Source organism: Actinoallomurus bryophytorum, assembly GCF_006716425.1.
GTDB classification, from domain to species: Bacteria; Actinomycetota; Actinomycetes; order Streptosporangiales; family Streptosporangiaceae; genus Actinoallomurus; species Actinoallomurus bryophytorum.
The window spans coordinates 6953329-7010317 of sequence record NZ_VFOZ01000001.1 but is presented as its reverse complement, the minus strand read 5'-3'; the positions used below and the strand labels follow the sequence as shown (position 1 = coordinate 7010317).

General features: G+C 69.2%; 54 protein-coding genes (2 of these 54 running past the window's edge). 23 read left to right on the top strand and 31 right to left on the bottom strand.

Annotation, left to right across the window (positions count from 1 at the left end; all coding sequences use genetic code 11):
* The 3 genes from FB559_RS32575 to FB559_RS32565 form a co-directional block, all read right to left on the bottom strand.
* On the bottom strand, positions 1-724 hold the 5' portion of the coding sequence (locus tag FB559_RS32575) for a sensor histidine kinase (protein WP_141960780.1). 401 nt of this gene lie to the left of the window's left edge; 724 of the gene's 1125 nt are visible here — the first part of the coding sequence; the start codon lies at positions 722-724; the stop codon falls past the left edge of the window.
* A gap of 79 nt (positions 725-803) precedes the next feature.
* Positions 804-1844, bottom strand: coding sequence for a Glu/Leu/Phe/Val dehydrogenase dimerization domain-containing protein (locus tag FB559_RS32570; protein ID WP_141960779.1), 1041 nt, complete (start codon positions 1842-1844; stop codon positions 804-806).
* A 14-nt stretch (positions 1845-1858) separates the two neighbouring features.
* Positions 1859-3130, bottom strand: a complete 1272-nt coding sequence (locus FB559_RS32565; RefSeq protein WP_141960778.1) for a serine hydrolase domain-containing protein — start codon at positions 3128-3130, stop codon at positions 1859-1861.
* A 95-nt stretch (positions 3131-3225) separates the two neighbouring features.
* Here FB559_RS32565 and FB559_RS32560 point away from each other — a divergent pair, with 95 nt between their 5' ends.
* Positions 3226-3660 (top strand): Lrp/AsnC family transcriptional regulator, encoded by a 435-nt coding sequence (locus tag FB559_RS32560; protein WP_141960777.1) that lies wholly within the window; start codon positions 3226-3228, stop codon positions 3658-3660.
* 145 nt (positions 3661-3805) lie between these two features.
* Here the strand turns inward: FB559_RS32560 and FB559_RS32555 are convergent, their stop codons facing one another.
* Complete coding sequence (locus FB559_RS32555; protein ID WP_141960776.1) at positions 3806-4039, bottom strand: hypothetical protein; 234 nt, start codon at positions 4037-4039, stop codon at positions 3806-3808.
* Positions 4040-4153: 114 nt separating this feature from the next.
* On the opposite strand from FB559_RS32555, the gene FB559_RS32550 reads away from it, so the two are divergent.
* A complete protein-coding gene (locus tag FB559_RS32550; RefSeq protein ID WP_141960775.1) occupies positions 4154-5164 on the top strand; it encodes a bifunctional WXG100 family type VII secretion target/C40 family peptidase in 1011 nt (336 codons plus the stop codon).
* A gap of 25 nt (positions 5165-5189) precedes the next feature.
* Here the strand turns inward: FB559_RS32550 and FB559_RS32545 are convergent, their stop codons facing one another.
* Both FB559_RS32545 and FB559_RS32540 read right to left on the bottom strand, forming a co-directional pair.
* Positions 5190-6398: a cytochrome P450 gene (locus tag FB559_RS32545; RefSeq protein ID WP_141960774.1), complete on the bottom strand. Its 1209-nt coding sequence runs from the start codon at positions 6396-6398 to the stop codon at positions 5190-5192.
* A gap of 43 nt (positions 6399-6441) precedes the next feature.
* Entirely contained in the window at positions 6442-6993 is a 552-nt protein-coding gene (locus FB559_RS32540; RefSeq protein WP_141960773.1) for a hypothetical protein, read from the bottom strand.
* A 364-nt stretch (positions 6994-7357) separates the two neighbouring features.
* On the opposite strand from FB559_RS32540, the gene FB559_RS32535 reads away from it, so the two are divergent.
* The 5 genes from FB559_RS32535 (at position 7358) to FB559_RS32515 (ending at position 12605) form a co-directional block, all read left to right on the top strand.
* Positions 7358-8590, top strand: a complete 1233-nt coding sequence (locus tag FB559_RS32535; RefSeq protein WP_141960772.1) for a cytochrome P450 family protein — start codon at positions 7358-7360, stop codon at positions 8588-8590.
* A 71-nt stretch (positions 8591-8661) separates the two neighbouring features.
* Positions 8662-9597, top strand: coding sequence for an alpha/beta hydrolase (locus FB559_RS32530; RefSeq protein WP_141960771.1), 936 nt, complete (start codon positions 8662-8664; stop codon positions 9595-9597).
* A 32-nt stretch (positions 9598-9629) separates the two neighbouring features.
* Entirely contained in the window at positions 9630-10424 is a 795-nt protein-coding gene (locus FB559_RS32525; protein ID WP_141960770.1) for a class I SAM-dependent methyltransferase, read from the top strand.
* Positions 10421-11356 (top strand): malate dehydrogenase, encoded by a 936-nt coding sequence (locus FB559_RS32520; protein WP_141960769.1) that lies wholly within the window; start codon positions 10421-10423, stop codon positions 11354-11356. Before FB559_RS32525 ends, FB559_RS32520 begins: the two co-directional genes overlap by 4 nt.
* A 79-nt stretch (positions 11357-11435) precedes the next feature.
* Positions 11436-12605 (top strand): cytochrome P450, encoded by a 1170-nt coding sequence (locus FB559_RS32515; RefSeq protein WP_141960768.1) that lies wholly within the window; start codon positions 11436-11438, stop codon positions 12603-12605.
* 11 nt (positions 12606-12616) lie between these two features.
* Here the strand turns inward: FB559_RS32515 and FB559_RS32510 are convergent, their stop codons facing one another.
* The gene (locus FB559_RS32510) at positions 12617-13546 is read right to left on the bottom strand and encodes an alpha/beta hydrolase (protein ID WP_185792508.1); all 930 of its coding nucleotides are present in this window, start codon (positions 13544-13546) and stop codon (positions 12617-12619) included.
* 575 nt (positions 13547-14121) lie between these two features.
* On the opposite strand from FB559_RS32510, the gene FB559_RS32505 reads away from it, so the two are divergent.
* The 4 genes from FB559_RS32505 (at position 14122) to FB559_RS44935 (ending at position 19586) form a co-directional block, all read left to right on the top strand.
* Positions 14122-16878 carry an ATP-binding protein gene (locus FB559_RS32505; protein WP_221640287.1) on the top strand — a complete coding sequence of 919 codons (2757 nt, stop codon included), beginning with the start codon at positions 14122-14124 and terminating at the stop codon, positions 16876-16878.
* An 81-nt stretch (positions 16879-16959) separates the two neighbouring features.
* Positions 16960-17649, top strand: a complete 690-nt coding sequence (locus tag FB559_RS32500; protein ID WP_141960766.1) for an alpha/beta hydrolase — start codon at positions 16960-16962, stop codon at positions 17647-17649.
* Between the two features lie 87 nt (positions 17650-17736).
* Positions 17737-19332, top strand: a complete 1596-nt coding sequence (locus tag FB559_RS32495; protein WP_141960764.1) for an IS701 family transposase — start codon at positions 17737-17739, stop codon at positions 19330-19332.
* A 17-nt stretch (positions 19333-19349) separates the two neighbouring features.
* Entirely contained in the window at positions 19350-19586 is a 237-nt protein-coding gene (locus tag FB559_RS44935) for a hypothetical protein (RefSeq protein ID WP_221640286.1), read from the top strand.
* Here FB559_RS44935 and FB559_RS32485 read toward each other — a convergent pair.
* The 6 genes from FB559_RS32485 to FB559_RS32460 form a co-directional block, all read right to left on the bottom strand.
* Positions 19583-20602, bottom strand: a complete 1020-nt coding sequence (locus FB559_RS32485; RefSeq protein WP_141960762.1) for an Lrp/AsnC family transcriptional regulator — start codon at positions 20600-20602, stop codon at positions 19583-19585. The two genes, FB559_RS44935 and FB559_RS32485, sit on opposite strands and share 4 nt — an antisense overlap.
* Positions 20603-20626: 24 nt before the next feature.
* Positions 20627-21937, bottom strand: a complete 1311-nt coding sequence (locus FB559_RS32480) for a multidrug effflux MFS transporter (RefSeq protein ID WP_141960760.1) — start codon at positions 21935-21937, stop codon at positions 20627-20629.
* Between the two features lie 144 nt (positions 21938-22081).
* Complete coding sequence (locus FB559_RS32475; RefSeq protein WP_141960758.1) at positions 22082-22315, bottom strand: hypothetical protein; 234 nt, start codon at positions 22313-22315, stop codon at positions 22082-22084.
* A 184-nt stretch (positions 22316-22499) separates the two neighbouring features.
* Positions 22500-23030 (bottom strand): acetyl-CoA carboxylase biotin carboxyl carrier protein, encoded by a 531-nt coding sequence (gene accB / locus FB559_RS32470; protein WP_141960757.1) that lies wholly within the window; start codon positions 23028-23030, stop codon positions 22500-22502.
* Positions 23030-24721, bottom strand: coding sequence for an acetyl-CoA carboxylase carboxyltransferase subunit alpha (locus FB559_RS32465; RefSeq protein WP_221640285.1), 1692 nt, complete (start codon positions 24719-24721; stop codon positions 23030-23032). Before FB559_RS32465 ends, accB begins: the two co-directional genes overlap by 1 nt.
* 5 nt (positions 24722-24726) lie before the next feature.
* Positions 24727-25050 carry a TcmI family type II polyketide cyclase gene (locus FB559_RS32460; RefSeq protein WP_141960755.1) on the bottom strand — a complete coding sequence of 108 codons (324 nt, stop codon included), beginning with the start codon at positions 25048-25050 and terminating at the stop codon, positions 24727-24729.
* Positions 25051-25524: 474 nt separating this feature from the next.
* Between FB559_RS32460 and FB559_RS32455 the strand changes: the two genes are divergently transcribed.
* Together FB559_RS32455 and FB559_RS32450 are read left to right on the top strand one after the other, a co-directional pair.
* Entirely contained in the window at positions 25525-26022 is a 498-nt protein-coding gene (locus FB559_RS32455; protein ID WP_141960753.1) for a cupin domain-containing protein, read from the top strand.
* 110 nt (positions 26023-26132) lie between these two features.
* Positions 26133-26810: a response regulator gene (locus FB559_RS32450; RefSeq protein WP_246122266.1), complete on the top strand. Its 678-nt coding sequence runs from the start codon at positions 26133-26135 to the stop codon at positions 26808-26810.
* A 177-nt stretch (positions 26811-26987) separates the two neighbouring features.
* Here the strand turns inward: FB559_RS32450 and FB559_RS32445 are convergent.
* From FB559_RS32445 to FB559_RS32400, 10 genes are all read right to left on the bottom strand, one after another.
* Positions 26988-27876, bottom strand: a protein-coding gene (locus FB559_RS32445; RefSeq protein WP_425455044.1) for an IS5 family transposase whose coding sequence is annotated in 2 segments (ribosomal slippage) — positions 26988-27483 and positions 27482-27876 — 891 coding nt in all. Because the reading frame shifts where the segments join, the coding sequence is not laid out codon by codon here.
* A gap of 167 nt (positions 27877-28043) precedes the next feature.
* Positions 28044-29252: an acyltransferase family protein gene (locus FB559_RS32440; RefSeq protein WP_185792507.1), complete on the bottom strand. Its 1209-nt coding sequence runs from the start codon at positions 29250-29252 to the stop codon at positions 28044-28046.
* A gap of 349 nt (positions 29253-29601) precedes the next feature.
* Positions 29602-30468, bottom strand: coding sequence for an ABC transporter permease (locus tag FB559_RS32435; RefSeq protein ID WP_141960749.1), 867 nt, complete (start codon positions 30466-30468; stop codon positions 29602-29604).
* Positions 30461-33109, bottom strand: coding sequence for an alpha/beta fold hydrolase (locus tag FB559_RS32430; RefSeq protein WP_246122264.1), 2649 nt, complete (start codon positions 33107-33109; stop codon positions 30461-30463). The genes FB559_RS32435 and FB559_RS32430 overlap by 8 nt, the downstream gene beginning before the upstream one ends.
* 303 nt (positions 33110-33412) lie before the next feature.
* The gene (locus tag FB559_RS32425) at positions 33413-35104 is read right to left on the bottom strand and encodes a (2,3-dihydroxybenzoyl)adenylate synthase (RefSeq protein WP_141960745.1); all 1692 of its coding nucleotides are present in this window, start codon (positions 35102-35104) and stop codon (positions 33413-33415) included.
* A 140-nt stretch (positions 35105-35244) separates the two neighbouring features.
* Positions 35245-35868 (bottom strand): TetR/AcrR family transcriptional regulator, encoded by a 624-nt coding sequence (locus tag FB559_RS32420; RefSeq protein ID WP_141960743.1) that lies wholly within the window; start codon positions 35866-35868, stop codon positions 35245-35247.
* Positions 35869-36105: 237 nt separating this feature from the next.
* Positions 36106-36882, bottom strand: a complete 777-nt coding sequence (locus FB559_RS32415) for an SDR family NAD(P)-dependent oxidoreductase (protein ID WP_141960741.1) — start codon at positions 36880-36882, stop codon at positions 36106-36108.
* Between the two features lie 74 nt (positions 36883-36956).
* Positions 36957-37664, bottom strand: a complete 708-nt coding sequence (locus tag FB559_RS32410; protein ID WP_185792506.1) for a GNAT family N-acetyltransferase — start codon at positions 37662-37664, stop codon at positions 36957-36959.
* Between the two features lie 554 nt (positions 37665-38218).
* Complete coding sequence (locus tag FB559_RS32405; protein ID WP_141960737.1) at positions 38219-38539, bottom strand: antibiotic biosynthesis monooxygenase family protein; 321 nt, start codon at positions 38537-38539, stop codon at positions 38219-38221.
* Between the two features lie 24 nt (positions 38540-38563).
* Positions 38564-38953: a nuclear transport factor 2 family protein gene (locus FB559_RS32400; protein ID WP_141960734.1), complete on the bottom strand. Its 390-nt coding sequence runs from the start codon at positions 38951-38953 to the stop codon at positions 38564-38566.
* Positions 38954-39212: 259 nt separating this feature from the next.
* Between FB559_RS32400 and FB559_RS32395 the strand changes: the two genes are divergently transcribed.
* Entirely contained in the window at positions 39213-40238 is a 1026-nt protein-coding gene (locus FB559_RS32395) for a medium chain dehydrogenase/reductase family protein (RefSeq protein WP_141960732.1), read from the top strand.
* Between the two features lie 147 nt (positions 40239-40385).
* Here FB559_RS32395 and FB559_RS32390 read toward each other — a convergent pair whose 3' ends face one another.
* Positions 40386-41441 (bottom strand): alpha-ketoacid dehydrogenase subunit beta, encoded by a 1056-nt coding sequence (locus FB559_RS32390; RefSeq protein WP_141960730.1) that lies wholly within the window; start codon positions 41439-41441, stop codon positions 40386-40388.
* 32 nt (positions 41442-41473) lie between these two features.
* A complete protein-coding gene (locus FB559_RS32385) occupies positions 41474-42406 on the bottom strand; it encodes a thiamine pyrophosphate-dependent dehydrogenase E1 component subunit alpha (protein ID WP_246122262.1) in 933 nt (310 codons plus the stop codon).
* Between the two features lie 524 nt (positions 42407-42930).
* On the opposite strand from FB559_RS32385, the gene FB559_RS32380 reads away from it, so the two are divergent.
* Positions 42931-43410: a quercetin 2,3-dioxygenase gene (locus FB559_RS32380; protein ID WP_221640283.1), complete on the top strand. Its 480-nt coding sequence runs from the start codon at positions 42931-42933 to the stop codon at positions 43408-43410.
* Between the two features lie 85 nt (positions 43411-43495).
* Entirely contained in the window at positions 43496-44218 is a 723-nt protein-coding gene (locus tag FB559_RS32375) for a response regulator transcription factor (protein WP_141960726.1), read from the top strand.
* 116 nt (positions 44219-44334) lie between these two features.
* Here FB559_RS32375 and FB559_RS32370 read toward each other — a convergent pair whose 3' ends face one another.
* The 4 genes from FB559_RS32370 to FB559_RS32355 all read right to left on the bottom strand — a co-directional run bounded on the left by FB559_RS32370 (position 44335) and on the right by FB559_RS32355 (position 50564).
* Positions 44335-46236 (bottom strand): glycosyltransferase family 39 protein, encoded by a 1902-nt coding sequence (locus FB559_RS32370; protein ID WP_141960724.1) that lies wholly within the window; start codon positions 46234-46236, stop codon positions 44335-44337.
* Positions 46237-46523: 287 nt separating this feature from the next.
* Positions 46524-47042, bottom strand: a complete 519-nt coding sequence (locus FB559_RS32365) for a hypothetical protein (RefSeq protein ID WP_221640282.1) — start codon at positions 47040-47042, stop codon at positions 46524-46526.
* A gap of 97 nt (positions 47043-47139) precedes the next feature.
* The gene (locus tag FB559_RS32360; RefSeq protein ID WP_141960720.1) at positions 47140-48684 is read right to left on the bottom strand and encodes a DHA2 family efflux MFS transporter permease subunit; all 1545 of its coding nucleotides are present in this window, start codon (positions 48682-48684) and stop codon (positions 47140-47142) included.
* Positions 48685-49004: 320 nt separating this feature from the next.
* Positions 49005-50564, bottom strand: coding sequence for an outer membrane protein assembly factor BamB family protein (locus FB559_RS32355; protein ID WP_221640281.1), 1560 nt, complete (start codon positions 50562-50564; stop codon positions 49005-49007).
* Positions 50565-50926: 362 nt separating this feature from the next.
* Between FB559_RS32355 and FB559_RS44225 the strand changes: the two genes are divergently transcribed.
* The 7 genes from FB559_RS44225 (at position 50927) to FB559_RS32325 (ending at position 55872) form a co-directional block, all read left to right on the top strand.
* Positions 50927-51073: a hypothetical protein gene (locus tag FB559_RS44225; RefSeq protein ID WP_185792504.1), complete on the top strand. Its 147-nt coding sequence runs from the start codon at positions 50927-50929 to the stop codon at positions 51071-51073.
* Positions 51074-51124: 51 nt separating this feature from the next.
* Positions 51125-52483 carry an acetyl-CoA carboxylase biotin carboxylase subunit gene (locus FB559_RS32350; RefSeq protein WP_141960718.1) on the top strand — a complete coding sequence of 453 codons (1359 nt, stop codon included), beginning with the start codon at positions 51125-51127 and terminating at the stop codon, positions 52481-52483.
* Between the two features lie 17 nt (positions 52484-52500).
* On the top strand, positions 52501-52761 hold the full coding sequence (locus FB559_RS32345) for an acyl carrier protein (protein ID WP_141960716.1): 261 nt from the start codon (positions 52501-52503) through the stop codon (positions 52759-52761).
* Between the two features lies 1 nt (position 52762).
* Positions 52763-53242, top strand: coding sequence for an SRPBCC family protein (locus tag FB559_RS32340; RefSeq protein ID WP_141960714.1), 480 nt, complete (start codon positions 52763-52765; stop codon positions 53240-53242).
* A 97-nt stretch (positions 53243-53339) separates the two neighbouring features.
* Positions 53340-54776 (top strand): FAD-dependent oxidoreductase, encoded by a 1437-nt coding sequence (locus FB559_RS32335; RefSeq protein WP_221640280.1) that lies wholly within the window; start codon positions 53340-53342, stop codon positions 54774-54776.
* Between the two features lie 20 nt (positions 54777-54796).
* On the top strand, positions 54797-55192 hold the full coding sequence (locus FB559_RS32330) for a nuclear transport factor 2 family protein (protein WP_221640279.1): 396 nt from the start codon (positions 54797-54799) through the stop codon (positions 55190-55192).
* Between the two features lie 98 nt (positions 55193-55290).
* A complete protein-coding gene (locus FB559_RS32325) occupies positions 55291-55872 on the top strand; it encodes a GtrA family protein (protein WP_141960709.1) in 582 nt (193 codons plus the stop codon).
* A 99-nt stretch (positions 55873-55971) separates the two neighbouring features.
* Here the strand turns inward: FB559_RS32325 and FB559_RS32320 are convergent, their stop codons facing one another.
* Positions 55972-56622, bottom strand: a complete 651-nt coding sequence (locus FB559_RS32320) for an NAD(P)-dependent oxidoreductase (RefSeq protein WP_141960707.1) — start codon at positions 56620-56622, stop codon at positions 55972-55974.
* Positions 56619-56989, bottom strand: the 3' portion of a protein-coding gene (locus FB559_RS32315; RefSeq protein ID WP_141960705.1) for an NAD(P)-dependent oxidoreductase. Its footprint extends 529 nt past the window's final position; the window shows 371 of its 900 coding nt (coding positions 530-900); the start codon falls outside the window, past its right edge; its stop codon occupies positions 56619-56621. The genes FB559_RS32320 and FB559_RS32315 overlap by 4 nt, the downstream gene beginning before the upstream one ends.

Genomic DNA, 56989 nt, shown 5'->3' with positions numbered 1-56989 from the left:
CGCCCGCCGCCTCCGCCTCGAACGGCCCCGGGCCCTCCAGGGTACGGACGGTGCGCAGGAAACGGCGCAGCTCGGCGAGGGCCTGCCGGCCCACACCCTCCAGGTCCCGGATCGCCTGCCGCGCGCGGTCGGGACTGGCGTCGAACACGTCGTCCGCCGCTGCGGCCTGGACCACCATCACCGACACCGTATGGGCCAGGACGTCGTGCAGCTCGCGGGCGATGCGGGCCCGCTCCTCGAATATCGCGCGCGCCGCCTCGGCCTGGCGGCGGCCCGAACGCGCCCGGCCCAGCGCGCCCCAGGTCCATGCCAGCAGCGCCGCGACCAGCCAGAGCAGCGCGCCGCCCCAGCGATCGGTGACCAGGGCGATGACACCGGACAACGCGACGACGACCGCCAGCACCCCCATCGAGGCGCGCGCCGGGCGCAGCCATGCGAACGTGGACACCACCACCAGCGCGACACCCGGGCCGATCGCGGGATACAACAGCTGGATCCCGGCCCCCGCGCACAGCACCACCGCGGTCACGACCGCGGGGCGGGAGCCCATCCACCACGTCCCGCCCGCCTGTACGACGGCCAGCGCCGCGAGCGCCGTACGCCCGGCCCCCGGGGACAGGCCACGCGGCGTGAGGAAGAACAGCGGGCACAACACCGCCACCGCGCACACCACCAGAAGGGCCCGCCGCCGGGGCGGCAGCCACGCCTCTAACTGGTCCGGCACGGCCACCGACCGTAGCAGGCAGCGACCCGGGAGTACTCGTGAATGACGCTGCCGAGACGGCCGGTTACCTCGGTCCGGCTCAGTCTGTACGGCGCGCCGCTGCGGCGACTCGCCCCCGGGCGGCTTCGAGGGCGACCGCGTGCGGTGTGGTGACGGAGAGGTCGGCCTGGCGGAGGATCCCGGCCAGCCGCGGGCCGATCGCCCGCGCGGCCGTCCGCGCCTCCGTCCTCGTGCCACCGGCGATGTCCATGAGCACGCCGTGGATGACGCCGCCGGCGTTCACGATGAAGTCCGGTGCCCAGATGATGCCCCGGGCGGCGAGTTCGTCCGCGACGGCGTCATCGGTCAGCTGGTTGTTGGCGGGGCCGACGACGGCCGCGCACCGTAGCCGGGTGACGAGATCGTGGCTCAGTAGGCCGCCGAGCGCCGCCGGCACCAGGAGGTCGGTCTCGGTGGTGGCCGCGGTGGCCGGATCGACCCACCGCGCGCCCACCTCGGTGGCCAGGTCCTTGCGATCCAGGTCGATGTCGGTGACCGTCAGCTCGGCGCCCGCCTCAGCCAGGCACCGGGCCAGCCGTGAGCCCACCTGGCCGAGGCCGATGACGGTGACGCGGCGGCCGGCCAGGGACGGTGTTCCGGCGATGTGCTGCCAGACCGCCTCGATCGCGGCCAACGCCCCGAGGGCGGTCAGTTCCGAGGGTTCGCCACTGCCGCCGAGGCGCTCGGGCAGGCAGTGCACGTGGGCTGTCCGCTCCCGGGCGACCGCCATGTCGGCGGCGGTGGTTCCGGCATCCTCGGCGGCGCGGTAGCGGCCTCCGAAAGCCTCGACGGCGTCGCCGAAGTCCAGAAAGATCCGCCGCCGCTCCTCACCCGTGATGGTGCCGCCCGGGGGCAGGACGATGACGCTCTTGCCTCCGCCGAAGTCGAGGCCGGCCGCCGCGCACTTGAGCGTCATGGCCTCGGACAGGGCCAGCGCGTCGGCCAGACCATCGAACAGATGAGGGTAAGAGTGCATCCTGCAGCCACCGACCGCGTCACCGAGCGCGGTCGAGTGCACCGCGATGATGATCGGCAGGCCACTGCGGCGTCCGGTGCGAATCGTGGCCTGTTCGTGCCGCATCGTCTTCAGGCCCCTCAGTTCTGGGGGGCAGGTTGGCCGAGCATGGCGCAGACGGCACCGTCGACGACCTTCTGGTCAGCCGCCTGGACCTCGGAGAACTTCGTACCGAACTGGGAGATGGTGACCACGGTGACCGTCCGGCGCCCTGCCGCGTCGGTGTAGTTCTGGCTTCCGAACCCCGGTATGCCACCGGTGTGTCCCCACACAGGCCCACATGGGCTGGTGTACTGCATGAGGCCCAAGCCGTACCGCATGGTGCCCTGGCTGTCCGGGTCTTCCACCGTGGTTCGCATCTCCGCGAGCTCGCGGGCCGGCACCAGTCTTCCGGAGAGCAGGGCCTTGAGGAAGATCGCCCAGTCGTGCGGAGTGGACACCATCGCGCCGGCCGTCCATGCCCAGCTTGGGCTGATCCCGGTCACGTCGACGTGCTCATGGCCGACCGGGCCGGCGAAGGCGGTGCCGGCCGGCGCACCGAACTCTTCCAGCAGCGGCGCGAGGTGCGCGGCGTCGGGTTCGTACCCGTGTGCGAGCAGGTCGCCGTCACGGGACCTGCCGCTTGTCGCGAGGTAAGTGTGGTGCAGGCGGAGAGGGCGCGTGATCCGGTCACGCAGCAGGTCGGCGACGCTGTCGCCGGTGACGCGCTCCAGGATCAGGCCGAGCGCGACGTAGTTGGTGTTGCTGTAGGAGTACTGGGTGCCCGGAGCGAAGTTGACCGGGTATTTGGCCGCGACCGCGAGCAGCTGCCGGGGTGTCCACACATGGTGGTCCTGGCCGGTGAGTGAGCGCAGTACGTCCGGGTCGAACCTCCCCTTGTGCAGCTCGATGGAGTAGTCGGGCAGGCCGCTGGTGTGGCCGAGGAGCATCCGTACCGTGATGGCCCGGTCGTTGGCGACGAGGCCCGGCAGCCACTTGTGCACCGGGTCGTCGAGGCCGAGCCGCCGCTCGGCCACCAGCTGCAGCGCCACGGTGGCCACCATGGTCTTCGTGTTGGATCCCATCCGGAACTCGTCGTCCGCGGACAGGCTGTGGGCCGCCCGCGTCCAGACGGCCTGTCGGGCGACGGTCACCGGCCGGTTGTTCCCGTCCTGAATACGGACGATCACCCCAGGCGCACCGGCCCGCACATCGTCCTCCGCCAGGGTCGTCAGCCGGGCCTTCAGCGTGTCGGCCGCGGTGCTCGTCGAGGCGTTCACCGTGCCGGCTTCCGCGCTGACACAACCGGTCGCGGCCAGCAGACCGGCCAGAGCGAGGGCCGTCACACGGCGCGAACACAAGGGCAATCTCATGGTGGTCTCCATATCTGAGCGGATATGAAAAACGCTATAAGGGCCGGCACGCATAGAACAGCTGCACTCCTTGCGTTCGGTGATACTTTTTTAACGTGGATGCGGTCGATCGTCAGATCATTAACCATCTCGTTCGGAACGCGCGGACCAGCCTGACCGACATCGCACGTGCGGTCTCGTTGTCGGTGCCGGCGGTCAAGCGACGTGTCGATCGCCTGGAACGCGATGGCGTCATCCGTGGCTACACCGCGCTCATCGACGAACCCGGCGCGCACAAGCTGCATGCCCTGATCGAGCTGTTCTGCGCCGGGCACGCGCAACGGGAGGACATCGTCCGGCTCGTCGAGGAACGGCTGGAGGTGCTGGTCGCGTTCACGGCCTCGGGCGACTGCGATGTCGTCATGCTGGTACAGACCGACGACACGGACCATCTGGAATCGCTCCTGCTCGACCTGCGTCGCCATCCACTGATCACGCAGACCCGGTCGAGCGTCATGCTGAACACTCTGATGGGCCGCATTGCCCTGTGAGGCATCCGGCCGCGATAAGGGGCCTATCCGGAGAACAGAGGCAGCAGGTCAGGGCCGAATTGGGACACTGAAGTTCAAACGGACAGGTAATGCCTTCCTGGATCGATCTTCCTGGTAAGATCCAAAACCCGCGCTTTTCATCCGGTTAGGTGGTCGACTGGAAATGAACGATGAGCAGCTTGTAGCCCACTCTGAGGACCTGGTACTCGCCGGCCGTGAAGTGCGAGAAGCGGCCATCCACTTGGCGAGTCAGGTAAATCAACATCTGCTCGCCTGCGGCGCGGCAGGTGATCACTGTCAGGGTTTCGAGACCAGAGACGCCATCTACGAATTGACCGATGCATGGGCGGGCCACGTCCGTACGCAGCATGTCGAGCACGCCCATAGGATCGGACAGCACTATCACGTGTCGGGTGCCAACTATGCGGGCGCCGAAGACGCGTCGCAACGTGCCGTCTCGGCCGTACACCCCGTCTAGCGAGAGTTACGCCTCATGGTCACCTTCAGTCAGTTGCTGAACGCCCAGCCGGGCAAGCTCAAGGACAGCGCCGACGCATGGGACAAATGGTCAGCGGCCGTGAACGACCATGCGAATCGGCTGGTCGCCGCCCATGACAAGGTGTCGACGAAGTGGGACGGCGCCGCGTCGGAACAGGCTCGCACCCTCGTCGCCGACGCGCACCTGCAGGCATCCGCGTCATCAAAGTCGCTGAGCCAGGTGAAAACCGTGCTGAACTCGGCGTTCACGACGTTCAGCCAGGCGCACAATGACCTGATCACGGCGAGCGACCAGGCCGTCAACGTCGGCTTCTCCGTGACCGGGGAAGGCCAGATAACGGACCCGGACAATGTGATAGGCCGGGCGCCGGGCGACCAGCGGGCGCAGCTGTCGCAGACGAAGACGAACATCCAGAACAGCATCGACAAGGCCGTGCGGACCGCCACTGCGGCCGACGGCCAGGTGGCAGCCGCCCTCCGCAGTGTGATGCCGGGCGGTGGCCCCCGCTCCGCCAACGGGGGCGGGGACACCGAGCTGGCGGACTTTTCGCCGGGTGGCGGCTCGCCGGGTGGCGGCGGATCGGGCGGTGGCCTGCCGATGCCGCCGGATGCGCTGAACAACGCTCCTAATCCACGGGCCAGGGCGGTCCTCGCCTATGCCTTCGCCCAGAGGGGTGACCCCTATGTCTTCGGCGCCGCCGGGCCGAACACTTTCGATTGTTCAGGACTGACGCTGAAGGCCTACGAGGCGATCGGCGTGCACCTGCCGCACTCCGCGGCACTGCAGTGGGCGCAGGGCCCACGGATCCCCGACGGTCAGGAGCAGCCGGGCGACCTCGTCTTCTTCACCGAAGGGACAAGCACCGTGCAGCACGTGGGTATCGTCCAGGATCCCGTGAAGGGCACGATGATCGTCGCCCCGCACACCGGCTCGTACGTTCAGATCCAGAGCTACAAGAACTTCCCGGGTGGGTACCTCGGTTTCACGCGTCCGGGGATGCCTTGACCGGTTTCTCGGCAAGGACAAGCTCCTAGATTCCTATCGTCAGCCGGACCGGGCCTCTCGCGACCCAGCCACGGCCCCAGTCGACGTCGAGCACGTCCCAGTCGGGGATCTCGTCCAGTATCCGGTTGAGCCAGATCGCCATCTCCAGCCGGGCGAGGCTGATGCCCAGGCAGTGGTGCATGCCGAATCCGAAGCCGAGATGTGAGCGCGGCGCACGGCGGACATCCAGGACGTCGGGATCCTCCCATCGCGCCGGATCCCTGTTCGCCGCGCCCTGCAGTACGAGAATCGTCTCGCCGTCCGGGATCCGTACCCCCGAGATCAGCCCCTTCCCATCGCGTGCCACCCGCCAGCCCACGTGGATCACCGACATCCACCGGTGGATCTCCTCCAGCGCACGCGGAATGAGATCGCGGTTCTCCAGCAGAACGCGCCGCTGGTCCGGGAATCGCGCCAGCGCGTACAACGTCGTCGCCATGAGTTTGGCGGTGGTCTCGTTACCGGCGAACACCAGCTGCGCCGCCGAGGCCGTCATCTCCTGGGCGGTCATCTCGTTGGACAGGGGCGAGTCGACCATCTGGCCGATGAGGTCGGCGGGACAGCCCGACCGGCGTCCCGCGAACATCATGGTGGTCAGGTACTCGTTGAGGGCGGCGGTGGCCTCCATGCCCAGGCGGAGGTTCTCCGCGCCTTGCGGACTGGAGTCCGTCGCCCCTTCGGCGGCCTTGACCATGCCATCGCTCCAGTCGCTGAACTGGGGATGGTCGGCCGCCGGAATGCCGAGCATGCGGGCGATCACCAGGGTGGGGACCGGCCTGGTCATCTCCGCCACCACGTCGACCCGCTCGCCCGAACGCAGCCGCTCGGTCACCGAGGCCAGGCAGGTGTCGACCACCTCAGTGATCATGTCCCGCTGGGGTGCGATGCCGCGACGTGTGAAGGTCTCAGCCCAGATGCCGCGCGTCTGATCGTGTCGGTCCACGTCCATGCTCATGATCGTCTCGCCGCCGAACATCGACCGGAAGAATTCCGGCGGTGAGAAGAACGCATGAGAATCCGAGAACACCGTCAGGCATTCTTCGTAGCGTGCGATGACGTACTGCTGGAGATCCTCGTGATAGCTGACCGGGCCTAATTCCCGCAGCGCGCGCAGTGCCGGGTAAGGATCGTCGATGAAGCCCTGCTCCTGGAAGTCAAGCCGGGTCCCGTGCACTCCTGGCTCCCGTTCGATCATCTACGAACTCCATCTCATCCGTGACCCCGCAGGTCGAGCGGGATCAGCCTGCCTGCCACACCGGTTCGGCGTCGCCGGGGGCGAACAACGTCGCGAGGGCCTGATGCCGGGTCAACCGGCTCAGCGCGCCCGGCGGAGCCGTGGCGTCGAGGATGTGCGCCACCAGTTCCGGTTCGGGCGCGAGGCGATGGCGTTTCAGGTAGTACGCCACCGCCTCCGGCCAGACCCACCGGCCGTCCGAACGGAAGCCGACCGGCACCGCGGCCACCCGGTCGGCGTCGAGCAGGTCGTCCATTGCGCCCGGCGCGTCGAAGACGACCTCTCCCGAACGCAGATAGGCCAGCACCCGCTCCCCCACCGGGCCGTCCAGCCGGGGATGATCCGGACGGAAGAACGGTCCCCGGTCGCGGTCCGCCCCGTCGAACGTGCGCGCCAGCCGTAGAGAAGTCCGGACCGCATTCCGTACCACGGCCCCGGCCGCGAGGGCCGCGTCCTGGTACGGAGCCGGCACCGCCCCGTCGTCGAAGACCTCGACCCTCGGCGTGCCGGAATCCACCTCGGCGAGCGCGGCGATCAGATGGTCCGCCACTGTCATCGCTTGCTCCTCTGTCCTTCCACCGCTGTAGCCGGCTTCGTGCCGCCGGCCACAGCGGTCCCTCTTCCCTTTGGTAGGGGCTGTTCCGCCGGAGTCCCTGCTCCTGACGAACCCCTCCATGGGTACTTACGGCCGGCGTCCCCCGCCGGGATCAATCCAGGAACCTCGTTGGAAAGGACGGCAAGGAGCGACGCCGAGAACCATTCGGGTCCGCCGATGCGTATTGAGGACATGAGAGCTGACGACGCAGGGCCGCGTTCTCCTGACCGAGCGCCGGTGACCCGGCCTCCTTCGGCACGTCGACGCGACGCCGCTCCGCGCCCGAAGCCCTGACACCCCGCCGCCCCAGTGAGGGGAGCACCGCATGCCGTCCTCGTCCCAGCCCACATGTCCCGTTCTCGATCCCACCGCCCGTGCGACGCACGCGGAGGCCGCCGCGTTGCGTGCCCAGGGACCGGCCGTGCTCGTCGAGCTTCCGGGGCCCGTTCACGCGTGGTCGGTCACCCGGTACAACGTCATCCAGGCGCTGACCCGCGACCCGCGCGTCTCGCGCGACGCCCGCCGGCACTGGCCCGGTCTGGCCGACGTACCCGAAGGCTGGCCCCTGGCCCCCATCGTCTTCATGCAGAGCTTCTTCAACGCCTACGGTGAGGAACACCGCAGGTTCCGGCACCGCATCGCCCCATCGTTCTCGCCGCGGCGGGTCGCGCAGATGCGTCCGCAGATCCAGGCGACCGCTGACCACCTGGTCGAGGCGCTCGCCGCCCTGCCGCCTGGGACGACGGTCGACGTACGGCAGGGCCTGGCGCTGCCGCTGGCCATGACCGTCATCTGCGACCTGTTCGGTGTCCCCGACCACATGCGCGGAAAACTCGGTGCGGCGATCCACGCCGTCCTGGATCCGTCCGTCGACCCGGAGCAGGCGGTGGCCATTCAAGCCGAAGTCCACAGCCGGTTCACCGAGTTGCTGCGGTACAAGAGGGAGCATCCGGCCGCCGATCTGGCCAGCGACCTGCTCCGGTCCGCGGAGGCCGGCGAGGAGCCCATGCCGGAACCCGTGCTGCTCGACACCCTGTTCCTGGTGATCGGCGCGGGCTACGAGACCGCCGTCAACCTCATCACCAGCGCCGTCGGAATTCTGCTCGCCGACCCCGGCAGTCTCGCCCGGGTCCGCGAGGGAACGATCGGCTGGCAGGACATCGTCGAGGAATCCCTGCGGTACGAGGGCCCCGCCATGCACATGCCGATGCGCTTCGCCATCGAGGACATCGATCTCGGCGAAGGCGTCGTCATCCGCAAGGGCGATCCGATCATCATCGGCTTCGCCGCCGCCGGACGCGACCCGGAGGTTCATCCGCACTGCCCGGAAAGCTTCGACCCGACACGCGCCAGCAAGGAGCACCTCGCGTTCGGTGACGGACCCCACTTCTGCCTCGGGGCGCACCTCGGGCGGCTTGAGACCGAGATCGCCCTGGCCACGCTGTTCACCCGCCTGCCCGACCTCGCCCTCGCCCGTCCCGGGGACCAGCCCGCCCGCCTGCCGTCGTTCGTCGCCAACGGCCTCGCCGATCTGAACGTCGTCCCCCATCCGGTGTGACCTCCGGGCGGTCGATCCGTCACCCGCCGGCGCGCCGCACGCTCCGTCCCTCCCCCGAAAGGAGCACTGCAATGATCGATCGGACCGAGGTGCGCATCGGCTGCACCTCCCCACTCGGCACCGAATGGTCGGTGGCCGGCTGGCTCACCGTCCCGGAGTCCCCTGCCCGCAACGAGCTCCAGATCCTTCTGCACGGCGGCGGCTACGACCACCGGTACTGGGACTGGCCGCTGGACCGCGAGACCTACTCCTACGTCGAACACTGCCGCCGTGCCGGGCACGCCACGCTGGCCATCGACCGCGTCGGATCAGGTGCCAGCTCCCGGCCACCGGGCCGGCTCAACAGCGTCCACGCACAGGCCGGCGCCCTGCACCAGATCGTCACCGCCGCACGCGACGGCAGCCTCGCGGGGAGGGCCTTCGACCGCGTCGTCCTGGTGGGTCATTCGTTCGGCTCGACCGTGGCCGGCGCGGAGGCCGGCAGCCACAAGGATGTCGACGCCGTGGTCTTCACCGGGCACGTGGGCATCGATTCCGGGGCGCGGGACGATGACCCCCGGTCCGCGCTCATATTCCACAACGTCACCGACGATCCGGTGGTGGCACACCTGTACGGCCTTGTCGACGACGGGTACCTCACCCTCAGGCCGGAGGCCCGGGTCCCCACGTTCTACGTGGCCGAGAACACCGATCCGCGGGTCCTGGACCTGGACGAGAAGATCAAGGGCGTCATGACCCTGGGCGAGATATCCGACATGGGCACCGCCGCCGACGCGTGGAACCTCATCGACGCTCCCGTGCTCGCCATGGTCGGAGAGAACGACGTGCTGATGTTCGACCACGACATCGAGATCGACACCTACCAGGCCGTCAACCGGGTGAAGGGAAAGGCCCCCGAGCATTTCAGCTTCCAGGTCGTCCCGGCCACCGGTCACAACATCAACCTGCACCGCAACGCCCGCACCAGCTACGAACTCATCCTGCACTGGCTCGACTCCCTGGTCTGACGAGCCATGCGATCGTTTGGGCGGTAAGGCTCATGCATTCTTATGTGTTTGCCAATGACGGCGACCGTGAGTGCCGCCGTCTCCAGGGTCTGGCTGGTCTGCTCGACCCCCTGCACCGTAGAGCCCTGGAGGCCGCGGGGATCGGTTCTGGATGGCACGCCCTCGAACTCGGCGCGGGGCTGGGCACCGTCTCCGACTGGATCGCGACCCGGGTGGGGCCGGCAGGTCGCGTGCTGGCCACCGATCTGGACACCAGGTTTCTGTCCCAGGCGCGCCACCCGGACAACGTCGTCATCGACAGGCTCGACGCGGTGGACGACCCGCTGCCGGAGTCGGCGTTCGACCTCATCACCGTTCGCGCGCTTCTTCACCACCTGCCTGAATGGCGGCAGGTGATCAAGAAGTGCGGCGTCGCGCTGAAGCCCGGCGGATCGCTGCTGATCGTCGAGCCCGATGCGACCAGCAGCATGCTCAACGCCGTACCACCGCACCACCGTTTCTGGTCGGCGTGGTGCCGGTGGGGCCGCCGCGAAGGCATCGACTTCCGGCTCGGCCACAAGCTGGCGGGCGCGATGCACGACGCCGGCCTCGAGGTCGCCGACACCGTGATGGAAGTGCCCTTCTACCACGGTGGATCCGCGTGGGCGGGGTTCTACTCGCAGACCGTCGACGCGGCCGGGCCGCGACTGGGCCGGGCTATCGACCCCGGCCTCGTCACCGCGTTCCACGAGGCATCGGCCGACCCCGGCGCGTTCATGTGCTCGTTCGGCTGGATCGCCGCGTCCGGGCGGCGCACGCCCGGCGCATCCCGAGGAGGCGCTCGATGAGCCCCACCAAGGTCACCATCGTCGGCGGCTACGGCGGCGTCGGGTCGGCCCTCGCCTACACCCTGCTGACCTCGGCCGACCCATGCGAGGTGACGCTGCTCGGGCGTCGCAGCCCGTACGTCGCCTGCCAGCTGATGGACCTGGGCGGCGTGACCCCGTTCGGGGACACGGCGGTACGGAGCGGCGACATCGACGACTTCGCGGACAGCGACGTGGTCGTGATCACCGCCTCCGTTCCCTTCGAACCCCTGGCCTCGCGTCTGGACTTCCTGTCCCGCAACATCGAGGTCCTGCGCCCGTACTTCCGCGCGCTCGCCGAGCTGCCCGCGGACTGGTCCGGCCACGTCATCGTCGTGACCAACCCCGTCGATCCCCTGACCACCTGGCTCGGCCATGCCGCGCGGATCGACCGCCACCAGCTCCTGGGCTACTCCTGGAACGACAGCCTCCGTCTGCGAATCGCCGTCGGGCAGGCCCTCGGCGCCCACGCCTCCGACGTCGTCGGCTGGGTGGTCGGCGAGCATGGCGATGGGTGCGTGCCGCTGTTCGACCGCATCCGCGTGGGCGGGGTGCCCGTGCGGCTGTCTCCGGAGCAACAGCGGTCCGTCAGCGCTGAGATCAGGGGCTGGTACGCGCGCTGGGCGGCGCTCGGCGTCGCCCGCACGACCGCCTGGACCACGGCGGCCGGCGTGGCCCGCATGATTCACGACCTCGCCTCGCGTGCGTTGTCGGACTGGTGCGCCGCCGTGCCGCTTCACGGCGAATACGACATCGACGGCGTCGCCATCGGTGTACCGATCACCATCGGCTCGAACCACGTGTCGCCTGTTCACGAATGGCAGCTCGCGCAGCACGACGGGTACGCGCTGCATCATGCCGCGGATGTGATCCGCCGGCACGCGTACCAGTGCGACGACGCACTCGCGCTCTGAGCCGGTCATGACAGCGCGGAGAGGTGGCCGGGATGCCTTGTCCTGAACCACCGCTCGTATCGAGAGAGGGCCCGACAACATGACCGCACAATCTCGCGGGTGGGAGTTCGACCACATCGACCCATGGCTGGCGCCGCGTATGCACGAGGTGTTCGCGGAGGTCCGGGAGGGCTGCCCGGTCGTGCACAGCACCAGGTACGGGGGGTTCTGGGCGGTGCTGACTCACGGGGCCGTCAAGGAGGTGACCGGCGATCCGCACACCTACAGCAGTGCCGATGGCGCCTCGATCCCCAGAGTCCATGGCATCCTGTCGCCGCCGATCGCCTTCGACCCGCCCGAGCACACCGCGTACCGCAGGATCATTCAGCGGCAGTTCACCCGGCAGGGTGCGGCTCGCTACGAACCGCTTCTGCGCCGGCTGGTGCGGGACCGGCTCACCGAACTGATCGAGCAGGGCAGCGCCGATCTCGTTCCCACGCTGGCCCGCTACCTGCCGCCGATGGCGATCGCCGTGATTCTCGGGCTACCGCCCGAAGACGGCGAGCAGTTCGTGGAGTGGACGACCCGGCTCCTGACGACGGCGGCCACGGGCGATCACGCGGAGAACGAGCGGGTGACGCAGGAGTTCGCGACATACATCTCCGGCCACCTCGACCGCGACGACGACGAGACCGTCATCAGTGTGATCAACACGGGCCGGTTCGACGGAAGGCCGCTCACCCCCGAGGAGAAGCTCGGCATGATCTTACTGCTGGTCGCGGCGGGGCATGAGACCACCGTCCACGGTATCGGCACGATGATCTACCACGTGGCCACCGTCGACGGCCTCAAGGACCGGCTGATCGCCGACCCGGCGCTCATCCCGAGCATGATCGACGAAAGCCTGCGCATGGAGGCTCCGGTGGCCACCCTGTCCCGCACCGTACGCGGAGGCACCGAGCTGGCCGGGCAGACACTGGAGGACGGGGAACGCACCCTGCTCGTGTTCGGCTCCGCCAACCACGACCCGGCCGTCTTCGACCGGCCGGAGGAGTTCGTCTGCCCTCGAGACCGCAACCCGCACGTGGCATTCGGCTCCGGCATCCACCGCTGCATCGGCGAGCACCTCGCCCTGCTGGAAATGCGCATCGTCGCCGAAGAACTTCTCGCCATGGCGCCCGGATACCGCATCGCCGACGGCTACGAACCCGACTGGAGGAGCGGTCCGGTGACCCGCGGCCTCACCACGCTGCCGGTCACCTTTCACTAGGGCTCATATGCTCAGCCGAGGGGGAACTCGGCGGTCAGCCAGGTGTCCTCGGCGGCGAAACCGGCCGTGTTGTTGTAGGACAGGCCGATGTCATGGCCCGCGCCCTTTTGCACGTACACCTGCAGCGAGGACGCCACTTTCCAGTGGGGAGCCTGGCTGCGCATGACCCGTTCGCTCGTGGAGCAGTCCACCCCGGTCAGTCCGCAGAAGAAGACGTCGTGTTCACCCAACACGAGAAGCACGGGCCCGGTGATCCGCTCGATGGGGCGGTCGAGCACCAGTGGCCGGACGAATGTCGCCAGTTCGCCGGCCGTGTAGGTCTGCTTGAGCCGCTCGTCCTCGGCGAGCACGGCCGGGTCGTAGGTACCCGCCTGGTAGAAGAAGGCGCGGGTGCCCGGCCGGGTGGTCAGGTAACCGGGGTCGAATCGCCGGCCGGCGAACGCCGGATCGAGCAGGGCACTGTAACTTCGCGCGACCAGACCGGCCGTCGGCACCGGTTTCGTCAGGCCGGCCAACCAGCCGGTGGCGATGATCCCGTCGGCGTCGTGGTGTTCGCTCAGCTCCAGCTCGGAGAGCAGGGTGCCGAAGGAGTGGCCGACCAGCACGACGTGGGGGTAGGCGCCACCCGGGAAAGCGGACGAGCGGACGGCCTGTACGACCTGGTGCAGGGTGTCCGCGTCGGTGTCGACGGTGGTCAGTGCGCTGAGCGGATGCGAGCTCCGGCCGACGCCGATACGGTCGATCGCCAGTGCGGCGTATCCCCGGGCGACGGTGTGCTTCACGTAGGAGTACCGGCCGCCGAACCCGGGCAGGTCCCAGTAGTTGTGGTCGTAGGTGGTCCCGTGGACAAGTACCTGGATCACGCGCGGGCGGGATCCCGCCGGCGTGCAGAGCTCGCCGTAGATGCGCTGGTTCTTCGCTCCTCCCGGTGTGAACGACACCGGAATGTGAACATCCCGACAGGTGGCGCCTGCCGCAGCGCTCGCACGCGCCGGAATGGCGACCGAGGCGGCCATCAGGGCCGCGAGCGCTACTAGCGCCCTCATGCGAGATCGGGAAGCTCCGGAATCGATTGGCATTTATCCGCCCTCTCGGTCGGCAGGCCGTCACGGAAATCCCCGAGGCCCAATGGGCCGGAATTGCTCCTGCCATTGAGAAGGTATAACCCTGCCATGAATGGCACCACCGCGATCGGGTGCCGTGCCAGAGAACCAGTCATTTGACTGAACCTGGCCGACGGCCCGGCTACCTAACCTGTGAGAGGGAGGCCTCCACCGACCAGTCCGCCCGCGGTTCGACGCCACCGCGGGGGCCTCGCGGAAAGTGGCGAGCGAATGAACTGCCCGAGAACGTAGACGGTTCGCCCGTCAAGGGCGAACATGACGGACATGTGTACTGACCGGGCAGACGAACGGGGCGTCCGGTGAGCCGGCCTGAAGATGCCCGGCCCGCGAACCGCGCCCCCACGCCGGGCGTACCGTCAGGTTCGGCGCAGCCCGGCGATGTGATGCCGCTGGTGGGGCGAGACGAGGACGTCGCAACGGTACGCGCGTTCGTCGACCAGGTCGCGGCTTACGGCGGCGCCCTGGTGATCTCCGGTGATGCCGGCGTCGGCAAGTCCGCGCTGGCCGAAGCGGCCGGCTCCTACGCCGTCTCGGCCGGGTTGCGGCTGCTGCGCGCCGCCGGCGCACAGTTCGAAGCGAACGTCAGCTTCGCCGGCCTGCACCAGGTGTTGTTTCCGCTGCTGGGCGGCCACCTCGACCAACTGGACGATGTGCAGCGTATGGCGCTGCGCAGCGCCCTCGGACTGCACAAGGGCGTGGCGCCGGATCGGATGACGATCTCCCACGCGGCGCTGGAACTGCTCACGCGAGCCGCCGGCACCACTCCGATCCTGATCGTCGTCGACGACCTGCCCTGGCTGGACCAGGTCAGCACCCTGGTGCTGGGATTCATCGCCCGCAGAGCCGCCGGGACGAAGGTGGGCTTCCTCGCCACCGCGCGTACCGGCGAGGACGGTTTCTTAGACCGCTCCGGCATCCGCGCACATGACCTCCGGCCGCTGTCCGACGCCTCGGCGGAAGTCCTCCTCGGCAATCGGTACCCGGCTCTCGGCCTCCGTTCGCGGCGCCGGCTGCTGGAGGAGGCTCAGGGCAACCCCCTGGCACTGCTGGAGCTGCCGATCGCGCTGACCTCACAGCACGCCGACCGTACGGGCACCGGCACGCTGCCACTGACGCACCGCCTCCAGGAAGTGTTCGCCGCGCGTATCCGCGGCCTGCCGACGCGGACCCGTCACGCGCTCCTGCTGGCCGTCCTGGACGGGACCGGGGACCTGAACGTCCTGCGGTACGGCGAACCAGGATCGGAGGCAGCCGACCTGGTGACGGCCGATCGATCACACGTGATCTCCATTCACGGCGCGACCGCCCGCCTGTCGTTTCGTCACCCGCTGATCCGGTCGGCCGTCGTGGAGCTCGCCACCGACGACGAACGCCGGCGTGCCCACCAGATCCTTGCCGAGCGACGGGCGGACGAGCCGGCTCGGCGTGCCTGGCACCTGGCGGAGGCGTGCACCGGGCCGGACGAGGAGGTGGCCGCGCTGCTGCAGGAGGTCGCCCACACGAACCTGTTCCGCGGCGACTCGCTGAGCGCCATCACCCAGTTGCTCAGGGCGGCCGATATCAGCCCCGCCGGCACCGACCGCTCCAGCCGCCTGGCGGAGGCCGCCTATCTGGGCGCCATCGTCACCGGCGATCTGCGTGAGGTGCCGGCCCTGATGGACGCCGCCCGCCGAGCCGATCCACAACACGGCGGCTCGCTCGCCGGAGCCGTCGCCGGCGCGTACCACCTGCTGAACGAGACCGGCGACATCGACAACGCCCATCGCCTGCTCGTCGGCGCCATCGAGGCGCTCCCGGAGCCGGGCGACGCCCACAACAAGCCGCTGATCGAGGGCCTCTACACCCTGCTCATGGTGGCGTTCTTCGGCGGGCGGCCGGAGCTGTGGCCGGCGTTCCACACCGCCGTCGACCGGCTACGGCCGCAAACGCCGCACTTGCTGTCGATCCTGGCCAACGCCTTCAGTGACCCCGCCCGGCGCGCCCAGCCCGTGCTCGGTCAGCTGGACGCCTTGATCGGCCGGCTGCCCACGGAGACGAGCCCGGCGCGCATCGTTCGCACCGCCATCGCCGGCAGCTACCTCGACCGCGTCGGCGACTGCCGCGAGCCGCTGTGGCGAGCCGTGCGTCACGGCCGTGAAGGCGGCGCGGTGACGTCCGCCATCGAAGCGCTGTTCCTGCTCGGCAACGACGCCTACTTCGCCGGACGATGGGACGAGGTTCAGGTGCTGACCGACGAGGGCGTCGCCCTGTGCGAGGCCCACAACTACTCGCTGCTGCGGTGGACCGGCCGGTTCCTGCAGGCCCTGGTCGCCACCGGCCGCGGCGACCAGGCCACGAGCCGGTCCCTGACCGAAGAGATGAGCCGCTGGGCGGCACCCCGCCGGGCCGGCCTCGTGTCCGCCTACGCGTGGCACGTCAAGACCTTCGCCGCTCTGTCCCAGGGCGACTTCGACGAGGCGTACCGGTGCGCCGGTGCCGTCAGCCCGGCCGGGCAGCTGGCCTCGCATGTTCCCAACGCCCTGTGGCTGGTCATGGAGCTGGTGGAGGCGGCGGCCCGATCCGGCCGTCCCGCCGAGGCCGCCGCCCACGTCGCGGCCGCGCAGGAGGCGCACCTCGCCGAGCTGTCGTCCCGCCTCGCACTCACCGTCGCCGGTGCCGCCGCCATGGCGGCGGCCGACGATGATCACCGGGACCTGTTCGAACAGGCGCTGCGCACGCCGGACGCCGACCGGTGGCCCTTCGACCTGGCGCGCATCCGCCTGGCGTACGGCGAACGACTCCGGCGCACCAAGTCCCCGTCCGACGCTCGCGTCCATCTCAGCGACGCCGCGGACGCCTTCGAGCACCTCGGCGCCCGGCCGTGGGCGGCACGGGCGGCACGCGAACTGCGCGCCACCGGCATCCAGCGCGAGCGGCCCACCTCCACCAGCGACGCGGGTCTCACCGCGCAGCAGCGCCAGATCGCCCAGCTGGCGGCGGCGGGCCTGTCGAACAAGCAGATCGGCGAGCGCCTGTTCCTGTCCTCGCGCACCGTCGGCTACCACCTGTACCAGATCTTCCCCAAGCTGGGCGTCACCTCCCGCGCCGCGTTGCGCGACGCGCTCGCCGACCTGCCCGAGACCGACACCGACACGACCTCGCCGGGCTGACCAGTCATTCGACAGACGCTAGCCACCGCCCCTAACTCTTAACGTCGTTTCCAGATCCACTCAACGAGGGACTGGAGACCGATGAACACGGCACGCAATATCGTCCTCGTACACGGCGGCTTCGTCGACGGCTCCGGCTGGCAGCAGGTCTACCGGCTGCTACGCCAGGACGGCTTCAACGTCAGCATCGTGCAGAACCCGACACTGTCGCTCGAAGGCGATGCCGAGGCCACTTGCCGCGTCCTGCAGCGCCAGGACGGCCCCACGGTGCTGGTCGGTCACTCCTACGGCGGAGCGGTCATCACCGAGGCCGGGCTCCATCCCTCCGTTGTGGCGCTGGTCTACATCGCCGCCTTCGCCCCGGACAAGAGCGAATCGGTGAACACGCTCATCGCCGACCCACCTCCCGGTGCGCCGGTACCCCCGATCCTGCCGCCCCAGGACGGCTTCCTCTTCCTCGACCGTGCGGAGTTCCCCGCCTCCTTCGCCGGTGACGTGCCGCTGCAGGAGGCGGAGTTCATGGCCGACTCGCAGGTCCCCTGGGGCATGGACGCCCTCGCCGGCGCGGTCAGCGAGCCCGCATGGCGCCAGAAGCCCAGCTGGTACCTGGTCGCCACCGACGACCGGATGATCCCCCCGCCCGCGCAGCACGCCATGGCCGAACGCGCCGGCGCCACGGTGGCCGAGGTATCCGCCAGCCACTCCGTCTACCTGTCCCAGCCACAGGCGGTCGCCGACCTGATCAAGCAGGCCGCCACGGCGCCCCGCTGAGTCCCTCCGCGGCGGCATCCCGGGCCGCGGGGTACCGCCGGCACGCCCTCATGACGCCACAAAAGACCGGACTGGAGAGCCCCGCCAATGGACACTCAAGTTCTCGAACATGATGTATCCCCGGCGGACGCCGCATGCTCGGCCGGGTCCGACCCCAGCCGGCTCGTCACCTCGCTCTACATCCAGCATCGCTCGGCGCTCCTCGCCTATGTCACCAAAATGCTGTCCGATCCGTACCAGGCCGAAGACGTCGTCCAGGAGACGATGGTGCGGGCCTGGCGGAACGCCGACCGGCTCACGCCCGAGCGCGGCTCCATAGCCGCCTGGCTGAAACGGGTCGCACACAACGTCGCCGTGGACAAGCTCCGGGCTCGCCGGGCACGGCCGCCGGAAACTCTCGTGGCCGACACACCCACGCGAATGCTGCCCGACCACTCCGACGACGTGGTGGAGTCCATGTTCGTCAGACGCGCCCTCGAACGCCTCGCGCCGGCGCATCGCGCCGCATTAGTCGAGGTCTACTTCGCCGACCGCACAGCGGCACAGGCCGCCAAGGCACTCGGCATACCGGTCGGAACCGTGAAGTCCCGTGTCCACCACGCCCTTCGCAACCTGCGGCTCCACCTCGAAGAGCAACTGACGGAGTCGCTGGAAACGGCCGAGGAGAACGGCGCGGAGGTGGCCGGAGACGCACGGTCCGATCTGATGCGGCGGTTGTCGAACGGCGCCCAGGAGGATCCGCGGCTGCGGCGGGAGAACCTGCGCGGGTCCGTGGTCGAACGGTTCGGCGACACCGGCGGCGTGCTCGTGGTGGATGAGGCCGGATCCTCCAGAATGGGCACCCTCCCGACCGTGTCCCAGCGACCGCGCGGCGGGCCAGCCGGCCGGGGAGTGTTCCTGGCGTACGCGACCGCGCGTGGCCGCGCATTGATCGACGCGGAGTTGTACCTGCCCAAGTCATTGACCGGCGACCGGAGGCAGTGCGAGAAGGCCGGCGTCCCGGCGGACGTGGGTTTCGCGACCAAACTGGAACTGGCCCAGGCGATGATCCGCCGGGCCGTGGACGGCGGGGTCGCGGCGCGATGGGTGACCGCCGATGAGGCCTACGGCCAGGGCCACAAGTTCCGCCGCTATCTGGAACGGCGCCACCTGGGCTATGTGGTCGCGATACCGCGGACTCAGCCGCTGGGAACCGACATCGACGATGGCGGCACCGGTCTGCGGGCCGACCAGATCACCGCCGGCGCCCCGGGGCATGCCTGGAAGCGCCTGTCCGCGGGCAAGGGAGCGCAGTCCCATGACTGGGCCATGGCCACCTTGCCGCCTCACTCGGACGACGTCGGAGCGGGTGAGTTCTTCGCCCGATGGCTACTGGTCCGTCGTTCCCCGCCCGCACTCGGCGAGGCCACTCCCGAACTGGCCTACCACCTGTGCTACGGACCGGCCGGCACGCCCTTGGCCGAGCTGGTGCGCATCGCAGGGACGCGCTCGGCCATCGAGGAGTGCTTCGCCGCGGTCAGGAACGAAGTCGGCTTGGACCAGATCCCCGGCTACGACGCCTGGCACCGCCGCGTCACCCTCGCGATGCTCGCCCACGCCCCCGTGGCCGCCGCCCGCGCTCCGAAAGCGGAGACCTCGCCCGTCCCACCCGCGCCTAGGCCCGCCGTCGCCTGGGAGACCTGACCAGCACGATCTCCGCGATGCTGTTACCCGCGGCGTTCGTGGCCGGCACGGCGGCGCTGGTGCGTGACCACCGGCCCACGCTGACGGCCGCGCAGGTACGGCAGCGCCTGGAGACCACCGCGGACCACCCGACCGGGCGGCTTCCGGACCCGTCGCTGGCGGGCTGCGCCGGCCTGGGCTGTCTCCTCATTGCCGCGATCCGGCGGGGCCGCGGCCGGCAGCCCGGCACGCTGGATGGACCGAGCACGGACTAAGGGAAGCCCGACAGCCGATCGCCCTTGATGAGGGTGTTGAACTGCTTCAGCTGCCGCAGGACCGGGGAGACCTCCAGGCTCTGAACACCCCGCAGCGCGCCGATGCGGTCGGTGACGAAGCCGAAGAGGTCCTGCAGGTCACGGCAGTTCACGGCGGCGTGCACGTTGTGCACGCCGGAGATCGCGGCGGCGAACGCGACCTCCGGCATCAGGCTGAGCTCCCTGCCGACCGCGCGGACCGCGTCCGGGGCCACCTGAAGCCAGAGGTCCGCGAGCGTGGTGAAGCCGAGGGCGGCCCGCGACAGCTCGACGTCGAGCTGGACGACGCCCGTCTCGATCAGGGCACGTACGCGCCGGGCGGTCCGCGCCGGGCTGATGCCGGCGGCCGTGGCCAGGTCGGCGTGACTGGCTCGGCCGTCGGCCGCGAGCCCGAGCAGGATCGCCTGGTCGTGCGGCTGGAGGCTCAGGTCGGCGGACGATGGCGGGCGGACCGGATCGGCGGGGCGGAGCGCGCGGGCCTCGGCCTCCGTCAGTGCCTGGTCGAGCACGGTCCAGTCCTGCCGGCCGACGGTGGTGAAGACATGCATGATCACCGACGCTTTGAGGCTGAGTACGGTGGCGACACGGGGCAGCAGCTCGACCAGGAGGTGTTCCCGGTCCTCTCGTGAGCGTGAACGCACCACGCACGTCACCTCGGAGCCCGCGGCGTTGAGCGACACCCAGCTGACATCGTCGCGCAACGCGAGGGCCTCGGCGACGGCCGGCGTGCCGTCGGGCCGGCACTGCACACGTACGATCCACTCGCTCTGTCCCAGCACACTCGGGTCCACGATGCCCACCACGCGTAGCACCCCGGACCGCCGCAGCCGGCGGTACCGGCGTGCGACGGTGGCCTCCGAGACGCCGAGCACGGTACTCAGCCGCGCGAATCCTTCGCGCGGGGACAACTGCAGGGCGCGGATGAGGCGGTGGTCGTCCAGGTCCAGCCGGCCTGATCCCGCCGTCGAAGCCGTCATCTCAGGGATCCTCCGATGGCCGTCTCATCCGTTCGTGGTCAGGCGCCACGGGCGTACGACCGCGACGAGGACCACGACCGCGATGGCCAACGTGAGGGCGATGACGGACGCCATGGCGGCCGGTCCGGTACCGATCACTCCGACCAGTGGAGCGGTGACCGCTCCGATGCCGAACTGCAGGGCGCCCAGCAGGGCCGCGGCCGTACCGGCGACCTCGCCGTGGCGAGAAAGGGCGAGCGCGGACGCGTTGGGCAGCGTGAAGCCGACCGTGAAGAGTACGAGCCACAGTGGCACGAACGTACCGGCCATGCCGCCGAAGCCGGTGGTGGCGCACGTCAGCAGGAGACCGCCGGCGACCGCGGCGGCGGCGAACGAGCGGGTCATAACCTGCGTCGGCGATCGACGGCGGAGCAGGCGCACGTTGAGCCGGCCGGCGAGCACCAGGCCGAGCGCACCGAGGCCGAAGGCATAGCCGAACTCCTGTTCGCTCATGCCGAAGTGGCCTTGGAACACGAACGGCGAGCCGGACACGAAGGCGAAGATCGTGCTCATCGCCAGGCCCGCCAGCAGGATCAGGCCGACGAAGGCCCGGTCGCCGAGCAGTCGCGTGAAGTCCCGGAGCGTACTCGGCAGGCCGCCCGTGCGCCGCCGTTCATCCGGCAGTGTCTCGGGCAGGGCGTACGCCGCGGCGACGATGATGACCAGGCTCAGAACGGCGAGGACGGCGAAGACACCGCGCCATGAGGACCGGGCGAGCACGATGCCGCCGAGCGTGGGAGCCAGGATCGGCGACACCCCCAGGACGAGCATGAGCCGGGACAGCAGTCCGGCCACGGCGGCACCGTCGAACAGGTCGCGGACGATCGCCATGGTGATCACCGTGGAGGTGGCGGCGCCGAGGCCCTGCGACACACGCAGGACGTCGAGCACCGCCAGGTCCGGCGCGAGCAGGCAGAGCGCCGACGCGACGATGTGCACCGTCACACCGGCCAGCAGCGGAGTCCGTCGCCCGATCGCGTCCGAGAGCGGCCCGACGAGCACCTGGCCGAGCGCGAGCCCGGCCAGCGCACCGGTCAGCGTGAGCTGTACCGCGGCCGGGGAGGCGTGCAGCTCGCTCGTGATGGCCGGGAGTGCGGGCAGGTACATGTCCGTCGTCAACGGGCCGAGCGCCACCAGCGAGCCGAGCAGCAGCACGAGCCCAAGCCGCCCGCCGTAGGGCTCCGTGCTTCCCGGCGCGGCCGAAGGTCCGTGGGAGAGGCGACGTGCCGCCACGACGGCTCCGGCGTCCTTGGATGAGGACCTCGGCGGTCCTGCGAGTTCCTTCTCAACGTCCATGGCCGAAGCATCGCGCCACTGACCGGGGCCATCCCGTCACCGGCGGCGCGGACGGCCGGATCACCGACCGTTCTCCACCGCGAGCGTCCATTTCCCTCACCCTCCACCCGGCGAGTCGTCGAAATCCGCCGACCCGCGTGGACGTCAGCCCCACCCCTCGCCTGAAGCCGTCGACGCCCCGCCGGCCGTGGCGCCGTCCGCGAGGGCATCACGGGGGATGCTCTGCCCGGCGGAGGATGCCGGAACCTCGGCGGCGGACCGGCTCAGCGCGCTCAGCCCGTCGTCCGGACGCTTGGCCGGCGTCGGTGTCGGCGTCGTGCGGGTCACCGTCGGGATGTCCGTGACGTTGTCCACCGTCTCCGGCCGGGCGCTTCCCACATCTCCTCCCGCGCCGCCATCACCGGGACGTCCCTAACGAGACACGGCCGGCGGCGACGCTGGAGTTCAACCGGGGGCGGGCCCCTTCCGCCTCGGCGTGGAAGAACCGGGTCGACTCCTCCTCGCCGATGTCCGGGTACGACGGCGGCCGCTCCCTCCGCTCGTCAGTGGCCGGCCTGCCCGGTCAGGCGCTGCCGTTGTACGCGGCGGCGTTGACCGTGGCAAGGGTGATCAGGGGCTGGCCGAACTCGACCGCCTCCGCGTTGTCGGCGTGCAGTTCGGTGACGACACCGGCGATCTCCGCGACGATCGGGTTCATCAGCTTCATCGCCTCGACGATGCCGACCACCTGGCCGGACGTGATGGTGTCGCCGACGGTGACGAACGCGTCGGCGCCCGGCTCCGGGCCCGTGTAGAAGGTGCCCACCATGGGCGAGGTGACGGTGTGGAAGCCCGCCGGCGGCGTGGCGGCCTCGGGCGGCGATGCCGAGCCGTGGCCGTTGACGGATGTCGCCACCACGGCGATGCCGCCGGAGGCGGGCGGGTCCACCGCCGGGGCCGCCGCCGACTCCTGCCACTCGACCTCGATCAGGGTGTCGCCGGAGCACACGCGGATACGGCGTAGCGGAGTCGGGAGCTCCTCGGCAAGCATCCGCGTGTGCTCCCGAAGCTCGGCGAGCACGTGCCGTTCGTGGGTATGCGGATCTTCCTGCATCAGGTCGTCATCCCCTCGGCGTCGTTGACGCGGACCGCGTCCTGTCCGTATCGGCGGAAGCGTGCGCGCCGCTCCTCCACGAGCCGGTCCGTCTTCGTGGCCGGCAGCGCCGCGAGGGTCTCCAGCAGGGCGCGGCGCAGCCGCTCGGCCGTCGCCGTCCGGTCGAGATGGGCTCCACCCGGCGGCTCCGGCACGACGCCGTCGACGATGCCCATGCTCAGCAGCTCCCGTGCGGTGATCCGCAGGGCGCGGGCCGCGGTCGGACCGGCCGACGGAGTGTTCCACAGGATCGAGGAGCACCCCTCGGGGCTGATGACCGAGTAGGTGGCGTTCTCGAGCATCAGCACCCGGTCGGCGACGGACAGGGCGAGCGCTCCGCCGCTGCCGCCCTCGCCGGTCACGATCGTGACGATCGGCGTGCGCAGACCGGACATCTCCTGGATGTTCTGCGCGATGGCGATGGACTGGCCGTGTTCCTCGGCGGCCACACCCGGGTAGGCGCCCGGTGTGTCGACGAGCGTGAGGATCGGCAGCTCCAGGCCGGCGGCGAGACGCATCACGCGCAGCGCCTTCCGGTACCCCTCGGGCTGGGCCATGCCGAAGTTCCGGGCGACCAGGTCCTTGGTGTTGTGACCCTTCTGGTGGCCGATGACGGCGAGCCGCAGGTCGCCGATCCGCGCGAGGCCGGCGACGATCGCCGGGCAGTCGCCCTGCATCCGGTCGCCGTGCAGCTCGATGAAAGAGGTGAAGATGTCGCTGATGTAGTCGAGCGTCGTCGGCCGGTCCGGGTGCCGGGCCAGCTTCACGATCTCCCAGGGGTCACGGGCGGCGATCAGCTGCGGGTCGTCGACCACGACGGGGTCCGCGGCGGGCACGTTCGCTCCGCCCGGCCCTGCCACGTCGAGGAGCCGCAGCAGCCAGCTGCGGAGTGTCCGCCGGTCGGCGACGATGTCGAGCTGTCCGTGCCGCATCAGGAACCGCGCGGTCTGGAAGCCTTCCGGTAGCTCCTGCTTGATGGTCTGCCGGATCACGCGGGGGCCGGCGAAGCCCATACGGGCACCGCTCTCGGCGATCAGTACGTCGGTGTTGCCCGCGAAGGACGCGGCCACGCCACCGTACGTCGGGTCGGTGATGACGCTGACGCTCAGCAGCCCGGCCTCGCGCAGCTCGGCGATCGCCTGGCTGGTCTTGGCCATCTGCATGAGGGACAGGACGCCCTCCTGCATCCGGGCCCCGCCCGAGGTCGTGACGATGACGAGCGGGAACCGCTCGCGCAACGCCGTCTCGGCGGTACACGTGATGAGCTCGCCGACGGCCGTGCCGAGACTGCCCCCCATGAACCCGAAGTCCATGACCGCCATCGCGACCGGGCGATCACCGATGCGGGCGGTGCCGCAGAGCACCGCCTCGTCGAGGCCGGTGCTCGCCCGCGCGTCCGCCAGCCGTTCGGGATAGGGCCGGGTGTCGCTGAACCCGAGGACGTCGGAGGTGACGACGGTGACGGGCAGCGGGGTGAAGGAGCCGGGGTCGACCAGCTGTTCGATGCGCTGCCTCGCGGTGAGGCGGCTGTGATGGCCGCACTCCGGGCAGACCTGGAGGTTCCTCGTCAGCCGCTTGCTGTAGAGCAGGTGGCCACAGGACGTGCAGCGCACCCACGTCGTCCCGGCGGCCGGGAGCGCGGAAATGGTCACTTCGTTCACTCCTCCGGCTCCCAGCTGTAGAAGCAGGACGCGACGGCGTCCTGAGGGGAGCGCCAGGTGGGAAGGTACGGCGAGATGAAGGGCTCGAGCCGCTTGCTGATCCGGGCGAACTCCGGTTCCTTGCGGGCGGTGTTCAAGGTGGCCGGTGGCGGCTCGGCGGACTCGAGCAGGTGCACGTACAAATTTCCGAGGCTATACAGCGAACGGTGTCTAATTTTGGCCACTCTTGGGAGTTCTGTCCTATCTGACTCGGTCCAGATCTCCGCGACCTCGTGTTCCGTTCCCGGCACGATTTTGGCCACTATCAAACTCCGGTACATGTGCCACCTCTCTGGCTTGGCGGGGGTTTTTCGCTACGCGGCACCGCACGCGGTCACGTTCCCTTATCGCGCCCGGTATCAGAACATCCGCGGCCGTCATCGGTCGGCCGGCCCGGCGGTGGCCCAGCCCGGTTCGCCGGGCGGAAAACGTCGTCCGAAGGCCGATCACGCGAGTCTCCCTGCGATGCGAATGACCCGTCATGGTGACTCCTCGGCGTGACTTGACGTGCCGTCAGTCTCGCGCCGGGATCGTCCCGATGGCATGAGCCAACTGTCCTTTCGGCGCCGGAATCTGCACCGGCCGGGATGGGACGCGGGGGTGGTCACCCGCTGTTCCGGCCCCGGTCCCGGGCCGGCCGGGATACGGGAGACGGCCGTCCGGGTCTTTTCCTGCGGCCGGCGGGACTCCGTGCTCACGACGCGGGCCGTACGGCCGGGAGATAGTCGGCCTCGGTGCGACGTCGAGGAGGACCCATGAGCCCACCGTTCCGTGCCGCATCGGAGGAGGGCCGTGCCATCTGGCACATGGGCGCCCTGATGCAGTTCAAGGCGACCGGCGAGGATACCGACGGCCTGTTCTGGCTGGCCGAGCACAGGTCCGCTCGCGGTTATACCGCGCCGGTACGCCGGCACACGCGAGAGGACGAGCTCTACATCGTTCTCGAGGGCGAGATCACGGTGGAGGTCGACGGCAAGTCCTACCCGACCCCGGCCGGCTCGGTGGCGTACGCGCCCCGCGGCCTGCCGCACACGTTCCGGGTGGAGTCCGAGACGGTCCGCTTCCTGATCTTCGCCACGCCTGCCGGTTTCGAACGCTGGTTCCTCGACACCGGCCGTCCCGCCGAATCCCTGACGATCCCGCCGCCCGTCACCGAGGTTCCCGACATCGGTCGCCTCGTCGCGTCACTGGCGGCGTACGGCGTGGAAGTGCTCGGTATGCCGCCGGGCATTGGCGAACCGCCCGGGCACTGAACCATTACCCGAAGCACGGACTTGGCTACGGTCCGCCACTGGAAAACCGCTCCCGTATTTCGATGTGTACTTTTGTCGCGTCCGCAGTAATGCTGTATACAGCTCCATCTGTGAGGCGACCTCAGGGAATGGTGACTATGCCGACCGAATGTCCCATACGCGTCCTGATTGCAGATGATCATCCGGTTTTCCTGATGGGTTTGAAGATAGCGCTCGACGCCATCCCCGAGGTCGAGGTCGTGGCTGAGGCAAGAAACGGCAAGTCCGCGGTCGAACAGGCACGCAGATTACTGCCCGATATCGTGCTGATGGACGTGGACATGCCGCAGATGAACGGGATCGCCGCCACCAGGGCGATCATGGCGGAACGCCCGCGCAGTGCCGTCCTCATCCTGACCATCGTCGACGACCTCGACTCGGTCATGGCCGCCATGCGTGCCGGCGCGCGGGGCTACCTGCTCAAAGGCGCCGGCCTGGAGGACATCGTCCGGGCGGTCAAGGCCGTCGGCCAGGGTGAAGCGATCTTCGGTTCGCAGATCGCGAACCGCATCGTCGACCACATCGCCAAGCCGGTTCAGCTGGCCGTCCCGTTCCCCGAGCTCACCGACCGGGAGCGCGACGTGCTCCGTCTGGTCGCCGAGGGGCAGCCCAACTCCGTGATCGCGCGCGAGCTGGACCTCTCCATCAAGACGGTACGCAACTATCTGTCCCGTATCTTCTGCAAACTCCAGGTGACCCACCGCACCGAGGCCGCGATCCGCGCCCGCCGCGCGGGGCTCGGGGAGTGACGGCAGGGCGTGTCTGACAAATCCTGTTCGTAGCGAGCGGCGTCCAGGTGGTGCGTCGCAAGGCGGAGGAGGGAGTCAGCCTGGTGTTGGCTGGCGACCGACGACAACGCGGCGAGGCGCCGCCTGGACGCCGCGCAGTAGGACGAGGGTTTGTCAGACACGCCCTAGAGCCTGTCCTCAAAGCCATATGAGCAGGGTGGCCAGGTCGATCATCCCTTGGTAGGACTGGGCGGTCTTGTCATAGCGGGTGGCGATGGCGCGGTACTGCTTGAGGCGGCCGAAGCAGCGTTCGACGACGTTGCGCCGGCGGTAGACGCGGGGGTCGAAGGCGGGTGGCCGGCCCCCTTGTGAGCCGCGGCGCCGACGGCCGGCTTGCTGGTCGACTCGTTCGGGGATGGTCGCAGCGATACCACGGCGGCGCAGGTAGGCGCGGATCGCGCGGGAGCTGTAACCCTTATCGGCGATCACCCGCACCGGACGCCGCCAAGGCCGCCCGGGCCGCTGCGCGGGGTGACGGCGGATGCAGATCCCGGCCATCACCTGCTCGAACATGGTGCAGTCATTGACGTTCCCGCCCGTCAGCACGACCGACAGGGGCCGACCGTGACCATCACAGGCAAGATGGATCTTTGTCGTGACACCGCCCCGGGACCGGCCGATAGCATGATCAACTGGTTCGGCCTGCCCGACCGGCGATTGTGCCCCCTGTGCGGCCGGCCGCCAGACGACGGGCTCCGGCGGCGTGCTGATGGGCCCGCACGATGGAGGAATCCACCGACACCTCCCGGTCCAGTTCATCGATCGCCTCGGCGATCACCTGCGCCTTAGAGACCAGCATCGTGAGCGTGCCGTTACGAGACCAGCGCCAAAACCGGTTGTAGACCGTCTTCCACGGCCCGTACCGCTCCGGCAGATCCCGCCAGGCCACCCCGGTCTTGGCCTTGAACAACATCCCATTGATCACCCGCCGGTCATCCACCCGCGGCCGCCCAGCAGCACCCGAAACAGGCAGCAACGGCTCAATCACCTGCCACTGCTCATCACTCAACTCATGCCTACGCACCACAAACCAAGATCAAACCAGACCAACCCAGCCAGCTTTGAGGACACGCCCTAGCACCGGAGGGGCAAGAGTCATGCCCCGTCCCGGTGCGCCTCCTCGACGCGACCTGGACGGCGCCCGCTGTTCGTCGATGGCGCCGCCCAGGTGCGGTCTTCTCGCTTTCCGGTCGTTCAGGCGGGCGCCTCGCTACGGGCGAAGTGCCGGCGGAAGAAGCTCCGCAGCCGAACCTCGATCGGGCGTTCGAAGAAGTGATGGACCAGCCCGGAGAACGCCAGCGCGATGGCGAAGGAGACGATCGCCCAGGTGATGTTGCCGTACGTGGGCTTGGGCGGCTGGAAGAAGAACTCGGTCATCGAGTGCTTGTGGAACACCGCCAACGCGACCAGGTACAGCGTCAGGTAGTGGAAGAGGAAGAACGCGTAGGACCAGTTGCCGAAGGTGACCATCGGCCGGGAGGACAGCCAGGTGCGGCGGCCGGAGAGCTCACGGGTGGCGACGGACGCGATGAGCAGGGTGATCAGCGGCATGCACACCGGGTCGAGGGCGTCGACGATGGTGTTGCTCCGCCAGGCGGCGTCGTGGAAGTAGTACATGACCCCGAGCGCGGCGACCAGCAGGCCGAAGACGGCCCACACCGGAACGGGGCTGCGCCAGCCCTTGCGCAGAGCCGCGGCCGCCACCACGCCGAGGAGGAACTCGTGCAGGCGTGCCGGGGGCGACATCGTGCCGTAGACGAACGCCGTGGCGGCGGAGGGGGTCAGCCCCGCGGACGGCGGATAGGCCACCCACAGCGCCACCTTGATCCCCCAGCCGAGGAGGACGAGCGCGGCGGCCAGGTAGCCGAGCTGGCGGATGGTGCGGTTCACGAACAGACGGACGACCAAGGGGAAGATCGCATAGTAGAACGCCTCGACCGACACCGGCCACGACACCGTGTTCGGCGAGTTCAAGATCCCGTTCTGGAACCAGGCGTGGATGAGCAGGGCGCTGGCGGCTCCCAGCCAGAGCGTCTCGGAGACCTTGGAATGCTCGGAGATGCCGAGCGCGATGGCGACCCCGATCACGGCCGACAGGAGCGCCAGCGGCCAGACGCGCGCGATGCGACGCCCGTAGAACCAGGCCGCCGTGTCCGTACTCTTGAACGTCCAGGTGAGCACGAAGCCGGAAAGCAAGAAGAAGTAGCCGACGCTCGCGCCCCCGAGCTCGAACACCGCATGCATGTGCGTGACCGGGAAGAAGACGTTGAGATGGGCCAGGAAGATGGTGAACGCCGCCACGGCGCGTAGCCCGGTCAGGGCGTACAGCTGAGAGCCGGGACCGCGCGGAGGCTGGCTGGTGGGCTTGAGTGTCGGCGGCGGTTCGATGGGGGTCGTCGTCATTTGCAATGCCCTAACTACTACTGCGGAGGGTGGACTCGCGAGGTAGCGGGCGACCTCGAAGTCATGGTGGCCTGCGGCTCCCCGATGCCGAGGCCGACAGCGATTGGATATAAAGAGAGTTACGCGGCACAGTCCCGACGACGTCATTCACGGGTCCCAGCGGGCATGGGAATTTGCCCAAGCCGACTGGGATCCCTGGCGGTCGGGGGGCGACGGGCGCGGCCACCCTCCGGTCAGATACGGCCGCCACCATCGGCCGTGGGGAGAGACCGGGACACGAGGAGACCGCAGGAGATACTCGTGAGCCGGCGCCGGCCGGACGCCCTTGAGACGACCGACCGGCGGCGGCTCACGAAATGACGTCCTTGGCGCGGAAGACGCGCACGGTCAGCCCGAACAGCACCAGGGCATAGGTCACCGACAGCGACGCCCCCTTTATCATTCCGGACCACAGCGGCTGAGCCTGGAGTACGTCCGTCCAGGCGAACATCCAGTGGGTGGGCAGGAAGTCGCGCCATCCGCCGAGGGCGGTGACCGAGTCCAGGATCGTACTGACGATCACCAGCCCGACGGCGCCGCCGACGGCGCCCAGCGGGCTGTCGGTCACGACGGACAGCAGGAACGCCAGGGCGGCGACGACGAGCTGCGCGACCAGGGCGTACCCGATGATGATCGCCATCCGCCCCAGCCCGGTGCCGATCGGGATCTCCGCGCCGTTGCCGGGCAGCCGCAGGTTGTGCCAGCCGAACGCGATGGTGCCGGCGACGAACGCCATGAGGGGCAGCACGATCACCGACAGCGCGGCCAGGCCGAGGGAGACGATGAGCTTCTGCCGGAGCAGCCGCGCGCGGGGCACCGGCGCCGCCAGCAGGTAGCGCAGCGAGGCCCAGTTGGCCTCGCTCGCCACGCTGTCGCCGCAGAAGAGCGCGACCGCGACCTCCAGCAGGAAGCTCACGGAGACGAACAGCACGAACGCCGTGAAGTTCAGCCCGCCGGCGTTGCCCAGCGAGATCACGGTCGGCCCGCTGCTCGGCGTCGAGGCCCCGCGGACCTTGAACGCCAGGACCAGGAGCAAGGGCAGTGCCATCAGCAGCACGAAGGCCACGAGGGTACGGCGCCGCCGCAGTTGGCGCACGGCCTCGACGCGAAGCGGGAGGGTGCCTCTCGGCCGGTAGCCGTGGGCCGCCCCGTCGTGCGGGGACAGGGTCTCAGCCATTGTCGGCTCCTTGCCCGATGAGCGTGAGGAAGGCGTCCTCAAGGCGGCGGTGCGGCATGACCCGGTCGACCTTCAGGCCGGCCGCGACGAGCGTGGCCACCGCGTCGGATGGCGGCGTGCCGTTCAGATGCGCCAGCACGCCGGGCGGATACGGCTCGACCTTTCCGACACCCTCGAGTGACTCCAGGACCGCCACCGCGCGGTCGGCGTCGGAGGTGCCGATGATGTACGTGCCCTCCTGGCCCGCGATCTGGGCCACCGGTCCGGTCGCGACCTGGGTGCCTCGGTGCATGACGACGACGTGCGTGCAGGTCTTCTCGACCTCGGCGAGGAGGTGGCTCGAGACGATCACGGTGCGCCCGGCGGCGGCGTACCGGGTGAGGACCTCGCGCATCTCGGCGATCTGCGGTGGGTCGAGCCCGTTCGTCGGCTCGTCCAGGACGAGCAGGTCGGGGAGGCCGAGCATGGCCTGCGCGATGGCCAGCCGCTGCCGCATGCCGTGGGAGTAGGTGCGCACCGACCGGCTGAGGGCGTCGCCCAGGCCGGCGATGTCCAGGGCCTCGGTCAGGTGCGAGTCCTCGGCAGGTCGCCCGGTGGCACGCCAGTACAGCGTGAGGTTGTCGTGGCCGGACAGGTGGGGCAGGAAGCCCGGCCCTTCGACGAATGATCCGATCCTCGACAGAACGGGCGCTCCGGGGCTGACTCGCCGCCCGAACAGCTCGATCGCCCCGGAGTCCGGTGTGATCAGTCCCATGAGCATGCGCAGGGTGGTCGTCTTACCCGCCCCGTTGGGACCGAGCAGGCCGAGCACCTGCCCGCGTTCGACCTCGAAGGACAGGTCGTCGACGGCGAGCAACCCGTTCTTGTACCGCTTGGTCAGCTGGGTGATCTTCAGCGGTACGTTCTCGTCCCCGACGACGGTGCCCCTGGCGCGGCCGCGGCCGCGGCCGGTGAGCATGAGGCCGGCCATGACGGCCAGCCCGATGAGCGGCAGGCCCCAGGTCCACCAGGGCAGCGGGCTGGGCGGTGTCGCCAGGTCCGCGTCGACCGGTACCGACAGCGGTGAGGTGATCGACACCTGGTACGAGGCGGGCTTCGCGGGCATCGCGTATCCCATGTCGGTCGTGGACAGCACCACCCGGATGCGGTGCCCACGGTCGAACCGGTAGTCCATCGGAGGCAGCGAGATCACCGGGTCGGCCTGCCCCGGGGCGATGGTGACCGGTGACACGAGCCGTCGTGTCAGGGCGATCCGGCCGTCCGAGCCCACGTCGAAGATCTTGGCGAACAATGTCGCCTGCACGGAGGCGTGCACGCGTACGCGGGCCGATCCGGTGAGGCGGAGCGCCTGCGGGAGCGGAGCCGAGTCGAAGACCGCCTGCTGGCCGGGGGTGTCGACGCCGAGACCGCCTCCGGCGCCGCCCGTGCCGGCCTCGCCGGGCAGCGTGTCGAACGTGGACAGCGCACCGAAACCGGGAAGCGCGGACAACGAGGCGGGCGCGCCCCCGGCCGGGTTCTGCACCGTCTGCGGGGCGCCGGACAGCGGCAGCGTACGCGAGCCGGAGCCGAACAGGCCCGGATAGCGGGCGGAGGTGGCCGCGCTGATCCGCTGCTGCTGGGTGGAGGAGTCGATGCCACCGGCGCGGGTCACGGTGAAGGCGGGCTGCGCCGGCCCCTTCCCGTCGAGGTAGCGGCCGAACCAGTCCCTCATCGCGCCGTTGACCCGTGCGGTCTCGGGGTCGCCGCCGTCGTGGCCGCCCTGGTACCACAGCACCGAGACCGGTGCGCCGGTGATGGCGCGCGCGTTGGCGTCGGCCTGGTCGAAGGGAAAGAGCGAGTCGGTCTGGCCCTGGATGAGCAGTGTCGGCGCGTGAATCCGGCCGGCGACCGAGGAGGGGCTGGACCGCCGCAGCATGGCGACGGCCTCGGCGGTGGGCCGCCCGGTCTCGGCCACCTTCTGGTACATCGCGCAGATCGACGGCAGGAACCGGCCGCAGGAACCACCGGACCCGGACGCGCTCCCGCCGGCGAAGAAGATCCCGGCCCAGAGCTTCTTGAACACACCGGTCCGCGCACCGTTGCCGCCGGCGTTGGGGAACAGCGCGTCGGCGAGATCGTACCAGGTGATCTGCGGGACGGTCGCGTCGATGCGCGGGTCGTAGGCCGGCGCGAGCAGGGAGATGGCGCCGCCGTAGGACGCCCCGGTGATGCCGACACGAGGATCGCCCGGCCCGTCGAGCCGGACCTCCGGACGGCGGGCCAGCCAGTCGACGAGCTGCCGGACGTCCTTGACGTCGTAGTCGGGAGAGTCGAGGCTGATCTCTCCCGTCGTCCGGCCGAAACCACGGGCGGACCAGGCGAGGACGGCGTAACCGTGCCGGGTGAGGGTCTCGGCCTCCTCGCGTACGTCGTCCTTGCTGCCGCCGAAGCCGTGGGCCACGAGGATCGCGGGCACCCGGCCGTGCCGGCCGGACGGCGTGTAGAAGGTGGCGTCCAGGCTGACGTGCTGGTCGTCGTGCGGGCCGTCGGTCACCGCGATGCGCGTCGACAGCGTCCGCACCCCGTCGGCGCCGCCGCGCGTCGCCAGCCAGCCGGCCATTCCGGCGGCCAGGACGGCCGCCACGGTGATTGCGATCAGCATTCGCAATCGTCCCCGCCGCAGTTTCATAACTCGACACTAAGGGCGGAACGGGGCGATGGCTGCGGGCCGGCGGCATTTTACGTCGATGGAATCAGGCCGTATACGGTGGCGGTACTACGCCCGCTACGTTGCGGGTGCCATCCGGTGCGCTTACGGCCGGGGCCGAGGCCGGAACCGGTGTTCGCGGCCCCGTGCCGAGCATGCGGCACCGGGGCGTCCGGCACACCGTATCCGCTTACCACACGGCGGGCGGGCCCGGCCGGCGTCACGACGGCGGGCCCGCCCGAAAGGCGAACGCGAAGGTCACGGTGTCGGCACGCCGACATCTCCTAGCGGGGGGATCTCCTGACGCGAGCCGCGCCTTCGCTCCACCAGAATGCACAATTCTTTTTTGTCCACCTTTCCCACCGGCGTCAGTGGCAGGTCGGTGAATATCTCGAGCTGTTCGGGAATCTTGTATTTCGCGACACCGTCCTCGCGGCGGAGCTCGTCGAGCGTGAGGTCGCCACCGGGGCGTAGGACGACACAGACGCAGATACGCTCGCCGAGCACCGGGTCCGGCACCGGGATCGCGGCCGCCTGCGCCACCTGCGGCAGCGCCTTCACCACCGCCTCCACCTCGGTGGCGGAGATCTTCTCGCCGCCGCGGTTGATGACGTCCTTGATCCGGCCCTCGACGACGAGGTTGCCGGTCGGATGCATGCGGACGATGTCGCCGCTGCGGTACCAGCCGTCCGAGGTGAACGTCACGGCGTTGGACTCCGGCGCGGCATAGTAACCGCGGATCGTGTACGGGCCGCGCGCCTGCAGTTCGCCCGGCGTGCCCGGCGGAACCGGGCGCCTGAACTCGTCGACGATGCGGACCTCGTCATCGGGGGAGATCGGCCGGCCCTGGGTCCGCAGCACGACGGACTCCGGGTCGTCGAGCCGCGTGTAGTTGAGCAGCCCCTCCGCCATCCCGTAGACCTGCTGCAGTGTGCAGCCGAGCGCGGCGCCGACGCGCGCGGCGAACTCGGGGGCCAGCACCGAGCCGCCGACCTGGACCACGTGGAGACAGGACAGGTCATACGACTCCACGGCGGCCGCCTCGACCCAGCGCTGGGCGATGCTGGGCACGAGGGACGTGACGGTGACCCGTTCGCGCTCGATCAGCGGGAACGCGACCTCGGGGCGGGGCGAGGGGGCGAAGACGACGCGGCCGCCCGATAGGAGAGTGCCGAGGATTCCCGGTGAGCCGAGCGGGAAGTTGTGCGCCGCCGGGAGCACGACGAGGTACACGGTGCCGGGTCCGAATCCGCTGACCTCGGCGCTCCGCCGGGCGTTGTACTCGTAGTCGTCATGGGTGCGGGGTACGAGCTTGGACATGCCGGTCGTGCCGCCGGACAGCAGCAGGAGGGCCAGCTGCCGCGAGCCCGGCGCGAGCGCGTTCAGCTTGCCGCGCAGGCCCTCCCCGTCGTCCGGCATCTCCATGAGGGGGTCCAGGGCCACGTGACCGTCCCGGCAGCCCGGACCGGTGACGAACACCTGGAGCGATCGGTCTCCGTCACGGGCGACGTCGGCGGCGAGCTCCTGGTGGTCGAAGTCGTTGAACTCGTCCGGCACGACGAGGGCCTTCGCCCCCGCCAGGTCCGCGAAGTAGGCCAGCTCGCGTTCCCGGTGCGCCATCAGGGCCAGCACCGGCACGACGCCGATGCGCTGGCAGGCGAAGAACAGGGTGAGGTACTTCCAGCCGCCCGGCAGCTGGACGACGATCTTGTCGCCGTTGCCCAGGCCGTGGTCGAGCAGGTGGTCGGCGAGCGCGTCGGCACGCCGGGCCAGCTCGAGATAGCTGATCCGCCGGTCGCCGTCGACCACGGCGGTGTGCGGGCCGCGACGTCGCGCCCACGTCCACATCCAGTGACCGAGCGGCCGCCCCCGCCAGTGGCCGGCGGCCGTGTATCGGGCCGCCTGGTCGGCCGGCCACGGCACCATCCCCGGATCTGTCGGTGTGTCCATCTGGCGTCCCCTGTTCACAACGTGCCGGCGGTGAACGTCGGCTCGGGTGACAAGGGTGACCTCGTGGGCGTCCCAGGGACGTGATCCACGGGTCCCAGCGACGGGCGGGAATCTGCCCAGCGCGCCGGTGTGGGTACGCGTCAGGCGGCAGGCGGGGTGAGCCCGGCGAACAGCGTCGCCAGCAACCGGCGGATGAAGCGCTGATCGCTGATGGGTTTGGCCGGATTGGACTGTCGGGTGAAGGAACGCAGGTAGCAGGCGCCCAGCAGCATGGCCGCCGCCTCCTCCGCGCTGACGTCGGCGTGCACGCGGCGCAGCGCCTGCTCGCCGCGCAGGTAGTCGGCGACGAGGACGACGGCGCGATGGGGCCCGGTGTCCGTGGTCCGCATCCACTCGCTGTGCTGGGCGAGCAGCGTCGGCTCGGCGAACACGGAGGCGAACATCGGGATCGACTCGTCGAAGAAGGCGAGCGCCGCCATACCCACGCGTTCGAGGTTCGCCGCCACCGTGCCCTTGCCCGTACGGGAGGTCAGCTCGTGCAGGGCGGGCAGGAAGGCGGGCAGCTGCTCGGACAGCACGGCGAGGAAGAGATCCTCCTTGCTGTCGAAGTGGCGGTACAGCGAACCCTCCGAGCACTGCGCGGCCTCGGCGATCTCCTTGGTCGTCGCGCGAGCCAGGCCCTTGTCCCGGATCACCTGTCCGGCCGCCCGGAGGATGCGCGCGCGCATCGTCTGGGGTACCGCGGTCTCCCCTGCCATCACCATGATTTACAGGATAGCACTTCTGCGAGTGGGCACTCACTCCTCACACCGGGCACTTCCTGGCCAAGGAGAAGGGCCGACCCGCGGGATGCCGGATTCGCGCCACTCGTACTTCGCGAGTTCGGGCGTAGGGGTCCGGCCCCGGCCATGCGCCGTCGTGACCCGCACCGGACGCCGATGACGAAGGCGCCCACCCCTGCTTCCCGGGTGCGCACCTTCGTCGGACAGCACGTCATACCGCTACATCATGATCTTTCCGCCGGCGATGTCGATCGTCTCGCCGGTGACCCAGGAGGACGCCTCCGAGGCCAGGAACAGCGCGGCGTTGGCGCAGTCGGCGGGCGTACCCCAGCGAGCGATCAGGAACTGTTCCGCGGCCACACGCTCGCGGATCTCCTCCGGAATACGCGCCTTGTTGCGCTCGGTGAGAATCGCGGAGGGCGCGATGCAGTTCACCCGCACATTGTGCTTGCCCACGTCCATGGCGGTGCGGCGGGTGAACATCAAGATGCCGGCCTTCGCCGTCGCGTAGGCGACCGATGAGTGCCCCGGCAGCCGGCCCGCCGCGGAGGACATGGTGATGATCGAGCCCCGGCGACGCTCGATCATGCCGGGGAGAAAGGCCTGCACGGTCAGGAAGGTCGCCGTGAGGTTGTGGTCGAGGATGGACCGCCACGTCTCCTCGGTCATCTGCTCGGCCGCCTCCACGCCCTGGTCGCCGCCGGCGAAGGCGGCCAGTACGTCCACCGGGCCGAACTCCTGCTCGACGGTGGCCCGCATGTGCTCGAGGGCCTCCCGGTCGGTGCAGTCCGCGACGACTCCGGTCGCCTGCCCGCCATCCGCGCGGATTTCCTCGAGCACGAGCTCGATGGCGTCCTTGTCGCGGCCGACGACCGCCACCTTCATGCCGTTGGCAGCGAAGAACCGGCAGGTCTCGGCACCGATCCCGCGTGAGCCGCCGGTCACCACGGCGACGTTGCCGTTCAGGTCGGGAAACGTGGGGATATTCGTGATCATACGTGTCGCTCCTCATTTCTGCGGGCCGTGCCCGTGCCCGGCGGGCGCCTGGTCCGGCGCCCACCGGGCAGACTTCATCCGAACCGGTATTCGGTGAGATCCATGACCCGCTGGTAGCCGACCTTCTCGACGACCGCCAGCATGGATGCGTACGCCAGGTAATGAGTGCACACACACGTGTCGGCGCCCTCTTCGAGCGCCCGTGCCGTGACCTCGCCCAGCAGCGCCGTCGCGTACCCGCCGTCGCGCGCCTCGGGGGCGACGAAGACGCCTGAGGGGCGCACGACACCGCCGATGGGCGGGGCCCACCCGGCGGCGCCCAGGGGCTTACCGTCCTCCCCTTCCCACACGATCAGGCGCTTGCCGGCGAGCTGCCCCTCGGCCATGTGCCGCGTGTGCCGCAGCGCCTTCTCCTTGTCCAAGCCGCTGTGCCGCATGGTCGCCGAGAACCACTCCGCGACCGCATCGAGGTCGGCCGCGGTGGCGAGGCGCGGCCGTCCGGGCGGCGGCGCCTGCCTGGTCGTCTCGTCACACCGCATCAGCCACTGCTCACGTTCACGCCGTGCGGGTTGCCCGGTGATCTCGGACCAGCGGGCCGCGAACGCCGACGCGGTGTCGTCGGGACCGCTGGCCCCCGGCAACCACGACTCGTGCTCGGCGAAGTGGTCCGCGAGTGCCCGCGCGGCCTGCACCGGCATCTCCGAGAGGGTCATGCGGTACGGGACCATCGCGAACGCGGCGCCCACGACCGTGCCGCCCGGGTCGGTGACCCAGGCGAACACCGGCTGCCCCGTCCCTGGCGGCAGGCCTGCCGGGTCGACGGCGTGAAAGAGCAGAACATTGTTATGAACCGGATGGCGATATAGCAAGTCGCCGGCATTCGCCATGAACTCTTCGGGATCCGAAACGGTCGATACTTGCATCGGATTCTCCTGCCGAAACGAGACGGGTCCTTCCGCATATAAGCGAAGTTCAATTGGCGATCGAATTCAAGGCTATCGCGGGAACTTCCCGCCCATCCAGGGACTAAATCCGGGCGGCCGACAGGCGTAAATCACGATCGGGCCGGGAACATTCCCGGCAGGGCTGGGACCGTGATGAGACACCGCGGGAACTCGCCCTGGTCATTATGGATTTATACATGCCCGTTCGATGGGCGAAGTGGCCCGGCCATTGTTCGCGCCGCACCAGCCGATTGTGCGCACGAAACTGCCGGTAATGGCCGTCGATCACACGAGTGCCACGCGGCTGATCGATGCCGTGCGAACGCGCGCCGCCGGGGGCCGGCGGCGCGCGACGCGTGGGACGCGACGCGCGGGGCGCCGCGGTCCGGGCACTACTTCTGGTAGACGCGCGAGACCTCGTAGAGGTGTGGCTCGGAGGCGGCGACCTGAGTGAGTTCACGCATCCGCTCGCGGGCCTCCGGCACCGCCATCATCGCCTCGAGGTGCTCCCTGCCCTCCCACTGCGCGTAGTTCACGACCCGCATGCCGTCGAGGCTGGCGTGGATGTTCGTCGAGATGAAGCCGGCCTGATGACGTACGGTCTGCTCGGTCAGCTCACTGAGCATGCGCACGACATCCGCCTGCCGCTCGGGGGTGACGGTGAAGACGTTGATGACGGTGAGCGGATGACCGCCCTCACTGATGGTGGACATGGTCCCGATCCCTCCAAACCTGACTTACCGAGTAGGCGGCTGCATGATCGCGCTGAGGTGCATGCCCACGCCGTACCACTGGCCGTCCTTGCGCACCGCGATCTGGGTGAACCGCAGGTCGTTCGCCGGCACCGGGTTTCCCTTGTACGTGGTCTTCTGGGTCTGCACGCCGATGATGATCGCCGTATCGCCGTAGCGGCGGACGTCGGTATCGTGCCAGGCGAACTCCTGGTTCTTCAGGTCGCCCGAACGGTAACGATCGATCCATTGTTCCTTGTCCAGTATGAATCCCGCCGGGCCGACGGAGGAGAATCCGTCGTCGAGGAGTGATTTCAGCGCTGTCTCGTCACCGTTCAGCTCCGCCTCTGCCCACTTGTGGCTGAACTCCGTGACATCCGTCTCTTCGACGGTCATAATTTCACCCTCCTTAAATCGGTCTCCTTGCCATTATAGTTCGCCTATCTCCGGCCGCCTACCGGCCGACGGACCTTCTTTCGTACGTCGCGGCGCGTATACAGGCGTAGCGGAAGTACGCCTCCGGCCCCATGCCCGATGGCGCTTTCTCGCGATAAACTCAATCAGTCGACCAGTAATGTCTGGACGCGAGGACGCACGAGATCAAATGAAGTAATCGGCATTTTAACTCCATATCTTCGCAAGAAGGCGGGTATCAATGGACGGTCGATACATCTTCGCCGAACGAGCCGGCGGGCCCGGCGTCCTGGAGTTCCGCAAACGACAGATCGCGCCACCTCGGCCGAACGAGGTCCTCGTCCGCGTCCAGGCATCGGGTGTATCGGGTGGCGACCCCCTCTTCCGGGCCGGCGCCGTCCCCGTAGGACCGAAACCGCCGTTCACTCCCGGGTTCGACGTCACCGGTGTCGTCGAGTCGGTGGGCCCCGAGGTCACCGGCCTGCGGCCCGGCCAGCCGGTCACCGCGCTGGTGAAGGGCGGCGGCAACACCGAGTACATCAGCCTCCCCGCCGACCGGCTGGTCATGGTCCCCGACGGCCTGCGGCCGACGGTGGTCGCGGCCACCATGCTCAACTACTTCATCGCGCATCAGATGCTGCACCGGGTCGCCGGACTGAAGCCCGGACAGCGGATCGTCGTGCACGCGGCGGCCGGCGGGGTCGGAATCGCGGTGCTGCAACTGGCCCGCCTCGCCGGCATCGAGTGCTTCGCGACCAGCTCCGGCGGAAAGCAGGAAACGGTCACACGGCTCGGCGCGCACCACATCGACTACCGGAAGGAGGATTTCGCCAAGGTGATCCGGGCGCAGGCGAGCGAGGGTCTCGATGCCGCGCTCGATCCGATCGGAGGAACGCAGTTCCAGCGGTCCTACCGGCTGCTTCGCCGGGGCGGCATCCTCATCGGATACGGCCAGAGCCAGGTGATGAAGGACGGCAAGGTCAGCAAGGTACGCGGGGCCGTGGGGCTTCTCACCGGCATCGTCGGGCCGAAGCTCGTTCCGGACGGGCGCTCGACGACCTTCTACAACGCGTGGAGCCTGGAAAAGAGCCGGCCGCAGGCGTACCGGGAGGACATGCAGGAGGTGCTCCGCCTGCTCAAGAACGGGGAGATCGAGCCGATCATCGCCGCGACCCTGCCGCTCGCGGATGCGGCAAAAGCCCATGAGATGCTCGAACGGGCATCCGTGGTCGGAAAAATCGTGCTCCTTTGCGACGCCCGGTCCTGAACGGAGGGATCGCGCGAGAACACGGCGCTCAGGGCACTCGCCCCGAGCGCCGTCCTGACTCCGGCGGCGCCGCACCGTCTCACCCGCTCCTCGGCGCCACGCCGCGCCGAGGGCACCACGGCGCGGCGTCCCGTCGCCGTACCTCGATCATGCGACGGGCGACTGAGTGCCGGCGAGCCGGTCCTGGCGGCGTCCGTTCCATCCGCCGGCCTCGACCGCCTCGAGCACCGCGCGGACGATCGAGTCGGGGCCGGGAATGTAGCGGTCCTCGAGTGCCGGGCTGTACGGAACCGGGGTGTGCGGGGTGTTCACGGTCCGTGCGGGCCCGCGCAGCGCCTCGAAACGGTTCTCCGCGACGAGCGCCACGATGTCGCGGGCGACGCTGCAACGCGGAGGCGACTCGTCCACGACGACCAGCCGGCCGGTCTTCTCCACGCTGCGGTAGATCGAGTCCTCGTCCAGCGGAGAGATCGTCCGCGGATCGATGATCTCGATGCTGACGCCTCCCGCGGCCAGCTCCTCCGCGGCCGTCTCCGCGAAGCCCACCATCCGCCCGAGCGCCACGACCGTGCAGTCCGTGCCGGACCTGACCAGGCGGCTCTGCCCGAACGGCACGGTGTAGGGCTCCTCGGGCACCTCTCCGGGCGTCCAGTACAGCATCTTGTGCTCGAAGTAGATGACCGGGTCCTCGTCACGTATCGCCTGGGTCATCAGTCCCTTGGCGTCATAGGGATTGGACGGGACCACGACCTTCAACCCGGGCACGTGCGTGACTAGGGAGTACAGCGACTGGGAGTGCTGGGCACCGCCGCGCATCCCCGCGCCGTAGAACGTCCGGACGACGAGCGGCGCCGTACCCTGCCCCCCGAACATGTACCGCAGCTTCGCCGCCTGGTTGATCAGCTGGTCGAATGCCACGCCCATGAAGTCCGCGAACAGCAGGTCGACGACCGGTCGCAGGCCCGAGGCGGCGGCGCCGACGGCGGCGCCGACGAAGGCCGCTTCGGTGATCGGCGTGTCGAATATCCGGTCGGGGAACTTCTCATGCAGCCCTTGTGTCGGCCCCCAGGCGTTGCCGAGCTTGCCGTCACAGCCCATGCCGCCGATGTTGTCCTCGCCGAAGGAGACGACCGAGGGATCACGAGACATCTCCTGCGACATCGCCTCGCCGATCGCCTGCACGTACGTCAGCATCCGCTCCATTGCCCGTTCCTTTGTCCGCCGGCTAAAAGGGATCAGTACGACACGTAGACGTCGGTCAGCAGCTCGGCCGGGTCCGGATCCGCCGCCGCCTTCGCCGCCTCCGCCGCACGCGCGATCTCGTCGGCCACCTCACGGTCGATCGCGTCGAACTCCTCGGGAGAGACCAGACCGGCTCCGGTGACACTTGCCGTGAACCGCTGGATGCAGTCGCGCTCCGCGCGGAGCTTCTCGGCCTCGCCGGATCCGCGGTACGCCTGCTGGTCGAACCCCTCCATGTGCCCGAAGAAGCGGGCGGTCTTGCAGTCGATGATGGACGGGCCACCGCCGGACCTGGCTCGCCGAACGGCTTCCACGGCGGCGTCGCGGACGGCGAAGAAGTCACATCCGTCGACGACGGCACCCGGGATGCCGAACGCCTCGCCGCGGCGCGCGACGTCGAGCCCGCGCAGGTGGTACTTGGAGGCGGTCGCCTGGGCGTACCCGTTGTCCTCGACGACGAAGACCACCGGAAGCTGCCACACGGAGGCAAGGCTCAGGCTCTCCAGGAACGCGCCCTGGTTCGCACCGCCGTCGCCGACGAACGCGACGCCGACCTGATCGGTTCCGCGCACCTTCGCGGAAAGGCCCACACCACAGCCGATCGGGACGCCGCCACCGGCGATCCCGTTGGCGCCCAGCATCCCCACGGAGAAGTCGGCGATGTGCATGGAGCCGCCTTTTCCACGGCAGACACCGCCCTCCCTGCCGAAGAGCTCCATCATCATCCGGGTGAGGTCGGCACCCTTGGCGATCGCGTGGCCGTGCCCGCGGTGCGTACTGGAGATGTAGTCGTCCGGACGCAGTTCCGCGCAGCACCCCGCCGCGATCGCCTCCTGTCCGGCATAAAGGTGAGTCGCGCCGGGGATGTTGCCTTCGGCGTACTCCACGTGTACTCGTTCCTCGAAGGCCCGAATCGTACGCAGCACACGGTAAGCATTTTCTAGCTGCACTTTCGTAAAATCGTCGAGGACAACGGAGGCAGTGGTCATCGAGATGTCCTCTCTGTGGGTGCCACGGCATTGCTGACAAATCGTTCGGCACGACTGCTCGCGTTTACCCCGCCAGAGTCTCTCGTTCGCGTCCCACTGCCATGGGGCTGCAATCATCTCCCGAACAGGAATCTCCCTCGCCGGGACCACCTGCGGCGCCACCCCGCCGGCCGCCGGCCGGTGCTCGGTGCCGGCCGGCCGTGCGGGCGCGCCGGCCCGAGCCTGTCAGGTCGAGGAATGGACGGGCGTATACGCCGGTCGGCAGCGCCGGTCCCACGCGCACTGGGACGATTTCCTTTTTCCCCAGGCGTTTTCCTGCCGACCGAGGGACTACGTGCTCACGACTCGGATAGAGGCGCTGAGCGATAGTCGAATACTGCGACCTCATGACTCGTATCGGTCCGGGAGGACCAGCATCGTGAGGGACCGCTTCCGACCCTGACCGAAGGAGGAGGACCCCTGTGACCGTACCTTTCCAAACCGCGGTGAACGAGGGGCGCGCCCTGTGGCATCTCGGCGCGCTGATGCAGTTCAAGGCGACCGGTGAGGACACCGGCGGGCAATTCTGGCTGGCCGAGCAGACGTCCGCAAAGGGGTACGCCTCACCGCTGCATCGGCACAGCAGAGAGGACGAGCTGTTCATCACGCTGGAGGGCGAACTCAGCATCGAGATCGACGGCAAGCACTATGAGGCGCCCACCGGCGCGGTGACCTACGCGCCCCGCGGACTGTCGCACACGTTCCGCGTGGAGTCGCCGACGTCGCGTTTCCTGATCCTCACCACGCCGGCCGGATTCGAGCAGTGGTTCTTCGAAACGGGCGAGCCGGCACAGTCGCTGACGCTCCCTCCGGAGCCGACCGAGCCGCCGGACTTCGGACGGATCATCGGGGCGCTCGCCGCCTACGGCGTCGAGCCACTGGGCGGTCCCCCGCCGCAGTGAGCGGCGCTTCCGAGCTCGACGTGCCCTAACCCGGCGGGGACCCCGCGGGCGTATGGGTCAGGCAGAAGCGAGGAGACTGCACCCGATGCCTTCCGCGTCGATCGTCCGTGTTCTCATCGCGGACGACCACCCGGTGTTCAGTGCGGGTCTGCGCATGCTGCTCCGCTCCATCGCCGGCGTCGAGGTGATCGCGGAGGCGGCGACCGGGAAGGCGGCGCTGGACCTGACCCGCCGCCTCTGCCCGGACATCGTGCTGATGGACGTCAACATGCCGCAGATGAACGGGATCGCCGCCACGCAGGCCATCGTCGCGGCCTGCCCGGGCAGCGCCGTGCTCATGCTGACCATCATCGAGGACATCGACACCGTCCTCGCCGCGGTTCGGGCCGGCGCGCGGGGCTACCTGCTCAAGGGCTCGGGGCTTGAGGAGATCGCCCAGGCGATCGACGTGGTCAGCCGCGGCGGGGCCGTCTTCGGCCGCCAGGTGGCGAGCGACGTGGTGGACTACATCACCAAACCACCCCCGCAGACCGTCCCGTTCCCGGAGCTCACCGACCGGGAGCGGGACATACTGCGCCTTGTCGGGGAAGGCCTGGGGAACGCGACGATCGCCCACGAGCTGAGCCTGTCGGTCAAGACCGTACGCAACTACCTGTCCAGGATCTTCGCCAAGCTCCAGGTGACGCACCGCGCCGAGGCCGCGGTACGTGCCCGCCGTGAGGGTCTGGTCGCCGAGGCCGACGGCAGGTTCGAGTTCGGGTCTTCGAGGGCCGTGGAGCAACTGCCGGCCGACACCGACCGGGACTGACGGCGCCCGGCTTCACCGACGGCCTGCGGGAGCGAACCCCGGCGCCGCCCGGCCTTCGTAGCGCTCCGTGGTCTCCCCCACCTGGCGGCGGAGGAGACCACGGAGCGCGGGCGTCTTCAGTGGGAACGGCAGTCGCGCAGCGCGGGCGCCTGCGGATCCGCCTGCTGCCCGCCACCGACGGGACTGCAGTTGGCCTTGATCCAGGTGTAGAGCCTGGCGACCTCCGGCGGCGGGGCGACGTTGCCCAGCAGCGGCATATCGAGCACGAACCGCAGCTCACCCCGGTCGACGAGCCGCGCCATGCGTTCGGGCGACAACGCCGGGTCGGTACCGCGGAACCCGCCCATCGCCATGATGGGCTGGCCCGTCGAGATGATCAAGGAACCGGCCGTCACGCCGTCCGGGACGGCGAGGAGCCATTTGGCCGAGCCACGCTGCTGTTTCAGGAACGCCAGCATGCGCGGGTCGAAGCCCTGGTTCTTGGCCAGGATCTCCGGCAGTGACTGGTACTGGATCAGCGGCATGACCGGCTTTTGCAGGGGGCCAGCCTGCGTGAGCCCCTTCGGCTCGCCGCCACGGACGGTCGTGACGTCGTACGCGAGCGGCCCGGCGAGCATGCCGGCCACCGCGACGCCGATCGCTCCGGTCGCGAGAAGGGCGGCCAGGTGCGAACGCCACGCAGCGACGAGGATCACGACCGCGACCGCGCCGGCGATCCCGATGGTGACCGCCAGCCAGGACAGATAGTGCGGAGTGCGACGCAGCAGCACCACGTCCCAGACGAGGTTGCCGGCGATGCCGAGGGTCAGCAGCGGCATCGACCACTTGTCCCGCGCCCGCACCAGCGTCACGATCCCCCCACCGACCAGGGCGGCGATCGCCGGCGCCATGGACACGGCGTAGTAGGAGTGCCACTGGCTCTTGTCGAAGCTGAACGCCACGAAGTGCACGACCGCCCAGCCGCCCCACACGATGAACGACGCTCGGGACAGATCGGTGCGCGCCGCCCGCCGGGTCAGCCACAGGCCTGCCACGAGACCCACGGTGGCGAGCGGTATCAACCAGCCGAACTGCCCCGCGACGTCCGGCGCGAACAGCCGGCCGAGACCGGGAGGCGCGCCGAGCACCTTGACCGGTGTGCCCGGAGGAAGAACGCTCTCCGGCTTGTCGATGTGGCCGAAGAGCCGCCCCGGCCCGTTGTAGTTCCAGATCAGGTCGAAGACGCCGTTGTCCTTGGACCCGCCCAGATAGGGACGGCTGCTCGCCGGAGTGAGGGCCACCACGGCGAACCACGCGCCGGCGACCGCGACGAGCACGCCCGCGGCACCGGCCAGCCGTGTCAGCCGCCGGCGCAACTCGACCGGCGCCGTGATCAGGTACGTCGCGGCCAGCGCCGGCAGCACGAGCATGGCCGCCGACATCTTCGCCAGGTAGCCGAGCCCGATCGCGGCGGCGGCCCAGAGGAGAGGTGCCGTCCGTCCGGTACGTACCGCCGAGATCACGCCCCAGGCCGCGAGGGCCATCATCAAGGTGAGAACCATGTCCGGGTGGTCGGAACGGGCCATGGCCACCGCGATCGGGGTGAGGGCGAACGCCGCGGCGGCCACGAGCGCGGCGACGTCCCCCCACGCGAGGCGGACCGCCCGGTGCACGACCGCCGTCGTGGCGATCCCGCAGAGCACCTGGGGAAGCAGGACGGCGAACGCCCCGAACCCGAAGATGCGTACGCTGAGGCCCTGCAGCCAGAGCGCCAGCGGCGGCTTGTCGATGGTGACGAACGAATGCGCGTCCAGCGAGCCGAAGAACCATGCCTTCCAGCTGTGCGAGGCGCTGAGCGCCGCCGCGCCCAGGTATCCGTCGTATCCGTTGTTGGCGAGCCCCCACAGGTTCAACACGGCGCCGCCGACGAGCACCCCGACGAAGGCGAGGGTGTAGCGGGTCGGGCTGCGCGGGAGCCGCCGCGAGGGCTCGACGGCGTCGTCGTCACCGCGTTCGATCGAAGACACAGCCGATGTCATGGCTTCTCCGTCCCGGCATGAATCGTAAGGAAGAAACCCCCACCAGAGCTGAGAACGCTTTGATCAATGGTGTCACCGGCTCTCAACTGGCCACCGGCGCTGCCGCCCCATGCACTGAAGATTTCCTGCATGGCCACCCTTTCCCGCACGGTTCAAATCGTCGACAGTGAATACGGATGCCGGTACTTATCGGCAGCTAAGATTCGTCCGCGGCCGGTCCCGACGTCATGAGCCGTCAGTCCCCATCGCGCCGGGAATCTGCCTGACGGGCCGCCCGCCCGGCCTGGTCAGTCGCGGTTGCGACGCTCCCCGGCCGCCCTGCGCTTGCCGTACGCGCTCATGCCCCACGGTTTGAAGATCGACAGCACGACGTTGCTCGAGTAGAGGGCGAGCGCCACCGCCGGCGCGATGATCAGTGTGTACTGGACGAAGCCAATGTCGCTGGTGGCGCCGGGCTCCTGCACCGCGGTGGCCGCCGTGTGCAGCTGGATCTGCAGGGGGAGCACCGCGAGCGTCAACGCCAGCAGACCCACGACCAGCTTGACCGTGACCCAGTGGTACCGGAGCAGGCCCCACCGGGTGCCCAGACCGAGCAGGAGGCCGGTGAGCACCGCGCACAGGGCCACCGGGATGACGACGTAGGCGCCGATGCGCTCCATCGAGAGATAGCTTTCGCGCATCGTCTCGAGGCTCGATGACGAGAAACCGGTGATCCCCAGGCCGAGCATGGAGAAATCGGTCCCGAGCCAGCCCACCGCGAAAATGACGTGCAGAGTGACAATGGTCTTGCGGATGCGCGGCGGCATCAGCGGCACGACCCGGCGAGATGATTCGGCCGGCTCTTGGGTTGTTCGGGTCGGTGATGTCATGACGTCCTTTCCTCGGGAGCTCGCGGTTTCCGGCCTATTCGATGTCGACCGCGGACCCCTGTCCGTCTCCTCGGGTCTCGGCGTCTTCACGGCCGGCGGCGCGACCCTCGCCGGCAGGAGCGGTGGCCCGGTCACGGATCATGAGCAGCGCGGCGAGAGTCCCGATCGCTGCGGTCGCCAGCGGCCACCAGAACATGTGCCCGAAGGCCGCCGCGAGAGACGGGGCCGCCTTCGCCCGCTGTTCCGGCGTGACCGAGGCGAGCACGCCCAGACCACCGCGCGCGGACGGGAGGGCCCGGACGAACTCGTGCTGCAGGACGACGGCGAACAGGGCGGTGCCCACGGCCCCGCCCACGCGCAGGATGATGTTCAGCGTGGCCGAGGCGCGCGGGATGGACCGCCGGTCGATCGTGCGCATCGCCGTAGAGATCACCGCTCCCATCGAGCAGCCCGCCCCGATGCCGTTGACGAACAACGCGGCGCTGAGCACGAGATAGCTGGTGTCGGCCGTCACCTGGGTGAAAGGGACGAAGCCGAGCGCCATCAGCGGCAGCCCGGCCAGGACCACCCAGCCGCCCTTGCCGCGGTCGACCAGCCGGCCGGCGATCGGCTGCACGACGGCCGCGCCGACGCCCTGCGGCACGAGCAGCAGGCCGGCGGCCAAGGCGCTCTCGCCGCGTACGACCTGGTAGTAGAGCGGGAGTACGAGCACCGATCCGATCATCGACGCTCCACCGAGAACGTTCACCAGGTTCGCGCCGGTGAACGGCGAAGAACGGAAGAGGCGCAGGTCGAGCAGCGGTTGGGGGGCGGCCAGCGAACGCACGACGAAGAGCGCCAGCAGCACGAGACCGCCCAGGCCGGGGACCAGGACGCCGGCCGATCCGATCCCCGCCGAGGACGTGATCTCGGACATCCCGTACGTGAAGAGGGCGAGCCCGGGCGAGAGCAGCACCAGCCCGAGGAGGTCCAGCCGCTCACTCGGACGGGGCTCGTCACGATCGAGGACCCGGCCGGACAGCAATATCGCGAGCAGGCCGATGGGCAGGTTGATGTAGAAGATCCAGCGCCAGGACACCTCGGTGACCAGCACGCCGCCGAGCATCGGCCCGAAGATCGGGCCGAGCAGGAGCGGGACGCTGACAATGGCCATCACGCGCCCCATGCGCTGGTGACCCGCGGCCTGGACGAGCATCGACATGCCCACCGGGACGATCATCCCGCCGCCGAGCCCCTGCAGGACACGGAAGACGATGAGCATGCCCACCGAGCTCGCGGCGCCGGACAAGACCGAACCGAGCACGAACAGCACCAGCGAGACGATCCACAGCCGTTTGCCGCCGTACCGGCCGGCCGCCCAGCCGGTCAGCGGTATGACGGTCGCGAGCGCGAGCATGTAGCCGGTCGAGACCCACTGGATCGTGGACAGTGACGTGTCGAAGTCGCGTGCCAGGGTGTTGATGGCCACACCCATGATCGTCGTGTCGAGGATCGTCATGATGGCCCCGAGTACGACGACTCCCGCGATCGTCAGCAGACGGCGGTCGAGGTGTTGTGGCGAGGCATCCTCGGTGCTCATTGTCACTCCACGGGGGGTCGTCGGATCTTGATGACAAGAATGGTGCACACCGTCATCTAATGCGCAAGGCCGACCAGGAGTGCTCAAACAAGACCCGCAGATAATGGATGTCTTCCTGCACGCGTTTTTAACGTCGATCCTAACAGGCCGCATCGGGGAGGGCCTGACCCCACGAGCGGCCCGGATTTACGCGTCACTGCGTAGGGACGCTACGCCGAAAGGCGTAGACATCACTTCCGCGCGCTGCGCGGACGTGCGCCCACGCTGGTCCCCTGCCCAGCGTGGGCGCTTCGGCATCACCATCCGGAAACGGCGACTGTTCAGAGGCCGAATGCCAGAAGCGTGTAGCCCTTGTCACTCGGGTAATAGGGGTAGTAGCCGGCTTGGACGTACATCATTCCGTCGACGATGACCGCGCCGCCGTTCCCGGAGATTCCGATTCCGCGGCCGGGAATCCCGTTGACGCCCTGGAAGTCCTGTACCGCGTCGAACTGCCACAGCAGTTTTCCGTTGGCCGAGGAGAAAATGTACATCTTGCCGGAGTAACTGCCTTCGTAGATCAGCCCAGGAGTGCTGCTGACGGCGGGAGTGAAGGCTCGCAGGCACATATCCGGACTGGCCGCCGCGCCACCGGTCGTACACCCGTCCTCCGGGGCCGGTGTCTTCCACAGTATGTGGCCCGTCGCCGGGTCCAGCGCGTACAGCATTCCGGGGTTGGCGCGCCAGGTCGCGGCGTACAGCCGCTTGCCGTCGAAGCTGCTGCCCCACTGCACGCCCACGTCGCCCGGGTCGGGCTTGTCCGGATCCATGACGGACAGCTGCGTCTGCCAGAGGATCTTCCCGCTGGCGGCGTCGAAGGCGTGGAAGATGCCGCCCTTCTGGCCGATCGCCACGATCGTGCGGTGACCGACGCGAATGATGTTCGGAGACGCGCCGAAGTCATTGTCGAGCGCCGTGCCCCTGCCGTGCGATGGGCAGTAGTCACTGGGGTTGGGCGTGATGCACGCCATCGTGTAGGTGTCGGGGAAGGCCATCTGCTGTTTCCAGCGCAGCGCACCGGTCCGTGAGTTGAGCGCCAGCACGCTGTCGATCTCGCCGGTCTCACCGGTGTAGTTCTGGCCCGTGCCGACGTACAGCGTCCCCGTGCGGGGGTCGACGGCCGGGCTCGACCAGACGGCCCCGCCGGACGGGGCGTACATGTCGGCTCCGCTGGGCCAGGTCCCCACCTTGGTGGCGGGCGGCATGACGTAGTGGCGCCAGTCGAGCGCCCCGGTCCTGCCGTCGAGCGCGACCATGCTCCCGCGGAAACGGCAACAGGCGTAATTCGGGTCGCCGGCCGTCCCCGCCTCGGTGCTGGAGATCCCGATGTAGACACGGCCGTGGTAGACGAGCGGTGAGCTGGTCAGCCACGCCGACGTGTTCGGTTCGGGCCGTCGCGCCCAGATCAGCCGCCCCGTCTTCTTGTTCAGCGCGTACACGTATCCGCGGCCGTCGCCGAAGTACACTTTGTCACCCTCGACGGCGGCGCCGTCGCGCACCATGTTGAGGTTGGAGTCGCTGACCGGGCCGGCCACCGGCGTCAGGTCGAAGACCCACTTCCGGGCGCCGGTCTTCGCGTCCAACGCGTAGAACTTGGCATCGGGCGCTCCGACGTACAGGACACCGTCGACGACGGCCGGCTGGCTGCCCGTCCTGGAGAACGGCAACTTGGCGTAGGTGAACGCCCACTTCAACTTGAGCTTCCCGACGGTGGCCGGGGTGATCTTGCGTTCGGAAGGGTTGTAACGGCTGCCCTGCAGGTCGCCCTGCCACATTCGCCAGCTCGCGGCGGAGCCGCGGTCCGCGTCGTCATGGGACGTCATCGCCACGTTGCGCGTCACGGCCGTACCGCATGACGCTACTGTCAGCCCGGCCGTCATGGCCGCTATTACGATCTTCCATCTGGTCACCACGGCGACACCCCGGCAAGGTCGGAGATTAGGTATCGGGGAGATTCGCACACGGGCACGCGCGCCGTCGTGGAGCGAGAGTCACACCATCCCCGGGAATCTGCCCAGTGTCGCCATTTTTCGCGAAACCGCTGCCTGGAGAGCCGGAGCGATCCCATCCGGGTTGTGCAGATTCCCGCCGAGTGTGGACCACTGGCTCATGACCACGGGACGACGAAAAAGTCAGACTCCGCTCTAGGTCAGAACGCCGTATTCGGGTTACACACCCCAGGCCATCTACTGGTGGAGTCATGATGACGAGCCGCATTCTCGACGTACGGGTACTCGCTGCGGCCGGTATTCAGCTGGGCACCCCGCGGATCATAAAACTGTCGATCCCGCCGATGCGGCGATATCGCTTCTCGTTCCACTCGGTCACGGCCCGGCGCGCGCCGTACTGAGTCGCACCCGCGGTTCGGCTCATCCCTGATCGACATACTGGACGGTGGACAATGTTCAAGAAGGTTCTCATCGCGAACCGCGGCGAGATCGCCTTGCGCGTCGCCCGTGCCTGCCGCGAACTCGGTGTGCGCACCGTGGCGGTGTACTCCACGGCCGACTGTGACTCGGCCGTGGTCCGGCAGGCCGATGAGTCGGTGCGGATCGGTCCGCCGCCCAGCAAGAACAGTTACCAGAACGCCGCGGCCATCATCGAGACGGCACTGCGCACCGGCGCGGAGGCCGTCCATCCCGGATACGGCTTCTTGTCCGAGGACCCCGACTTCGCCGAGATCTGTGCCGACAACGGCCTGACCTTCATCGGCCCCCGCCCCGATGTCATGGCGGCGCTCAGCGACAAGGCACAGGCACGCCGGTTGATGAACGACGCACTGCTGCCACTGCTGCCGGGCAGCCTCGACACCGTCTCCTCCGCCGCGGAAGGAAAGGACATCGCCGATCAGATCGGCTATCCGGTCATCGTCAAGGCCGCCGCCGGCGGCGGCGGCCGCGGCATGAAGATCGTCCACTCCGCCGATGAGTTCGTACCGGCGTACGAGGAGACACGGCGAACGGCGCAGGCGTTCTTCGGCGACGACCACGTCTACGTCGAGCGGTACCTGCGTCACGCTCGCCACGTCGAGGTGCAGTTCCTGTGCGACGAGCACGGCAACGGAATCCACCTTGGCACACGCGACTGCTCCATCCAGCGCCGCCACCAGAAGCTGATCGAGGAGGCGCCGGCGCCCAACCTGTCGGAAAAGACGCTGCAGACGATGAGCGAATCGGCGGTGCGCGGCGCGCTCAGCGTCGGCTTCAGCGGCGCCGGCACCGCGGAGTTCCTCGTCGACGAGGACGAGAACTTCTACTTCATGGAGGTCAACAGCAGGATCCAGGTCGAACACCCGGTCACCGAGATGGTCACCGGCATCGACCTGATCCACGAGCAACTCCACATCGCCTCGGGAACCCCCCTGCGCCACCGGCAGGCCGACATCCAGCTGCGCGGCGTCTCGATCGAATGCCGGGTCAACGCCGAAGACCCGGACCGCGGCTTCGCCCCGGCGCCCGGCACCCTCGAACGCTTCACGCCCCCCGGCGGCCCCTTCACCCGGGTCGACACGCACGGCTACGCCGGATACCGCATCGCGCCGCATTACGACTCTCTGCTCGCGAAAACCGTCGTCTGGGCGCCGGACCGCGACCTGGCGCTGAACCGGATGGACCGCGCGCTCGCGGAATTCGATATCGCCGGACCCGGCGTCACGACCACCATCCCCTTCCTCAGACGAGTGATCAGCGACGACGAATTCCGGGCGGAGAGACAGTCGACCGGCCTCGTCGAAAGACTTCTGGACGGCCCGGGAAAGTAAGGAACAGGAGGAGCACGATGTCGACGTGGACCGAAGATCGGGGCGAGATAACCGAAGTAGAGATCAAGGACATTCTCGTCAGCAATGCCGGCGCACCACCGGACGCTTTCAAAGAAGGGCAGGAAGAGTCTCTCGAAGAGCTGGGGCTTGATTCGCTCGCCGTCCTCGAATTGCAAGCGGTCGCCAAATACCGGTTTGACATCGAGATTCCAGAGGAGGCGCTGCATATGACCGTCTCGGAGATCGTTACGCTCGCCAACGGTAACAGGACACGGTGACATGCCCGGCCACACGGAGAACACCGTCCGCATTTATGCGCCACTCCCCCTGGTCTGGGAGATGACCAACGACGTGGCCAACTGGACGAATCTCTTCACCGAGTACGCCAAGGCCGAGGTGCTGGAACAGAACGGCAACACCGTGCGGTTCCGGCTCACCCTGTACCCGGACGAGGAGGACCGCGTCTGGAGCTGGGTCAGCGAGCGGGTCATGGATCCGGTGAACCACAACGTGACCGCCCGGCGGATCGAGACCGGGCCGTTCGAGTACATGAACATCCGGTGGGCGTACGGCGAGGACGGGGCCGCCACGCGGATGACCTGGATCCAGGACTTCGCGATGAAGCCCACCGCACCGGTGGACGACGCCGTCATGACCGAGCACATCAACAACAACAGCAGGACCCAGCTGGACGTCATCCGCCGCCGTCTCGAAACCGCCGCTCGCGCCACCCGCGTCGGCAGCGGCCGGCGCGGCTGACCGGCCCAGGCCGACCTGGCCGACGAATCCGATGCCCCGCGCTCGCCAGGCAGGCAGGCGCCGCATCCTCAACCATCAGATCCGAAGCGAGGAGATCATGTCCAGGGCAATCATCATCGGCGGCAGCATCGCCGGGCTCGCCGGCGCGCTCGCGCTGTCCGAGATCGGCTACGACGTCGAGATCCTCGAGCGGGATCCGTCCCCACCACCGGAGTCCACGGAAGAGGCGCACGACGGCTGGCCGCGACCCACCGTGCCACAGGCGACGCACTCGCACGCCTTCGCGTCGCTGGGTGTCAATCTGCTCCGCGAGCGCACCCCGGACATCTACGCCGCGCTCGTGGCAGCGGGTGCGGGCGAGATCCAGCTCGCCGAGCGCAAGCCCCCGACGCTCGTGGATGCCGGCGAGGAGCCGGAGGACGCCGAGCTGAACATGCTCGCCTCGCGCCGCTCCACGTTCGAGCTCGTCTTCCGCCGCGAGGTCCTGCGCCGGCCGCGGATCACCGTTCACCCGGGCACCACCGTCCGCGGCCTGGAGTTCGCCCCCGGCGGCGGACGACGCGTCACCGGGGTGCGCACCGAGGACGGCCGAGTCGTCCACGCCGACATCGTGATCGACGCCGCGGGGCGCCGGTCGCCCGTCACGCAGTGGCTGGCCGAGGCCGGCGTGCCGGTCGCCGCCGACCAGTCGGAGAGCTGCGAGATCACCTACTACACCCGGTTCTACCGGTCGCTGACCAAGGGCCCGGCCGGGCCGCTCAACCGCGGATTCGGCGCGGGCGGGCTGTGGGACCACTACACGGCCGTGCTCTTCCTCGGCGACAACGGCACGTTCTCGGTGTCGGTGGGTGTCCTGCCCCAGGACACGCTGATGAAGGGGCTGCGGAAGGAGCCGGCCTTCACCGCCGCCGTACGCGCCACGCCTCTGCTGGCCCCCTGGATCGCGCCCGGCAACGCCGAGCCCATCTCGGGAGTGCACGCGATGGGCGGGCTGGACAACATGCTGCGCGGCGCGGCGACCACCCGGCAGGAGCCGGTGCCCGGGCTGTTCCTCCTCGGCGACTCGGCCTGCACCACCAACCCGGCGTACGGGCGAGGCGTGTCCCTCGCGCTGGCCCACGCGTACGCCCTGGCCGAGGTGCTCCGTAACGAGCCGAACGTCGGCGAGGCCCAGGCACGTGAGGCGGCGCGGGTCGCCGAGCGGCTGTTCACCCCGTGGTTCAACGAGGCGGTGCAGAACGACCGCGGCCGGGGCGGGCTGTGGCGGGCGACCGTCACCGGCGTGACCCTGCCGCCGCCGCCCGAGCACGTCATCACCTTCGGTGCGGTGGCCGAGGCCGCGGGCAGCGATCCCGTGGTCTGGCGCCGCCTGGTCAGGGTCATGATGTCGCTCTCCACCCCTGACACGGTCTACGGCGACGAGGAGATCCGCGTACGTGTCAGGAAGGCGCTGGCCGCGAGTAACGGCCACGGTCTCCCCGGCGCGAGCCGGGAGCAACTGGTCCGGGCCGTGAACGAGACCGCGGCCGCCTGAGAGAAGAGGAGATTCTCGCGATGGAACACCCCAACGTCCAACTGATGAAGAACGTCTACGACGCCTTCACCGTCGGTGATGTGCAGACGGCCGCGGGCTACTGGACCGAGGACTGCGTGCACCACTACCCGGGCCGCAGCCGGCTCGCCGGCTCGCACCGCGGTGTGGAGAGCGCCCTGGCGTTCGCAGGCAAGATGTTCGAGCTGTGCCAGGGCAACATCCAGATGGAGATCCTGGACATCGGTGCCAGCGACGGCTACGCGTTCGCCCTGGTCCGTACCTCGTACGCGCGCGACGGCAAGTCGCTGAAGGACATGCCGTTCGTGAACATCTCCCGGATCGAGAACGGGAAGATCGCGGAGTTCTGGACCTACCCCGACGACCAGTACGCGGTCGACGAGTTCTGGGCCGACTAGGGCCTCATCCGAGCGTGCCTCGTGCGACTCCGCACGAGGCGCGTTCTGTTGAGACGGGGCCGGTGCGCCGCCGGCTCCGGACGTCGGCAGGAGGAACCATGCGTCATCGCCGGCCCCCCGTGGCCGTTGTCGCCGTAGATCTCTACCGGCGCTTCGCCCGTCTCGCACGCGAGCTGGCGAGGTTCGGCACGATCGGCGTCCTCAACTTCGTCATCACGACCGGGATCTCCGACACCCTGCACCTGGTCCTCGGCGTGGGGCCGCTGACGTCCGTCGCCGTCGGCACCGTCGTCGCGACGACGTTCTCCTACTTCGCCAACCGTTACTGGACCTTCCGGCACCGCGACACCAGCGGCCTCGGCCGCGAGTACGTCGTGTTCTTCGTCCTCAACACCGTCGCCCTGGTGATCACCTGGGTGTTCATCGGCCTCACGCACTACGTCCTCGGCCTCCACGACGGCATCGCCTACAACGGCGCGCAGGTCGTCGGCACGGGCGCCGCGACGGTGTTCCGCTACTGGGCGTACAAGAGGTGGGTGTTCCTGCCCGAGTCCGCGCCGCCGGCCGACCCGCACACGGGCCTGCCCGCGGCCACCGACACGGCAGAGAAGGGCGAGGACGAAGAGCCGGTCCCCCCAGGTGTCTCCGCTTCGTCCGGTCCCGCTGAGCAGGCCCGCTGACCCCGCGATCAGAACGGTGTCGGCGCACCGGTTACCGAGCCGCCGCTCCCGGCGCGCGAGTGCCTCCCGCACGGGAGGCACTCGTCTCCTTCGGCGGGGTCAGTAGGCGATGTCCACGGCCACGCGGTAGGTGCGGGCGTCCTCGATCCGGGTGAGCAGAAAGTCGGCCACGTCAGCGCGGGAGATGGACCAGCCGCCGCGGATCCGGCCGTCGAAAGCGGTCCGGTATTTCCCGGTACGTGGCCCGTTGGTGAGCCGCGCGGCGCGCAGTACGGTCCAGTCCAATTCGCTGGCCCGAACCTCCCCCTCCATGACCCGGACGTCCGCGTACGGCCTGCGCAAAACCTGGTGCAGCACGCCGCGGAAGAACAGCCACTGCAGCGGGTCGCTCAGGACCGGCGGCGGGTCGAGGCTGGTGGTGGAGATGACGCCGAGCCGGCGCACGCCGGCCGCCCGCATCGCGGCCATGATGTTGGCCGTGCCCTCGGAGTAGACCGTGGTGTGCGCCCGGCTGTACCCGATGCCGAGCGCGGACAGCACCGCGTCGGCGTCGGCCACCGGCTTTTCCAGCGTCTCCGGCCGCAGCACGTCGCCCTCCACGACCTCCAGGCGCTCGTGGCGTACCTCGATGGCGGACGGCCGGCGGGCGACGGCGGTGACGCGGTGCCCGGCTTCGAGGCCCTGCTCGATGATGCGGCGTCCGGTGCCGCCGGTCGCCCCGAACACCACGACCTTCGTCGGCTCGCTCATTTCGCCACCCCGGAGATCTCCTCCATGTACGCGAGGACCGCCGCGACGTCCAGCTCGCCGTACCCGCGCTGCGTCGCGGCGGTGAGCGTCGCGTACGCGCCCTCGGCGGCCGCCATCGGAACGCCGAGCTCCTGCGCCTCGGCACGTACCAGCGCCAGGTCCTTGCGCATGAGGGACAGCCGGAAGTCGGCCTTCTCGAAGGCCCGCCGGCCCATCACGCCGCACTTGAACTTCATGACCGGCGAGCTGAAACCGCTGGCGGCGATGGTGCGCAGCACGACGTCGCGCGACAGCCCGGCCCGCTCGCCGAAGACCACCGCCTCGGCCAGCGCCTGCATCTCGATGCCCATGAGCATGTTCAGCAGGA

Bases quoted from the DNA above. Each gene is read 5' to 3' on its own strand.
- FB559_RS32570 (WP_141960779.1), bottom strand. From the start codon at position 1,844: ATGCGGCACGAACAGGCCACGATTCGCACCGGACGCCGCAGTGGCCTG.
- FB559_RS32565 (WP_141960778.1), bottom strand. From the start codon at position 3,130: ATGAGATTGCCCTTGTGTTCGCGCCGTGTGACGGCCCTCGCTCTGGCC.
- FB559_RS32550 (WP_141960775.1), top strand. From the start codon at position 4,154: ATGGTCACCTTCAGTCAGTTGCTGAACGCCCAGCCGGGCAAGCTCAAG.
- FB559_RS32545 (WP_141960774.1), bottom strand. From the start codon at position 6,398: ATGATCGAACGGGAGCCAGGAGTGCACGGGACCCGGCTTGACTTCCAG.
- FB559_RS32540 (WP_141960773.1), bottom strand. From the start codon at position 6,993: ATGACAGTGGCGGACCATCTGATCGCCGCGCTCGCCGAGGTGGATTCC.
- FB559_RS32535 (WP_141960772.1), top strand. From the start codon at position 7,358: ATGCCGTCCTCGTCCCAGCCCACATGTCCCGTTCTCGATCCCACCGCC.
- FB559_RS32530 (WP_141960771.1), top strand. From the start codon at position 8,662: ATGATCGATCGGACCGAGGTGCGCATCGGCTGCACCTCCCCACTCGGC.
- FB559_RS32525 (WP_141960770.1), top strand. From the start codon at position 9,630: ATGCATTCTTATGTGTTTGCCAATGACGGCGACCGTGAGTGCCGCCGT.
- FB559_RS32520 (WP_141960769.1), top strand. From the start codon at position 10,421: ATGAGCCCCACCAAGGTCACCATCGTCGGCGGCTACGGCGGCGTCGGG.
- FB559_RS32515 (WP_141960768.1), top strand. From the start codon at position 11,436: ATGACCGCACAATCTCGCGGGTGGGAGTTCGACCACATCGACCCATGG.
- FB559_RS32500 (WP_141960766.1), top strand. From the start codon at position 16,960: ATGAACACGGCACGCAATATCGTCCTCGTACACGGCGGCTTCGTCGAC.
- FB559_RS32495 (WP_141960764.1), top strand. From the start codon at position 17,737: ATGGACACTCAAGTTCTCGAACATGATGTATCCCCGGCGGACGCCGCA.
- FB559_RS44935 (WP_221640286.1), top strand. From the start codon at position 19,350: ATGCTGTTACCCGCGGCGTTCGTGGCCGGCACGGCGGCGCTGGTGCGT.
- FB559_RS32485 (WP_141960762.1), bottom strand. From the start codon at position 20,602: ATGACGGCTTCGACGGCGGGATCAGGCCGGCTGGACCTGGACGACCAC.
- FB559_RS32480 (WP_141960760.1), bottom strand. From the start codon at position 21,937: ATGGACGTTGAGAAGGAACTCGCAGGACCGCCGAGGTCCTCATCCAAG.
- accB (WP_141960757.1), bottom strand. From the start codon at position 23,030: ATGCAGGAAGATCCGCATACCCACGAACGGCACGTGCTCGCCGAGCTT.
- FB559_RS32460 (WP_141960755.1), bottom strand. From the start codon at position 25,050: ATGTACCGGAGTTTGATAGTGGCCAAAATCGTGCCGGGAACGGAACAC.
- FB559_RS32455 (WP_141960753.1), top strand. From the start codon at position 25,525: ATGAGCCCACCGTTCCGTGCCGCATCGGAGGAGGGCCGTGCCATCTGG.
- FB559_RS32440 (WP_185792507.1), bottom strand. From the start codon at position 29,252: ATGACGACGACCCCCATCGAACCGCCGCCGACACTCAAGCCCACCAGC.
- FB559_RS32435 (WP_141960749.1), bottom strand. From the start codon at position 30,468: ATGGCTGAGACCCTGTCCCCGCACGACGGGGCGGCCCACGGCTACCGG.
- FB559_RS32430 (WP_246122264.1), bottom strand. From the start codon at position 33,109: ATGCTGATCGCAATCACCGTGGCGGCCGTCCTGGCCGCCGGAATGGCC.
- FB559_RS32425 (WP_141960745.1), bottom strand. From the start codon at position 35,104: ATGGACACACCGACAGATCCGGGGATGGTGCCGTGGCCGGCCGACCAG.
- FB559_RS32420 (WP_141960743.1), bottom strand. From the start codon at position 35,868: ATGGTGATGGCAGGGGAGACCGCGGTACCCCAGACGATGCGCGCGCGC.
- FB559_RS32415 (WP_141960741.1), bottom strand. From the start codon at position 36,882: ATGATCACGAATATCCCCACGTTTCCCGACCTGAACGGCAACGTCGCC.
- FB559_RS32405 (WP_141960737.1), bottom strand. From the start codon at position 38,539: ATGTCCACCATCAGTGAGGGCGGTCATCCGCTCACCGTCATCAACGTC.
- FB559_RS32400 (WP_141960734.1), bottom strand. From the start codon at position 38,953: ATGACCGTCGAAGAGACGGATGTCACGGAGTTCAGCCACAAGTGGGCA.
- FB559_RS32395 (WP_141960732.1), top strand. From the start codon at position 39,213: ATGGACGGTCGATACATCTTCGCCGAACGAGCCGGCGGGCCCGGCGTC.
- FB559_RS32390 (WP_141960730.1), bottom strand. From the start codon at position 41,441: ATGGAGCGGATGCTGACGTACGTGCAGGCGATCGGCGAGGCGATGTCG.
- FB559_RS32375 (WP_141960726.1), top strand. From the start codon at position 43,496: ATGCCTTCCGCGTCGATCGTCCGTGTTCTCATCGCGGACGACCACCCG.
- FB559_RS32370 (WP_141960724.1), bottom strand. From the start codon at position 46,236: ATGACATCGGCTGTGTCTTCGATCGAACGCGGTGACGACGACGCCGTC.
- FB559_RS32365 (WP_221640282.1), bottom strand. From the start codon at position 47,042: ATGCCGCCGCGCATCCGCAAGACCATTGTCACTCTGCACGTCATTTTC.
- FB559_RS32360 (WP_141960720.1), bottom strand. From the start codon at position 48,684: ATGAGCACCGAGGATGCCTCGCCACAACACCTCGACCGCCGTCTGCTG.
- FB559_RS44225 (WP_185792504.1), top strand. From the start codon at position 50,927: ATGACGAGCCGCATTCTCGACGTACGGGTACTCGCTGCGGCCGGTATT.
- FB559_RS32350 (WP_141960718.1), top strand. From the start codon at position 51,125: ATGTTCAAGAAGGTTCTCATCGCGAACCGCGGCGAGATCGCCTTGCGC.
- FB559_RS32345 (WP_141960716.1), top strand. From the start codon at position 52,501: ATGTCGACGTGGACCGAAGATCGGGGCGAGATAACCGAAGTAGAGATC.
- FB559_RS32340 (WP_141960714.1), top strand. From the start codon at position 52,763: ATGCCCGGCCACACGGAGAACACCGTCCGCATTTATGCGCCACTCCCC.
- FB559_RS32335 (WP_221640280.1), top strand. From the start codon at position 53,340: ATGTCCAGGGCAATCATCATCGGCGGCAGCATCGCCGGGCTCGCCGGC.
- FB559_RS32330 (WP_221640279.1), top strand. From the start codon at position 54,797: ATGGAACACCCCAACGTCCAACTGATGAAGAACGTCTACGACGCCTTC.
- FB559_RS32325 (WP_141960709.1), top strand. From the start codon at position 55,291: ATGCGTCATCGCCGGCCCCCCGTGGCCGTTGTCGCCGTAGATCTCTAC.
- FB559_RS32320 (WP_141960707.1), bottom strand. From the start codon at position 56,622: ATGAGCGAGCCGACGAAGGTCGTGGTGTTCGGGGCGACCGGCGGCACC.